Origin of the sequence: Nocardia sp. NPDC006982, assembly GCF_042869435.1 — a bacterium.
GTDB lineage: Bacteria > Actinomycetota > Actinomycetes > Mycobacteriales > Mycobacteriaceae > Nocardia.
On record NZ_JBIAFV010000011.1, the window covers coordinates 1 to 41491 of the forward strand.

Genomic DNA, 41491 nt, shown 5'->3' on the forward strand with positions numbered 1-41491 from the left:
TGCGTCCTGCCATGTCGATCAGTGTCCCTTCTCGGCCCTCATCAGGCCAAACGGGACTCTAATACCAGATGGTCTCATTCATTGGGAGCAGCCCAGGTTTATCCCTCCGCCACCGCTCCAGCCCCTCACCTGTTGAATCCGGTGAGAGGCCCTTCTTCTGTTGGTGGTGCTACATGCTTCGAGCGGCGGTGGTCGAAAACGCACAAGTAAACAGCACATCGTGGATCTTCTGTGTAGACCTGTTGTCAGCGACGGGGTTCCCACAAGGTCGCGACCATCTGAAGTCCTTCTTGCTTTGCCCCGATATGCCTAGTGACCTTGAACCAAACCACGGCATTCTTATCGGTAATCATGCAGTAGCCAGAATCGTCCGCGACTCGGTCGAAGAACTGTGTCCCGTGTACATCTTGCGTAGTCGCCGAATCGAAACAATCTTGCGGAGTTGGTGTTGTCGGCGTGGAATGTCCCCAACGTGTGGAACCCACGGGTGCGATACCGGGGGCAGGGTCGGTAAGGCTGCACGATATTGTCCTCAGCTCGTCAGAGAGTCGGCCCGAGTCATGAGTGGCCCGCGTATCAAAGTCGACGCCTGGGTTATAGCAGCCGTTGAGCTCGGGGAGAGTGAGCGCGCTGTCGGCGTACACCAAGTTCCATGCTGGCGACGTGGGCGCTGGGTTGCCACTGCTGGAGCTCGTGACGGCGGCAGGCACCGCGGCGGTAGAACTGGGCGGGACCGATGCCGACGTGGGGTGCTGCGCGGACTTGTCGCCGCAGGAGACGCTGATAAGGGCGATGGTGATCCCACTGACCGCAGCGATGATAGCGGCAATGATTGTGGAGTCGCGCCAGTTGATTCCGTTGTTGCGTCCAGGCTCGGGATCATTTTGCGGTGGTGTTGGTCGCGGACGCTGTTCTGACACTCGGTTATCCCTGTCTGACGTGAGCTGAGGTCCGGTACGAGCCAGACCCGACGAGCTCATTCCTGGATGAGGTGGCCTGCCCTCGTAACGTCCAGCGCCAGCATAAAGCGTAGGGTGTGTGGCTGCGAGAAATCGCTTCCGCCAACATAATCGGCGACGGGCGCCTGGTTTGGAGGACGGCCAGCTAGCTCTGGATCATGTGGGCCGTCGATGTGAGTAATAAGCCGCTGCCTTGCGAATGGTCGCGGCGCAGTGGTGCCGACAGGGGAATCTCTTCTCTAGGCGCAGCGGCCCACTCGCCGCATATGGGCCGAACGTTTGCAGTAGGTGTGAGGAGTTTTGATACCACAGGATGCAGGGCCTGCCTAGCGCGCGCTGGGTATAGGCCGCCGGTGTCGTCCATCCGCTCGGAGTTGTTCGGCAATGCCAGGGCCGCGGTGGGCTCGCGGGCCGCCGCTATGGAGTGGCGGCGCGGTGAGGCTATCTGGTCGGTGTCGAATTCGTTCAACGATTGCAGCGCTCTGCCGAGCAGAGTCGCCCGTGCCGCCACATCCGCGGCTCGCCGCACCGTTGGGGGACTCGAACTCGATGTACGAAGACGCCGGTAATCGCCGCTGCCGCAACCGATTCATCGCTGGGCGCACGAGTTCCCATACGGGCCCGGCGAACGCTTTCCGGCCAGGTCCGGTGGATCGATTTCTCCTAGTCCCTGTCCGGGAAAGCCTGGCGCACACCGATGGTGATCGCTTCGGCTTCGGCCAACCTGCGGCGTTGGACACGCTTCAGCGCCTCCACGACGCTCACGGTCCGATTGTCGCTGTGTGCATCGATGAACGTGACCACTTCTGGACGTCGGACGGCAATTTGGATCCTCATACCACCCATACCTCGATGGTAATGCGCATGGCTGCAGAAGATGCTCACTGATCGCGCAACCGATTTCGGGTCCGGGTTACTGCCCCGAATCCCGCCGCCGCAGGACAACCGTCTGCTGGTCCAGGTCGACCCCGACCCATGGCGGCGCACCTTGCGCTTCCTCGTCGCGCAGCATCGACACCGAGTCCCGGTGGTCCAGTTCCATCCGTTTCGTCGCGTAGAACATGGCGGTGAACTCGTCGGTGAAGGTGCCGGATACGGGGTTGCGGCGCTTGCGGCGTTTGCGGGTCAAGGCTTCGTAGAGGGCGACGGCCATCAGCAGTAGGACCCAGCCAGGGATGGACCAGCCCAGGAAATCCGTCATATGGCAGCAACGAATACGTCGGCTGTGGAGTTTCTGGGTAAGTCGGCGGCGGGCGGGTATACGGCGATTAGGTAAGCGCGGGGAGGGTGCGCAGCGATGATGCGGTGCAGTACGAGCCGCGCGCGATTGATTCGCGAGAGTTAGATGAGAGAGCCCTATTTTCGATTCGGCGGTCTGCTGGTGCTGATCTGGCTGGTGATCGGCGTCGTTGCCGCGGGGCAGCGGCACTATTTCGACAGCGGTCCGGTCAATTGCGCCGGCTTCGGCACGATTGCGGTGACGGTGATCGCCGGCCCGCTCAACTATATGGGCGTGAACCCGAAGATCTCCGACTGCAATGTGCCCCAACCGAGCCAGTAATGCGTGAGAACTGAGTTCCGAGGGTTCGGCCACCCTCAGGGCTCAGGGCGTGCTCTGCCGGGCGGCGACATGCCGTGCGGTCGGGCGCGCCCGACCGCGCCCGGCAAGATGCGACAATTCGCTGAAACCCGTGCGCGCGGTTTGCGGGAGAGATATGGGCGAGATGAAACTTGGCAGCGTGCTGATCGTGCTCTGGTTGGTCGTCGGCGTTGTCGCCGCGGGGCAGCGGCACTATTTCGACAGCGGTCCGATCAACTGTGCGGGCTTCGGCACGATCGCACTGACCGTCCTCGCGGGCCCGCTCAACTACATGGGCGTGAACCCGAAGATCGCCGATTGCAATGTCCCGCAACCGAGTCCCTAGATCGGTACCGGCTCCAGATCCCGCTGCGGCTCATGAGCTTTCGTCGACCCACTGCCGGAAGCGCCCGCCGAGGCGATGATGACGAAGCCGATACCCGCGCACTGAACGAGCGCGAGATCTTCGCCGAGCAAAAGCAGTCCGGCCGCGGCCGCGACCGCTGGTTCCAGACTCATCAGCACACCGAAGGTGGCGGCCGAAATCCGGCGCAGCGCTTCGAGTTCGATGGCGTGCGGCACCAGCGACGAGAGCACGGCGACAACGGCGAGCGCCACGAGCACCAGGGGATCGAACAGCGCCGGGCTCGCGTTCGCGAAGGCGACGGGTAGCGCCAGTAAACCGCCGAACGCCATCGCGAGCGCCAAACCGTCGTGTCCTGACGTATGCCTCCCGACCACCTCACTGCATGCGATGTAGGCACCCCACCCCGCACCTGCGGCAATCGCGAACAGCACGCCGGTCCACGACACCGAACCACCGGTTTTCATCATCAGCAGCACACCCAGCCCGGCCACCAGCGTCCACACCAGGTCACGCGGGCGACGCGAGGCGATGACCGCAACGGTGAGCGGTCCGAGGAAATCCAGGGTGACCGCCATACCGAGCGGAATGCGTTCGATGGCGGCATAGAAGCACAGATTCATCCCGGCGACGGCGACACCGAGGCCGATGACGCCGGGTAGTGCCGCGCGGTCGACGCGCAGCGAGGGCCGCCACAGCAGCAGTGCGATGGCGCCGGCGAAGGCCAGACGCACGCTTGCCGCCGTGCCGGCGCCGATGATCTCGAACAGATACTTGGCCAACCCGGCACCCAGCTGGATACTGACCATAGCGGCGAGGATGAGGATGGGCGCGGGCACCGCGCGAGCCGCGCGTGGCTGAACCTTCACAGCCCGAAAGCTAGGTGTCCTAAGTAAATGACGATGGACTGGTCGGTTTCTCGAAAACGGTGCTTACCTTGCCGATCGATGCCCGATCTGTGGTGATCGGCACAAGTGCTCATCCGGCCGGAGAGTGATCGTCTCGCGTGCGGGTATCCGAGTTGGTACGCGAGTGCGAAAGGAAGCGATGACTATGCGCGAGCGTGTGACCCATCCGAGACCAGCGCCTTCCGCTGGTGCGCGACTGTTTGCGATGCTTCTGCTGATCTGGCTGGTCGTCGGCGTTGTCGCCGCAGGTCAGCGCCACAACTTCGACAGCGCCCCGATCAACTGTGCCGGTTTCGGCACCATTGCCGTGACGGCGCTGGCCGGTCCGCTCAACTACATGGGTGTGAACCCGAAGGTCGAGGAGTGTAACCTCCCGCAGCCCAGTCAGTAATGCCAGTTCTCCCACCGGAATTCGAGTTGTCATCGGCGAATTCCACTGGGAGCGTTCCCAATTCGAAACAGCCGCCCCAAACCGGCTGTCGCACCTCGTCGGGCGCCGGCCGCCCGCTCATCTCGATGGTGAACGCACTCGGCCCCGCACCCGAGAATCCGGGTGCGGGGCCGCCGCGGGAGTTCCGATCAGCTCACGCCGACCGGCACCTTCGCTGTCTCCGTGGACCGCTGCTGCAGCTCACGCAGCTTCGCGCCCTCGACGTCGATATTCGGCAGGATCCGATCCAGCCACTTCGGAATCCACCAGGACCATTTGCCCATCAGCACCAGCAGCGATGGGATCACGACCATCCGGACGATGAACGCGTCGATCAATACGCCCGCCGCCAGTGCGAAACCCATGGACTTCGCTGTGATGTCGGTTTCCAGCAGGAAGGAGCCGAACACCGAGATCATGATGACCGCGGCCGCGGTGACGACTCGGGCACCGTGGTGATAACCGGCGATCATCGCTTCCTTCGGCGACTTGCCGTCGACGAATTCCTCGCGCATCCGAGTCACCAGGAACACCTGGTAGTCCATGGCCAGACCGAACACCAGACCGATCAGCATGATCGGCAGGAAACTGACCAGCGGATGCGGATCCTCGATCAGCCCGAGCTTGCCCTGCTGGAAGATCAGCACGGTCGCACCGAAGGTGGCCGCCATGGAGAGCAGGAAGCCGAGCGCCGCGGTCAGCGGCACCAGGATCGAGCGGAATACCAGGATCAGCAGCAGGAATGCGGCACCGGCCACGATCGCCAGATACGGCACGATCTTGCTGAGCAGCACATGGTCGACATCGGCAAAGATCGCCGTGGTGCCGGTGATGCCGTATTCGATGCCGTACTCGGACTGCATCTGCGCTTCGGCATCGCGGGCGTCACTGACCAGATCCTTGGTGGCCTGGTTGTTCGGACCCGACTTCGGCACGCCGTCGAGCAGTGCGCCCGCCTTGTCCTCACCGCTCCACTTGGGCTCGGTCACGTAATCCATGCCCGGGTACGACGCGAGCTTGGACCGCAGCGCGTTCACCGCGGCCTCGCGTCGGTCGGCGGCCACATTGGTGAGGTCGACCGCGACATTCAGCACGCCGTTGCTGCCCTCACCGAAGCCCTCGGTGCGCAGCTCGTAGGCCTTGCGGATGGTTGAGGTCTTCGGCTGGCTGTCATCGCCGGGCAGGCCGAGGTTCAGACCGGCGGCGGGTGCGGCGAGCAGACCGAGCACGACCACGCTGAGTAGCAGCGTCACCGCGGGCGCCCGGCCGATCAAACGGCCGAAGCGCATGCCGTTGGTGACCGACTTGTCGTCCTCGGGATCGTGCTGGGCCACGATCGGCAGCTTCGGCTTGAACAGGAACCGGCCGAACGCGCCGAGCAGCGCCGGCATCAGCGTGATGGCGGTGAGCACCGCGAACGCCGCGGCGATCGCACCACCCAGGCCCATGAACGTCATGAACTGGACGCCGACGATACTCAGTCCGCCGAGTGCGATGATGACTGTCAGACCGGCGAACACCACCGCCGAACCCGCCGTGCCGAGTGCGGTACCGGCCGCCTCCTCCGGCGAATCCTGCACTGCCAGTTCGTGTTTGTAGCGCGACACGATGAACAGCGCGTAGTCGATCGACAGGGCGATGCCGATCATGGACGCGAGGAAGGTGGTGAAGCTGGGCACCTCGATGATCGAGGTACCGAGGAAGATCAGCGAGGTGGCCGCGCCGAGGCCGACGATCGCGGTGATGATCGGCACGAAGGCGGCGACGATGGCGCCGAAGGCGATGATCATGACGACCAGCGCGATGCCCATGCCGATCTGCTCGGACTTACCGCTGGGGCCCTCGTTCTTCTGCGCGATCGAGCCGCTCATCTCCACCTGCAGCCCAGCATTGCGGGCATCGCTTGCGACGTTGTAGGCCACTTCGCGCTGCTCGTCGGTGACGTCGGTGAACTTCTTGATAGTGAATGGGACGCTGAAGAACGCGACCGAGTCGGGCGCCGTCTTGCTGAGCACGTTCAGCGGTGCGCCACTGCACTTGGACGGATCCGGGTCGGTGATGCAGCCCGACTTCTCGGCGGCCTCGACCGGATCCATCACCGGCTTGCTGTGGTCGACGATGTCGAGCGTGCCGAGCTTGGCGATGAAGGCCTCCAGCGCCGCCCGGTTCGCCGGATCGGTCAGCTTCTGGCCATCGGGTGCGGCAATGACATAGGTGCCGGTGACGGCGTCGAATTTGAAGGCGTCGGAGGCGCCGGGAAAGTGCTTGTCGAGAATGTCGTTTGCACGGGCGGACGGCAGCGCCGGCATGCTGAAGTCATTGGTCATCGGCTCTTTGAGCTGCGCACCGAGGCCGCCGAGCAGCAGGAAGAGGACAATCCAGACCGGAAGCACTATCCATTTCCTGCGGAAAGCGAACTTCCCCCATCTATACAGATAAACGGACACGAAAGGGTTCTCCTAGTTGACCTTTTCGAGCGACCTGCAAGCAGTCACTACGGATGGCTGGTTACGTGCTGATTCGTGGCGCGTAGACAAGCACTCGCGGGGATTGCCCTGCCGGCCCCCGCCTCCAATTGACGCTTTCTGCCTACCGTGCGGTAGGTAGACTACCCAGGAGCTAAGCGGAGGTACAACCTCAATTCTGGTGGCAACGTTAGCTCAGCGCATAAGTGGTGAGAGGATCATCCCATGATTGTTCGTGACGCGGGCGACACTGTTGTCGCAGGTGGCGGCACAAAAATGGCAATTCGCGACGCTGCGGTAAAGCTATTCGGGGCCAAGGGTTTCGAACAGACGAGCCTGCGCGAGGTCGCGGATGCGGTAGGAATCACAAAGGCTTCGCTCTACTATCACTACGCCTCGAAGTTAGATCTGTTACTCGCGATCGTCGATCCGATCGTGGATCACTTGCGCTCGGTGATCGAGGATATCGATGCGGTCCCGCATGACGAGGAGGGCGTGCGTGCTGTGTTGCGCGCCTATTTGCGCGGCATGATCCGCCATCGCGACGCGGGTGCGCTGTGCGTGCGCGACACCGTCGCGATCATCAATGTCATGGCCGACCGGTATCCGGACATGCTGGATTCCACTCGGGTGCTGCGCGAATGGCTCGCCGGACCCGGCGCCGACGATGTCGCCAAGCTGCGCGCCAGTGCGGCACTGGAAGTGCTCGGGGTCGCGCTGTTGTCCACCGAACTCGTGCCCGGGGTGGAGGATTCGGTGGTGGAACGCACACTTCTGGACGCGGCCACCTGTGTACTGACCGGCTGCCATACCGCGTAGATTCGTTCGAACACCGAAGAGGCCAGGGAGTAGCCGCCGTGCACATCACCGCGAGGGTCGATTACGCGGTGCGGACCCTATTGGAGATCGCCCGCGCACCGCAGATCCACCGTGCGTCGGATCGGGTCGCCGTGCAGGTCGCCCCGGTGGTGAAGGCCGAGGCGATTTCGACCGCGCAGCATATTCCGCCCAAGGTGCTCGAGACCGTACTCGCCGAATTGCGCAGAGCTGATCTGGTGACCAGTAGACGCGGCCCGGACGGCGGCTATTGGCTGGCCCGCCCGGCCGCGCAGATCTCCATCGCCGATGTGATCCGCGCGATCGAGGGCCCGCTGGCCTCGGTGCGCGGCGAGCGTCCGGAGGATGTGCGGTATCCGGGTGCGGCCGAACCGTTGCAGCGGGTGTGGATCGCGCTGCGGGTGAATATTCGTGCGGTGCTGGAGAATGTCTCCATCGACGACATCGCGCAGGACCGGCTGCCCGGATTCATCGGGACACTCACCGAGGATCCCGGTGCCTGGGCCCGACGATAATCCGAATCGGAGCACACCGGGCGAAAGCCTCTCGCGCGAACATCGCTGCTGGTCAGGAATGTTCGCGACGTACCGCGCGGATTGCCGGTAGCCTCCTTTTCATCATGCTGATCAGACTGCTTCGCACTCATCTGGCCCCTTACCGGGCCCAATTGGCGGGCGTCGTCGGCCTACAACTCATCTCGGTCATCGCGATGCTGTACCTGCCGACCCTGAACGCCGACCTGATCGATAACGGTGTCACCAAGGGCGATATCGGCTACATCTGGACCACCGGTCTGTGGATGCTCGCCGTCACCGGCGTACAGATCATCGCCTCGGCCTGCTCGGTCTATCTCGGCGCGCAGGCCGCGATGGGCGCGGGTCGGGATCTGCGCGGCGCGGTGCTGCACCGGGTCGGCACCTTCTCCGCGCGCGAGGTCGGCATGTTCGGCGCGCCCTCGCTTATCACCCGCAATACCAACGATATTCAGCAGGTTCAGCTGCTGATCGTGATGTCGGCCACCATCCTGGTGATGGCGCCGATCATGTGTATCGGTGGCATCTTCATGGCGCTGCGCGAGGACCTCGGGCTGTCCTGGCTGCTGCTCATCGCGGTGCCCGCACTTGCCATTTCGATGGGTGTCATCGTGGCGAAGATGGTGCCCGGCTTCCGCGATATGCAGCACCGGATCGATGGGGTCAACCGGGTGCTGCGCGAGCAGATCACCGGCATCCGGGTGGTGCGAGCGTTCGTGCGCGAACGGCAGGAGACCTGGCGCTTCGGCGTGGCCAACACCGAACTCACCGAATCCTCGCTGCGGGTCGGGCGGCTGATGGCGCTGATGTTCCCGCTGGTCATGCTGATCAGCAATATCACTGCCGTCGGGGTGATCTGGTTCGGCGGACACCTCATCAACGACGGCAAAATGCAGATCGGCTCGCTCACCGCGATGCTGTCCTACATCATGCAGATCCTGATGGCCGTCATGATGGCCTCGTTCCTGGCCATGATGGCGCCGCGCGCGGCCGTCTCGGCCGACCGGATCGGTGAGGTAATCGAGACCGAAACTTCGGTACTACCGCCGCGGCTGCCGCAGCCGTTCAAGGGCGATCCGGCGCAGGTAGATCTGCAATTCGCCGAATTCGCCTTTCCCGGTGCGGAGAAACCGGTGCTGTCCGCGATCCGGTTCCAGGTCGAGCCGGGTACGACCACGGCGATCGTCGGTTCCACCGGCGCGGGCAAGACGACACTGCTCAATCTGATTCCCCGGCTCGTCGATGTGACCGATGGCGCGGTCTACGTCGGCGGTACCGATGTGCGTCACATCGACCTCCAAGTGCTGCGCGAACAGATCGGGCTGGTGCCGCAGAAGGCGTATCTGTTCTCCGGCACGATCGCGAGCAATCTGCGCTACGGCAATCCGGACGCCACCGACGAGGAACTGTGGCGATGTCTGGAGATCGCCCAGGCCGCCGACTTCGTTCGCGATATGCCGCAGGGTTTGCAGACGCCGGTCGCGCAGGGCGGCACCACTGTTTCGGGTGGACAGCGTCAGCGGTTGGCCATCGCGCGGGCGCTGGTGAAGAAGCCGCGGGTCTACCTGTTCGACGATTCGTTCTCCGCACTGGATGTCGCCACCGATGCCCGACTGCGCGAGGCATTGCGACCGGAGACCAGGGATGCCTCGGTAATCATTGTGGCGCAACGGGTTACCACCATCCGCGATGCCGATCAGATCGTGGTGCTCGAAGACGGCGTGATGGCCGGGATCGGCACCCATGAGCAGCTGATGCGCGATTGCGCGGAATACCAGGAGATCGTCGCTTCGCAGCTCGGCGCCGATGAGGCCGTCGTGCTCGCCAAGCGCAACGTACCGCCGCCCGATGCGAGCGGTGACGGGTATCGGACCCGGCGGGAGGAGATCCGATGAGACCCGGAGCGGTGAATCCCGGTGCGCCGGATGCGAAAGCGAAATCGTTCGGTCCGTCGCTGCAGCGGTTGTTGCGCAGGCTGGCGCCCGAGCGACTGTACGTCGGCGTGATCGTCGGGCTCGCGATCATCTCGGTGGTGCTGAATACGCTCGGCCCTTACATCCTCGGCAAGGCCACCAACGTGGTATTCGATGGTGTCGTCGGCCGCCAATTGCCGAGTGGCATCACCAAAGAAGAGGCGATCCAGCGCCTGCGGGCCGCAGGCAACAACACCTTCGCCGACATGCTGGGCGCGATGGATGTCACCCCGGGTGTCGGTGTGGATTTCGGTGCGGTCGGCCGGGTGCTGATGCTGGTGCTGCTGCTCTACATCGGCGCCGCGGTCTTCAGCTGGCTGCAGTCCTTCCTGCTCAATATCGTCATCAACCGCACGGTGAAGCGGTTGCGCAGCGATGTCGAGGACAAGATCCATCGACTTCCGTTGCGCTACTTCGATTCCACACCGCGCGGTGACCTGCTCAGCCGCGTCACCAATGACGTCGACAATGTGTCGCAGACCCTGCAGCAGACCATGAGCCAGCTGATCCTTTCGCTGTTCTCGGTGGTCGGCATCCTGATCATGATGTTCTGGATTTCGCCGCTGCTCGCATTGATCGCCCTGCTCACCGTGCCCGCCGCGATCGTGGTCACCACGCAGATCGCCAAACGCTCCAAACCGCACTTCGTGAACCAGTGGAAGTACACCGGCATGGTGAACGCGCAGGTCGAGGAGGCCTTCACCGGGCACGAGGTGGTCACCGCATTCGGCCGCAACCGCGAGGTCGGTCAGGAATTCGACAAGCGCAACAACGATCTCTACGAGTCGAGTTTCAAGGCGCAGTTCATCTCCGGGCTGATCATGCCCGCGATCATGTTCCTCGGGAATGTGAACTTCGTGCTGGTCGCGCTGGTCGGCGGCCTGCGCGTGGCGACCGGCAATCTGTCGCTCGGTGAGGTGCAGGCCTTCATCCAGTACTCCCGGCAGTTCAGCCAGCCGCTGACCCAGATCGGCGCGATGGCGAACCTACTGCAATCCGGTGTCGCATCGGCCGAGCGGATCTTCGAGATCCTCGATGCCGAGGAGCAGTCGGCGGATCCGGTCATGGAGAACACCCGTCCGGTCGATCGCGGCCGGGTCGAGTTCGAGGCGGTGTCGTTCCGCTACGAACCGGAGACGCCGGTCATCGAGCGGCTGTCGCTGGTCGCCGAACCGGGACATGTGGTCGCCATTGTCGGTCCGACCGGTGCGGGAAAGACCACCCTGGTGAATCTGCTGCTGCGGTTCTACGAACTCGACGCGGGCACTATCACCATCGACGGCGTCGATATCACCGATATCACCCGCGATCACCTGCGTTCCAGGATCGGCATGGTGCTGCAGGACACCTGGCTGTTCAAGGGCACCATCCGGGAGAACATCGCCTACGGCAGTCCGAATGCGAGCGAGGCGGATATTCTCGAGGCCGCCCGCGCCGCCTATGTCGACCGTTTCGTACACGCGCTGCCGCACGGATACGACACGGTGATCGATGAGGAGGGTTCGGGCGTCAGCGCTGGTGAGAAGCAGCTGATCACCATTGCCCGCGCATTCCTGGCCAAGCCGTCCATCCTGGTGCTCGACGAGGCGACGAGTTCGGTCGACACCCGCACCGAGGCGCTGGTCCAGCACGCGACCGCGGCCCTGCGCCGGGACCGCACCAGCTTCGTCATCGCCCACCGCCTGTCCACCATCCGCGACGCCGACCTGATCGTCGTCATGGAGGCGGGCCGCATTGTCGAACACGGCAACCACGAGCGCCTCCTCGAAGAACGCGGCGCCTACTACCGCCTCTACAACGCCCAGTTCGCCGCGGCCGCCGCCGAGGCCTGACCCGTGACGCCGCATAGCTGTTGGCTGTGCGACAGCATGGTGCGGGGCACTGCGGCGTGCCTGAGAGGATGTACAGCGTGGCTGATCCTGGAGCTTTCTCGTTCACCGTCGGTACCCGCATCCCGGGGCGACACGGTCGAACGGGCATGATCAGCACACCGCACGGTGATATCGCGACGCCCGCATTCATTCCGGTCGGCACCAAGGCGACGGTGAAGGCGGTGCTGCCCGAGACCATGAAGGAACTCGGCGCGCAGGCGCTGCTGGCGAATGCCTACCACCTGTACCTGCAGCCGGGCCCGGACATCGTGGACGAGGCGGGTGGGCTGAGCGAATTCATGAACTGGCCCGGCCCGACCTTCACCGACAGCGGCGGCTTCCAGGTGATGTCGCTGGGGGTCGGCTTCAAGAAGGTGCTGGCCATGGAGGCGGTCGACGTCCGCAGCGATGACGTGATCGCGAAAGGCAAAGAGCGCTTGGCCACCGTCGACGATGACGGCGTTACCTTCCGCTCGCACCTCGACGGCTCGAAACACCGGTTCACCCCGGAGGTTTCGATGGGCATCCAGCATCAACTCGGTGCGGACATCATGTTCGCCTTCGACGAGCTGACCACCCTGCTGAATACCCGTGCATACCAGGAGAAGTCGCTGCAGCGCACGCACGAATGGGCGCAGCGCTGCATCGACGAGCACGAAAGGCTGACCGCCGCGCGCACCCATCGCCCATATCAGGCGCTGTTCGCGGTGATCCAGGGCGCGCAGTACGAAGACCTGCGGCGCAAGGCCTGTCGGGAACTGGAATCGCTGCGCGGCAGTACCGGAACGGGTTTCGACGGTTACGGCATCGGCGGCGCACTGGAGAAACACAATCTCGGCGCCATCGTCGGCTGGTGCTGCGACGAACTGCCCGAGGACAAGCCGCGGCATATGCTCGGCATCAGCGAACCGGAGGACGTCTTCGTCGCGGTGGAGAACGGAGCGGACACCTTCGACTGTGTGAACCCGTCCCGGGTCGCACGCAATGCGGCGATCTATGTCGCCGACGGCAGATTCAATATCAATACCGCCAGATTCCGCCGCGACTTCACCCCGATCGACGACACGTGCGACTGCTACACCTGCGCGAATTACACCCGGGCCTATATCCATCACCTGTTCAAGGCCAAGGAGATGCTGGCCTCGACCCTGTGCACGATTCACAACGAGCGCTACACGATTCGGCTCGTCGACCGGATTCGCGAGAGCATCGAGGACGGCTGCTTCGACGAGTTCAAGGCCGAAACGTTAGGCCGCTGGAAAGGTCGCTCTGTCTGATTGCCGCGCCTTCGGCGCGGCGTGTTCGCGGCCCCCGGGTGTCTCGCGTCCGAGCTGTCGAGACTCGCGACTTCGTCGCATGCGCTTCAACGGCTCGGACGCGAGACGGGCCGCGAACTCCTCGCTCGTAAGACTCGCTCCGTGGTGGCTGGGAAGGGTTTGGATCCTTACTGCTTCAGCACTTCCGCTGACCGCCCCAGGTTCGCTCGAGCACCTCGCGATGTGTCGGGAGCGCCGACTCGGGCGCGAGACGTCGCTCGTAAGACTCGCTCCGTTGTGGTTGCGCCCGAGCGGGCCTGTGGCGGAACAACTTTCAGCTCAGGAGCGCGGGAGTTTCGCGTGGCGCGTAGCTCGGTTCGTGCTTCTTCAGGAAGGCGATCACCCGGTAGGTGATCGGCAGCACGATGACCTCGGCGAGCGTCTTCCAGACGAAGCCGACGATCACGTAGTTCACGAACTGTCCCCAGCTGTCGATGCCGATGGCGGTGGCCGCGATCGAGCAGAAGATCAGCGTGTCACCGAATTCACCGACGACCGTGGAGCCGATCAGCCGCGCCCACAGGTGCTTCTCCTTGGTCTTCTCCTTGATAAATACCAGCGAGGCCGAATTCAGCATCTCGCCGACGAAGTACCCGGCCAGGCCCGCGGCGACCAGCTGCGGGGTGGTGCCGATGACGGATCGAAAGGCTTCCTGATTGTCGTAGAAGGTCGCGGCGGGCAGCTCGATGGCGATCTTGAAGCAGATGACCGCGAGCAGCAGGATGGCGAAGCCGTAGTAGATGGCCCGGCGGGCGGCCTTGAAGCCGTACACCTCGCTCAGGACGTCGCCGATGATGTAGGCCAGGGGGAACAGGAACCACGCACCGTCGGTGGAGATCGGCAGGATCTCGATGGGGCCCAGCTTCACCGAATGATCGGTGAAGAATTGGACGCCTTTGGTTGCGCAGATATTCGAGATGATCAGCGTCGCGGTGAACAGGGCGACGATGGGGGTGTAGTAGCCCCGCGCGGCGACGGCGAATGCCGCGTGGGCCGCTGCGGGGCCCCCAGATTCTGGGTGTTCTTCGACTGTTTTGGACTCACTCACGCGCTTCATCCAACCAGGTTGTGGAATAGGCTGTACCAATGACGAATCCCGGCGATTCCGACGAATGGTGGAAACAGTACGGCGGCGAAGGCGTGTCGCCGGAGGCTGGCTCCCAGGGGTCGGTACCGCAGTACCCCTCGGCACCGCAGTACCCGTCCGCGCCGCAGTACCCGCAGCAGCCGGCTCCGACGCCGCCACCTCAGCCGCAGTCGCAGTACCCGAGCTACCCGCAGCAGCCGGTCGCCGGCCCGCAGCAGCCGTACCCGCAGACCCCAGCCTATCCGGGCGCGTATCAGCCGTATGGCTATCCGCAGCAGGCCCAGGGCACTAATGGCCTCGCAATCGGTTCGCTGGTCGCCTCGGTGGTCGGGCTGTGCACCTGCATCGGTTCGATCGTCGGGATCGTGCTCGGTGTCATCGCACTCAACCAGATCAAGGAGCGCGGACAGGAGGGCCGCGGCTTGGCGCTGGCTGGTATCTGGGTGGGCGCGGGCGGCATCGTGCTCGCCATCGTCTACGTGATTCTCAACGTCGCGCTCTCGACGACATAGGACTCGAAAACATCAGGGGCGCTCCCGATTTCGGGAGCGCCCCTGAGCTGTATCCGGTGTCGGCGATCAGGCCTTGACGACCTGGGTGCCGCCGGCGAACTTGTCGTGCCAGCCCTGCTTGTTCGGGTCCTGCGAGGTGGTGATGATCATGTAGATGACCAGGCCGAGCTCGGCCAAGCCACCGATGCACGGAATGATGCCGAGGGCGACATAGAGGTTGCGCTTCAGCGAAACCTCCGGGGTGACCTTCGCCGCGCCGCCGGGGGCGACGACCTTGAGGCCCAGGATCTTCTTGCCGAGGGTGGTGCCCTGCGAGGTCTCCATGCCGACGAAGTACGCGAGCCCTGCGATCGCGCCAACCAGACCGGTCACGATCTGCCCGCCGAGTCCGGAGCCCACGATGAGCGTGATGATGACGGAGATCGGGATGCCGACGATCAGGTGATCGATGATGCGGGCGCCGATCCGGGCTCCGATATCACCGGGCTGTCCGCCGTATCCGTATCCCGGCTGCTCGCCATAGGGCTGCTGGGGGTAGGGCTGCTGCTGGCCGTAGGGATCCTGCGGCTGCTGACCGTATTGCGGCTGCTGTCCGTACTGCGGCGGCTGCTGACCGTACTGGGGCTGCTGACCGTACTGGGGCTGCTGACCGTACTGCGGCGGCTGCTGGCCGTACTGGGGCTGTCCACCCTGCGGGTACTGCTGGCCGCCTGGGTATTGTTGCCCGCCTTGCGGATATTGGTTGGGGTCGTACCCACCGCTTGTCATATGTGTGTCCTCGTCAGTGATCAGTAGATCGGTCGATTGCGTACGTTACGGACATCGCGCGGGTTGCAACAACCCATTCTCATCGAGTATCCACGGTTCCCGGGTCAGATCGGCCGGGTCGAACCCGTCGAGTAGTTCGGCAGGCGAAATCGGGGGATAGCCCAGGGAACTGGCCAGTGCGGCCGCGACGCGATCGGGTGTGTTGCCGAGGGCGAGCTGATCGGCGAGTGTCACCGCGCCGTCGCGCTTGGCCAGTCGCTTGCCCGCGGCATTCAGCACCAGCGGCACATGTGCGTAGTGCGGTACCGGAAGGTCGAGCAGCGTCGCGAGATAGGCCTGACGTGGCGTCGACGGCAGCAGATCGTCACCGCGGACCACCTGATCGATGCCCTGCTCCGCATCGTCGACGACGACGGCCAGGTTGTACGCCGGAATTCCGTCGCCGCGGCGCAGTACGACATCGTCGACGGGACCGCGGTAGCGCCCGTGCAATTCATCGGTGATCTCGAATTCGGTTGCGTGCGCACGCAACCGCAACGCGGCCGGGCGTCCGTCGATGCGATGCGCGGCCCGCTCGGCTTCGGTCAGATCACGGCAGGTGCCCGGATAGTGGCCGAGCGGTCCGTGCGGTGCGGTCGCGGCCTGCTGGATTTCCCTTCGGGTGCAATAGCACTCGTAGGTGAGCCCGGCCGCCGTGAGTTGATCGATGGCCGCTCGATAGTGCGGCAGCCGGTCGCTCTGCCGGACTACGGGGCCGTCCCAATCCAGTCCGATCGCGGCGAGATCCGCCAGTTGGCGCTGTTCGGCGCCGGGCCGGACGCGATCCAGATCGTCGATCCGGAGCACGAAGCGGCGTCCGGTCGATCGCGCGAACAACCAGGCCAGCACCGCGGTGCGCAGATTTCCGATGTGCAGATCGCCGGACGGGCTTGGGGCGTACCTGCCTGCTGGATTTCTGATTACTGGCACGTTTGCCATGCTAGGGGTTACGGCGTGGGTCACCGGATCAGCAGCTGCGGCTTGAGTCGGTCTTCGGTAATGGAGGTTCCGCTGTCGAGGGCAGCAAGCAGGTCCTCGGCGTGCGCGATGAGACCCGCGCGGTCGATTCCGTACGGCACAGCAGTGTTTCGCTCGGCCTCATAGGCGCGCAGCCGGGTCACCGCACGGGTGAGCAGCGTGCGCGCGCCCTTCGGATTCGCGCGCTGGATGTGGGTGAGGCCGACCGCATATTGCGCCAGACCCTGCCACAGCATCCTTTCGGCGAACGGCCCGTTCTTCCATGCGGCCTCCAATACCTCGTGTGCGTTGAATGCCAGGCCGTCATCCAGCAGTTGCTGGGCGTAGGAAAGGGTTTGCTGGGGCGGCAGATTCAGGTCGTCCGGAATTCGCGGCACGCCGACGCTGCCGACGGGCAGCGGCCGCCCGAACCGGTCGCGTGGGCGGGGATTGCGTGCGCGACCTGCCTCGTCGCGCGGGCGTTCGACCATGCTGCCCATCATCCACGGACGGAGTCGAAGGCGTCCACCCGAGTTGGTTCGATCACGACTAATTGACGGATCACGGAGCAATCACATCCCAAAAAGTTTGCTGCCCAGCAAACATAGAAATGAATGTCATCTTCTGGCAATGTTCCCGCAACTCCCCATCTTCGCAAGATTGGCAAATGCGAGCATTGAATGGGCAAGAGATCGGCAAATTCTCGAGGAACCTGCTACTGTTTACCGCGCGGGGGCGACCCCGCGAGGTGAATTCACCTCGAAGTGCAGTGCGATCACGACGCACCGTGAAAGTCGCGCGCTTTGGCAAGGCGCACCGCGGGATTCGGCGTTCCGCGCCGGATGCCGGTGCTAGTTAGAACGATGTCAGAAGAATAATCTCGTTCTCGACGCAGCAAAGGAGCTAGTGCCGTGGAAGTTGACTTGACGGGCGCTGTGTGGCGTAAGAGCACATACAGCGGCCCCGACGGGAACTGCGTGGAAGTTGCATTTCTCGTCGACGGCAACGTGGCGGTCCGCGACACCAAAGACAACGGCTATGGTCCGTTGTTGGCGTTTACGCCCGGCGAGTGGAACGCGTTCCTAAACGGAATGTCAAAGGGGGAGTTCGGCCGCGCCTGAACAACAGGTACGTCCGAACCAACAGCACGGGCCCCGGGTCGGCACGGACTCGGGGCCTTCGCAGGTGCTCAGCGCCCTTTCTCAGTGGTGCTGGCCGTCGGTCTCCTCCTGAGCTGCGCGTAGTACGGCGAGCTGCCTGCGCTCTTCCTCGTGCTCGGCCGCCATGTGCGCGCGGGATTCCTGCCACGGATCGGGTCGGAAGAATCCGCCGGTGCCCGGCTTGCCCGCCGAACCCAGCTTGTTCATCTTCTTCGGCACCGTCGCGCCCTGATAGGTCAACGGAATCGGGTGACCGTGCTCGTCGACCGGACCGAGCGGCTGGTGGATCTCGATGTACTCGCCGTGCGGCAGCCGTCTGATAATGCCGGTCTCGATGCCGTGCTCCAGCACCGCGCGGTCGCTGCGCTGCAGGCCCAGGCAAATGCGGTAAGCGGCGAAGTAGGCCACCGCGGGAAGGGTCAGAATGCCGATCCGGCCGACCCAGGTGGTCGCGTTCAGTGAGACATCGAATTTATAAGCGATGATGTCGTTCACGCAGGACAGCGTCAGTACCACGTAGAAGGTGATCGCCATCGCGCCGATCGCGGTGCGGACCGGCACGTCACGCGGGCGCTGCAGCAGGTTGTGGTGTGCGGTGTCCTTGGTCAGGCGCCGTTCGATCCACGGATAGGCGATCAGCACGGTGAAGACCAAGCCCATGATCATCGCACCCCAGAACGGTGCGGGCACGGTATAGCGGCCCGGATACAGCTCCCAGGGCGGGATCAGGCGCATCATGCCGTCTGTCCACATCATGTAGAAGTCCGGCTGGGTGCCCGCCGATACCTTGGCCGGGCTGTAGGGCCCGAAGGCCCAGATCGGGTTGATCTGCAGCAGGCCGCCCATAAGTGCGACGACACCGAGGGTGAACGCGAAGAACGCGCCCTGATCCAGCGAGAACACCGGCACGATGCGTGTGCCGATCACATTGCGTTCGGTGCGGCCGGGACCAGGGAACTGGGTGTGCTTCTGATACCAGACCAGCGCGATATGCGCGGCGATCAGCGCGAGCATGATGCCGGGGAACAGCAGTACGTGCGCGATGAACAGGCGCGGAAGGATGATCTCGCCCGGATAGTCGCCGCCGAACATCAACCAGTGCATCCAGGTGCCGATGAGCGGGATGCCGAGCGTGATGGAAGAGAACGCCGCCCGCAGGCCGGTGCCCGAGAGCAGGTCGTCGGGCAGCGAGTAGCCGAAGTACCCCTCGAACATGGCCAGGATCAGCAGCAGCGAGCCGAGTACCCAGTTCGCTTCGCGCGGCTTGCGGAACGCGCCGGTGAAGAAGATGCGGAACAGGTGCACGATGATCGAGGCCGCGAAAAGCAGTGCTGCCCAATGGTGCACCTGGCGCACGAACAAACCGCCGCGGACCTCGAAGGAGAGGTTCAGCGCCGTCTCATAGGCGCGGGTCATCGATACCCCGCGCAGCGGCTGGTAAGCGCCGTTGTAGGTGACCTCGGCCATCGATGGGTCGAAGTACAGCGTCAGATAGGTACCGGACAGCACCAGGATGATGAAGCTGTAGAGCGCGATCTCGCCGAGTAAGAACGACCAGTGGGTCGGAAAAACCTTGTTGATCGACCGTTTGATGAATCTCGCGGCCTGATATCGCTCGTCGAAGGAGTTGGCTTGTTCGCCTGCCTTACGACCTATGTCAATAGCCATGGCCGACACCCCGCTCTGGTGAGTGGTGGTATGTGTTCTACTACAGACGGTAGCAGGGGATCGGCCGGGAATCGATAGGTTTCCCTGAACCGCAATGTGGAACAAGATCATTCAGTTTCCCGGTGCCGACCAATAGTGCCGGTAACCGGTGTCATATCGTCGAGTCGTGAGTACGGTGGCCGCCCAGGACGCGACGATGTACTGGCTGTCGGGCCGTACCCGAAATGACCTCTTCATGCTGTATTGCTTCGAAGATTCCGGGCGTTCCGGTGCGCAACTGCGCGAGTTCGTCGCGCACCGCAGCGCGGAGATTGCCGACCTGTCGGTGCGGCTGCGGGAGCTGCCCGCAGATCTGGACTATCCGGCATGGGTTCGGTGTGAATTCCGTGCCGAGCAATTTGTGGAACATATGCTTCCGGAACCAGATTGGCCGAGTGTGTGTGAGGTGCTCGGCAAACTGCTCGGTACCGGGGTGGACGCCGCGGTGCGGCCATGGCGGTTGCATGTGTTTCGTGAGGTCGTAGGTGCGCCGGGGGGTGCTGGACCGGCAATGGTAGCTGTGTTGCAGATGTCGCACGCGTTGGCGGATGGGCGACGGGGTGCGGAGCTCGCCAGGGGGTTGTTTTCCGAGGTTGGTGGGGCCGAGGTGGTTGCGCGGGACGTTTCGTCTGCGCAAGCGCCGGTGAATCCCATGCATGTGAATTCGGTGCTGGCGCTGCTTCGGATGCCGATTCAGTTCGCGCGCACGGTGATTCGTGGCTATCAGGCATTCCGTGCGCAGCAGCAGCTGGCCGAATTGACCAGTGCGGGAAGGCTTCCGGGGCCGGGACCCGCGTTCACACCGAGTCTGGTGAACCGTAGCGATTCGACAGATGGGCATGCCCATCAGGTGCGGATGATCGTCTGCGATGCCGAACGACTGCGCATCCCGGGCCGCACCGTGACCGTGGTCGCGCTGACCGCAGTGTCGATCGCACTCGATCGCTATCTGACGGCGCGGGGGGAACGACCGGACCGCCTCGGCGCGCAAGTGCCGATGGCCTTGTCCGACAATCGGATAGCCGCTCGCAATAACTACCGAAGCCTCGGTGTCGACCTGTTCATCGACGAACCGGACCTGCTGGCTCGCGCGAACAAGATCGCCGCAGCCCTCGCCGATCGCCGAACCCGCGCACAGCACCCACTGCTCACCGCACAGGACCGCGTCACCGCCGTCACCCCAGCGCCACTACTGCGCCGCGACATCGAGCGCTACCTACTCGACACCGTCCCCGACTCCATCGCCGGACACACGGTGGTCTCCAGCGTCCACCGCGGCCCCGCCGACCTGACCTTCGGCGGCGCACCCGTCCGCTTCACCGGCGGCTTCCCCGCAATCGGCTCGGTCATGCACCTGACCCACGGCGTACACGGCCTCGGCGACACCGTCACCGTCTCGATCCACGCCGATACCGCCGCACTACCGGACATAGACACTTACGTCGACTTGCTACGCGATGCCCTGAACGAGTTATTCGACTGTGCCATAGCTGAATTGGGCGAGCCCGAAACCTCAACCGAGTGATTCACCGCAGCCCGACGCCGTACTTCTAGTTATGGCCGAGCGACATCGAAAATGTTCGAATGCATTGAACGCCTACACATTCGGGCGGAGACCGCGGCGGCGGCAATCGAGCGGGGCGGAACCACAACCACATCACCAACCGACTTGGCTGAATGCCCGAAACGATCGCGGGGAAGCCGCCGGTGAAGCGGACGGGTGCGCCGCCGAGCGGTCGCGAGCCGGCCATCGCAGACATCCGAGAGCAAGCCCAGCCCGTGGTTCCGGTTCGAATACCAGTTCGAGGATCGGACGGGGCGCTACTGCTGGATTGGCGCGAGCACGTCCGGGAAGCCGAACATCGCGACCAGCGCCGAGTCGTGGAGTGCGATCACTCGGGAGACTCCGGTAGTAGTTGGGGCCAGCACCACGATGCCGTTTGCCCGGAACACACAGTCGGCGTCTCGGTAGTAGATGACGGCGGCTGGCTGGCCGTTGGCTGTAGTAGCGATCATCCGCCAGTCGCCGGGTGTGCCGAGCACGTACGCGTCGAGCATATGGATGCACCGCACCCGGCCTGCGTACCATTCGCGGAATGGCGTCGCCTCCAGCGTGGCGTCGGTGCGCAGCACTTGTTCCAGCAGACCGGCATCGGAACGCTCGAAGGCTGCGATGTAGCCGTCGAGTAGTGCGCGTGCCCGCTGGTCGGTCGGTTCGAGCAGTTCCTCGGGCTCCGGATCCAGTTCGTCGAGCCGGGCGCGGGCGCGCTGCAGACCGCTCTTGACCGCCGCCGTAGTGGTGCCGAGGATCTCCGCGGTTTCGGCCGCGGAGAACGCCAGCACCTCGCGCAGGATGAGGATCGCGCGCTGGCGGGCGGGCAGGTGCTGCAGGCTGGCGATGAGTGCCAGCCGTAGCGACTCTCGTGCGATCACCGCCGCGGCCGGATCGTCGGCGGCCGGGGCGATCCACCCGTCCGGCAACGGTTCCAGCCACGAGACCTCGCCCGGCGCAACGTGACTCGGCGGGCGATCGGGCCCGTCGTAAGCCCCGGTCAGGCCCGAGGGCAGCACCCGGATCCGGCGCGGCTGCAAGGCCGTCAGGCAGACATTGGTGGCGATCTTGTAGAGCCAGGACCGAATCGACGCGCGCCCTTCGAAGCCGGCGTAAGAACGCCATGCCCGAAGATATGTTTCCTGTACCAGGTCCTCCGCGTCCTGGGACGAGCCGACCATGCGGTAGCAGTGCGCCAGTAGCTCCCGGCGGAACCGCTCGGTTTCGGCGGCGAACCGGTCCTGGTTCGCCGCCTCCGGCACGTGCGCCGTCATGTCGCGAGTGTAGGCCGTAGCCGGCTGGCCGGATGTGCGGTGGAATCCCACAGGCAGCTCCTTGTCCGGACCGCTCCCGCCGGTCGGGACGGTCGCTGATTACGACCGGGATGCTGTTGTGAAGGAATCGAAACGCAGCTCAGGGGTGGTCACGGCACCAGTGCCAGTTTGCCGGTGGTGGTGCGGGTTTCGAGTTCCGCGAGGGCTTTCGGGCCGTCGGACAAGTCGTAGGCGGTGGGGCGAGCGGGAGTGAGGACGCCAGCGGTGATGAGCGCGGACAGCTCACCCATGAGCTCGCCGAATATCTGCGGTGCGGCCTGGCTCAGCACGCCGATGTTGAGGCCGATGATGTGGACCTGGTGCTTGTACACCAACTCCCAGTTGGTGATCGCGGCTTTACCGCCTGCCACGCCGTAGACGACGATCCGGCCGGTGACCCGCTTGGCCGCGGCCAGGCCGGCGGCGAAGGTTGCGCCGCCGGCGGACTCGAGCACAAGATCGGCGCCGATGCCGCCGGTCAGCCGCAGTACCTCGGCGGCGAGGTCCTCGGTGCGGGAGTCCAGGACGTGGTCGGCGCCGAGTGCCCGCACAGTCTCGTGCTTGCCCGGCGAGGCAGTGGCGATGACCGTCGCACCATAGTGCTTGGCCATGGTCACCGCGGCCTGGCCGGTCGCGCCCGCCGCGGCGTGGATCAGCACGGTCTCCCCTGCGGTGATGCGGCCCAGAGGCCTGAGCGCGGCCAGCGCGGTGGGCCAGTTCACGACCAAGCCCAGCGCCTGCTCGGCCGTCCAGCTGTCCGGCACCGGAACCGCCGCAGCCGAGGGCAGGACCATGTACTCGGCGAAAGCCCCGTAGCCGACGCCGATAACCGTGGCCCCTGGTTGCGGGCAGGTCGTAGCCTCACCCACTGCCACGACCTCGCCGGCGGCCTCGAAACCCGCCAGATACGGTGGTTGCGGGCCGTCGAGGAACGTGCCGTAGGCCCGCGAGATATCGGCGAAGTTGACACCGGCGGCCGCGACCCGGATCAGGACCTCGCCCGGGCCGGGCACCGGGACCGGCGCGTCGATGATCGACCGCATATCCTGCGGACCCTTCAGCGAGGTCTGCTGCAGGGCGCGCATAGTGGTGGGAATACTCACAGCAATCAGCTCTCTTTCTCGGCTTGCCTCGTCGACCATGTAGACCTCGGTCGCCACGGAAAGGAATCGGCGGCCGCGAATCGTCCGAAAAACGACGGACCGGTGAGCCTGCGCGCACGCCCTGCGGCACAGCGACCTTGGCAGCAGGCGACGACAGCGAGCTGTGCTGCCGTCCACCGCGCTGACCGCACCAGCGGCCGACGGGCGAGACCCGCTGCGGCGCAGGACATCCTGTAGTGCCGAGTCGAGTGTGTCCAACTGCGTCGGCGATATCAGCGGCGACAATCTATGACCCGGTCGTAGTCACCGAGACATGAAACCCCGCTGTGGCCCCGACCATGGGTCAGCCCGACTGATGTGTGGATCGGCGTCACAGAACCCATGGTGCGCCGCCGGGGCGGGCTGCGGAAAGTGACAGCCGCGAACGCAACCATGTCTAAACGGAGGATTGAGTGTTGACCGCGTCGATGCCCGGGTCGAGCAGTGGTTGACAGTGGTCCGAAAAGAAACAGCAGGTCAGGACATGAAAACATGTCCTGACCTGCTATTTCGTGGCGGAGGATAGGGGATTTGAACCCCTGAGGGCGTTAACCCAACCCGCGTTCCAGGCGAGCGCCATAGGCCACTAGGCGAATCCTCCGTGCAGCAGCATACCGGGTGCCCCCGGCCGGTCGCCAAATTGGGGCTGCTCGGGGCGGGAACTCCCAGTTCGGTCCCGTTTCGACCCATTGCGGTCCACCCCGGTGGTGATCATTGTCGGATCCGCCCGCTACACTTGCATACGGATCCCGCGCGGCGCGCATCCTGTGAACTCCCCCAGGGCCGGAAGGCAGCAAGGGTCAACGGGCTCTGCCGGGTGCGCGGGGTCCCCTATATTCACTCCAATTCGGAGCAACCGCCGGGTAACGTGAACACGGTCCGCCGGACGTCGAACGCGCTCGGCTGGATCGAACGGTCCGACCGCGGTAATCGGCTCGGACGTCATCGCCCCTTCGCTGCTTCGAAAGGCTGCTCAGGATGCCCCGGCAAACGCAGATCGGTTTGATGAGCCCCCCGGAGCTCGTGTCCGAACACGAGACCCAGACCGCGAATTACGCGACGCTCAAGACCGAGAAGCTCACGCTGGATCTGACCAGGGGTAAACCTTCGCCGGAACAACTCGACCTCTCCGCGGAACTGCTCACGCTGCCCGGCCCCGGCGATTTCAAGGACGGCGCCGGCACCGATTGCCGCAACTACGGTGGGCTGCACGGTCTCCCGGAATTGCGTGCGATCTTCGGTGAGCTGCTCGGCATTCCGGTCGAGAACCTGATCGCGGGCAATAACGCCAGCCTCGAGCTGATGCACGATGTGATCAGCTACGCATTGCTGTACGGCACACCGGATTCCGAGCGGCGCTGGGTGGCCGAGCCCACGCTGAAGTTCCTGTGCCCGAGCCCCGGCTATGACCGGCACTTCGCGATCACCGAGGCGCTCGGCTTCGAGATGATTCCGATTCCGATCGGTCACGATGGACCGGATGTGCACGCCATCGCCGCACTGGTGGCCGATGATCCGCAGATCAAGGGTCTGTGGGCGGTGCCGAACTACTCCAACCCGACCGGTGTCATCTTCTCCGAAGAGGTTGTCCAGGAGTTGGTTTCGATGCCAACCGCGGCGGCGGACTTCCGCCTGTTCTGGGACAACGCCTACGCGGTGCATCCGCTGACCGATACCGCCGCACCCGTCCTCGATGTGCTCGGTATGGCCGCCGCGGCCGGAAACCCGAACCGTCCCATTGTTTTCGCTTCCACCTCGAAGATCACCTTCGCCGGTGCGGGGGTGAGCTTCCTCGGTGCGTCCACGCCGAACCTGAACTGGTACCTCGACCACGCGGCGAAGAAGAGCATCGGCCCGGACAAGATCAACCAACTGCGTCACCTGCGGTTCTTCAAGGATGCCGACGGCGTGCGCGCGCATATGCAGAAGCATCGCGCCATCCTCGAACCGAAATTCGCACTGGTACTGAAGATTCTGGAGGATCGGCTCGGCGCGTCCAAGGTGGCGTCCTGGACCGAGCCGAAGGGCGGCTACTTCATCAGCCTCGATGTCCTGGAGGGCACCGCGGCCAGGGTGATCGCGCTGGCCAAGGATGCTGGCATCGCGCTCACCGCGGCCGGTTCGGCCTTCCCGTACCGGAATGACCCGGAGGACAAGAACATCCGCATCGCCCCCAGCTTCCCCCAGCTGCCGGAACTGGAGAAGGCGATGGACGGTCTGGCCACCTGCGTACTGCTCGCGGCCACTGAGAAGCTGCTTCAGAAATAGTCGGCGAATTCGGTGGGCGCGTATCGAATCCGATACGCGTCCACCGTATTTCAAGCCTCCAGCAGCGCCGCCAATCGTGCCAGATCGGCCCGATTGGCGCGCCGCATCGCCGCCTCCATGATCGGTGCGGCCAGTTTGCCGAATCCGCTGGGAGTTCCGGTGTTGCGCAGGATCATTCGGGTGCGGTCCGGTCCGGCGTCGGCCCAGGCGTAGGTCGTCTCCATCGGGAACGGTCCCTCGACGGTGCGCATTACGAGTCGTTCGCCGGGTGTGTACTCGACTACTTCATATGTGTACACGAGTTGCCTGCCGAGGAATCGCGCGACGAATTCCATGCGCGATCCGATCCGCAGTGGCGGCTCGGTCTGCCATTCGATGCGGTCGATATTGGCGTACCACCGTGGGGCGTTCGTCGGATCGCCCGCGAAGGCGGCGACCTGAGCGCGTGGACACTCGATCACCGCCTCCGTCGATACGTCGACGGCCACGATCAGCGGGGTTTATGCGCCAGCACGGCGAACATGGTCACCGATAGGTGGACGTCACCGGTTTGGGCGCCCCGTTCCAGATCCGCGATGAGCTGGTCGCGCTGTGCCTCGGTGATGGAACCGCGCGCGACCGCCATGGCGGAGATGCGGTTGACCAGCGCGCCCGCGCCGACTGTCCGGTCCTGTACCAGGGCGTGCGAGCCGACCTCGTCGATAACCAGGCCTGCCTTGGTCAGCAGGCCGGGCAGCCTGCGGCCGGAGAACGGGTTGGTGGTTGCGGCGATCAGGGTGTCGACGACCTCGCGAACCACGTGACGGTCGCCGGGATGCACGATTGCCGTTCCCCAGTCGCTGTCCATCACAACGACGCGGCCACCGGGCCTGAGCACCCGGGCGATCTCGTTGGCGGCACGACTCGGTGCGGTCAGGTGTTGGAACACCCGCTCGCAGAGTGCGGCGTCGAAGGTTTTAGCGCCGAACGGCAGCCCGTAGGCGTCGCCGGAATGGAATTTGGCCGTCGAACCGGCCTGTTCGGCGCGGCGTTCGGCGGAGGCGAGCAGCTGTGGATCGGGTTCGACACCGATCGCGGTGCCGGTCGGGCCGACCGCATCCGCGAAGGCGATGACCTCCGAGCCGGTGCCCGATCCGACATCGACCGCACTCTCGCCGGGCTGCAGCGCCAATGCTTCATGTGCCCACGTGCGCAGTCGGCGGATGCCCGGCAGCGCCGCCTGCAGATCCCGCACGTCGACCAACTGATCCTGGCCCGCGCTATCGAAGCGATCCGGGCGTAACCCCTGCATATTCATGGGCCCGATTCCGTCTCTAGGTATTGCCGTCGTCTGAGGCATGGCGCTGAGCCTACTTCGGCACCGACCGCATCGCACGGCAGGACTGTGAGGTGGGTCACGATTCGGGCGGGCCACCGATCCGGGTGGGCCGGACCACGCAACGGTGCCGAGTGAGATGATCGGAGAAGTCCGGTACCAGCGAAAGGAAGTCCTGTGGCCAAAGCGAAGTCCGCGACTGTCAAGCTGTGTCTCGCCCAGGAGCCGGAGGCGGACAAACTCCTTTCCGAGGATTCCTTCGCGTTGCTGACGGGCATGCTGCTCGATCAGCAGTTCCCGCTCGAACATGCCTTCCGCGGGCCGAAGAAGATCGCCGACCGCATGGACGGCTTCGATATCCAGCGGATCGCCGACGCCGATACCGAGGCGTTCGAAGAACTGTGCGCGACCCCGCCCGCTATTCATCGCTACGGCCGGTCCATGGCTCGCCGCACCCAGGAACTCGCGCGCTATGTGGTCGAGCATTACGACGGCAGGACCCAACGCATCTGGACCCAGGGCGATCCGGACGGCAAAGAGGTGCTGCGCCGTTTGAAGGAACTGCCGGGCTACGGCGATCAGAAGGCCAGGATCTTCCTCGCCCTGCTCGGCAAGCAACTCGGTGTGCAGCCGAAGGGGTGGGAAGCGGCGGCGGGCGCCTACTCCGAAACGGGCTCACGGCGCTCGGCCGCCGATATTGTCGACGGCGAATCCCTTTTGGAAGTAAGGGCTTTCAAGAAGCAGATGAAGGCGGCGGCCAAGAAGTCCTGAGGTCGCTCCGGGTTTGCCTATTCGAATCTGTCTGCATTTTTCCCTCGTGCCCGATTGAGTTCTCGCCGATGCTTTTCCCTCGGTAGCAACACCTAGATGAGGGAACGCAGTACATGAAGATGAGGAAACTCGCCGTCGTCGCGGCGCTGGTGACCATGGCGACCGGTGTGGCCGCGGGCACCTCGGTCGCCGCCCCGGCCGCGACCGAAAGCGACGATAGCGCAATCAATTTCACCGCCGAAGCAGTAGGCGATTCATCGATTATCAAGACCGACGCGGGTTCGCTGGCGGTCGAGGGCGATGTCTTCGAGATCAAGGCCGCCGATGGCACCGTACTCGCGGGCACCCCGCTGCGGTTCCGGATCGATGACTTCGAATTCCCGATCGCCGCACAGATTTCCGATCGCACCGCGACATTGACCCCGCAAATCGATCGCGAACACGCGGTCTACAAGCCGGTCGCGCTGCCCTACGAGGACCAGGCCCCTTGGAAGACCCCATACGACCGTGAGGTCGCGGCCTGGACCCGTCTGACCAGCACCGTCTCGGCGGCGGCCACCATCGGCACGCTGGTCGGCGGTCTCATCGGCGGTGCGGCGGGCTGCGTGCTCGGCGGTATCGCCGGTGCCACGGTCGCCTCGGCAACCATCGTCGGTCTGTTCGGTCCGTTCATTCCGGCCGCCGCCATCGGCTGCCTCGGCGGCATCATCGCCGTTGGTGCCCTCGGCACCCTGGCCGGTCAGATTCTCGTGACCGCGCCGGTCGCGATCGGTGCGGCGATCCAGTACTTCACCACGATCAACCAGCCGTTCGTACCGGCCAAGTAGGTCGCACGGCATCCGTGGCCCACCGTCGCCACGGAAACAGGCCCCGCCCGGTACCTCTCGACTGGGCGGGGCCTTGTTGTGGCGGGGAAGGCTGGGCCGACCCGGCTAGCATGCACTGGCTGTTCAGAGAATCTGGAATCAGAAGGGGCTAGTGATGAGCTTCGAAACCAAGCGTGTTCTGCGGATCGCCCTACTCTTCGCAACGGCCGGCGCCAGCCTGCTGATCGGCGCGGGTACCGCCGCTGCCGACGACTGGCCCTCGGATGGCGGCGGCGCGCTCGAGGTCTATGAGACCAAGAACTTCGCGGTCCAATCCGATCCCGACTACTGGAATCCACTTTCCGACCGGAACCGGTTGACCTCACCGTTCGGTACGAGCACCCGGATCGTCTGCACCAGTTTCCATGGCGTTCAGCAGGATTGCTGGCAGGCAGACCTCGACGGCAACCCGCACAAGCTCAATATCGCCCCGCTCGACCTGCCGTATGCCGGCTCCAGTGGCACCGGCCACTTCGGGCCCAAGCATTACGTCTACCCGGGCTGATCCCGCCACGGACGCAGGCCCCGCTCAATGCTGAGCGGGGCCTTCTTGTGTCGACCGGCAAGATCATGACCTGGTCTTTTATGCGCGCGCATTACTTGCGTTGACATTTAATGCGTGTGCATCTAAATTACCGGACGTGACTATGACAGCTACCGCATCCGATACCCGGACCGCCGCACCTACCGAGCACACCCCGGGCCGTTGGGGCCCGACGTTGTGGGCCGTACTGTTCGTCGCCGGCCTGGCGATGTTCCTCGACGCACTCGACGTCTCCATGGTCGGCGTCGCCCTCCCGTCCATCGGATCCGAACTGGGCCTCGACACCGAGAGCCTGCAGTGGATCGTCAACGGCTACATCCTCGGCTACGGCGGCCTGCTGCTGCTCGGTGGCCGTGCCGCCGATCTGCTGGGTCGTCGACAGGTATTCCTCACGGCCCTGGTGGTTTTCGGACTCGCCTCACTCGCGGGCGGTCTGGTCGACGACGGTGCGCTGCTGATCGCCAGCCGCATCATCAAGGGCGTCGCCGCCGCATTCACCGCACCCGCCGCACTTTCGATCATCACCACCACCTTCAAGGAAGGTCACGACCGCAACCGCGCACTGTCGATCTTCACGGTCTTCGGCGCCACCGGTTACGCCTCCGGCCTGATCGTCTCGGGTCTGCTCACCGGCGTCGACTGGCGATTGACCTTCTACGTCCCGGTGCTGGTGGTCGCGGCCGTGGTGGTCACCGCCTACTTCGTGGTGCCGCGCAATATCGAGAAGGAACAGGGTCGCATCGACTTCGCCGGTGCCGCACTACTGACCGGTGGCATGCTGGCCGCCGTCTACACCATCGTCACCGCACCCGAAAAGGGCCTCACCGCAACGGTTGTCGCGACCGCCGTAATCGCCGTCGCCCTGCTGAGCGCGTTCTTCGTGGTGGAGAACAAGGTGGCCCACCCGCTGGTTCGGCTGAGCATCTTCAAGGTGAAGTCGATCGTGCGCGCGAATCTGGCCGCACTGGCCATCTTCGGCTCCTACATCAGCTTCCAGACGATCGTGTCGCTGTACCTGCAGAACACCCTGGGCTGGACGCCGCTGAAGATGGCGCTGGCCCTGGCTCCGACGGGCATTATCGTGGCGATCCTCTCACCGGTCGCGGGCAAGCTGATCGACCGCTACGGCACCACGCCGATGATCATCGCCTCGATGACCTCGTTCGTGATCGGGTACGTCTGGTTCATCTCCTTCGGTGGTAGCGCCGACCCGACCTACGTCGTGGACTACCTGCCCGCGTTCCTCCTGCTCGGCCTCGGCTTCGCGCTCGGCTTCTCCTCGGTCATGGTGCAGGCCACCGAGGGTATCGCCGACCACGAGCAGGGGCTGGCCTCGGGGCTGGTGCAGACCTCCGGTCAGATCGGTGGCGCGGTCGTGCTGGCCGTGGTCACCGGGCTGATCAGCGGTGGCGCCGCCACCAGCATCGCGCAGTACCGGCCGGGTCTGTACCTGGTCACCGTGGTCGCGTTGGTCGGGCTGATCGCCTCGGCCACCGCGCTGCTGGCCCGTCGTCAGTTGGTCGCGGAAGCGGCGTAACCGAACAGCCCGGGATCGGGCGAGCCAGTCACCCCATGGGGGTCGCCGAAGCGGCGGCCCCCATTCGGCTTTTTCGGACAAATCGTGCTTTGGGCCACATTTTGCCCGGAACCCGGTGCGCGCCAAGGATTTCGGAACGAACCATGCATCCGAGGAGTTCCCGCTCCGCCGATAGGGCTTGGTGCGCGGCGATTTCGGTGTTAACTTTGATCCCATGTCTTCGAGCCGTCCGACCGCACTGCGGGTCACCTACGTGACCGCCGCGCTGGGTCTGCGACTGCCGTTGACTCGCGAACTGTGTTGTTCCTGCTGCAGCTGAGCCGCTCTTTCGGCTCGTGCGCTGCCCCGCCGCCGCACGTGTAGGCACGTCCCGTGGTACGGGACTTCAGCAAGGAATCTTCATATGTCCCTCACCCTTGATCGATCCGGCTCCAGGGTCGTAACCGGTCGTGTCCGTGTCCAGCGCCCCGTCGTCGCGCCGGAACTCCGCATCGCCGACAATCCGGCCGCAGCCGTGCTGCGCGCCGCGACCGGCGGTCCGGTTTCCCGTGACAATGCCGCGCGCACAACGGGTTTGAGCATCGCGACGGTCAACCGCCAAGTCTCGGCGCTCTTGGCCGCCGGACTGCTGCGCGAGCGCCCCGACCTGACCGCATCGGGTGCGGTCGGCCGTCCTCGGGTGCCGTTCGAAATCGACCACGAGGCCTATCTGACCCTCGGCATCCACATCGGCGCCGCGGTCACCAAGATCGTCGCGGCCGATCTGCGTGGGCGCATCCTCGGCGGGCTGGCGATCGCGACGCCGCAGACCGGTCAGGACTTCGCGACCACGACCGTCGCGCGCAGCGCCAAGGCCTTCCTGCAGCGCTGGCATCGGCGCAAACCGCTCTGGGCCGGTGTGGCGATCGGCGGACGGGTCGATCCCGCGACCGGGGTCGTCGATCACCCCAAGCTGGCTTGGCAAGGGGCGCAGGTCGGTTCGGTGCTCGGCGAGGTGCTCGAGCTGCCGGTCTCGGTTGCGCCGCACGTCGAGGCGATGGCCGCGTCGGAACTGCTGTTGCCGACCGGCGAGCCGCGCGGGACCACTGGTCCCGGCAGCAGCCTGTACTTCTACGTTCGCGAAACCGCCGGTATCGCAGTGACTTTGGACGGCCGGGTGCATACCCCCAGCAGCGGCCCCGGTTCGATCGCGCACTTCCCGACCGGCTCCGATGTCGAATGCGCCTGCGGACGGCGCGGCTGCCTCGAGGTGACCGTCGGTGATCGGTCGCTGCATGCCAGAGCCGTTGGGCGCGGGATCATTCCGGCGCACAAGGGCACCGGCGGCAGCACCATCGCCGACCTGTACCGCGCCGCCGAGGCGGGCGCGGCGGATGCGCAGGAGTTGCTCGCCGAGCGCGCCACCATCCTCGGACACACCGTCGCGATGGTCCGCGACATGCTCAACCCGGACCGGGTGATCCTCGGCGGCCAGGCCTTCACCGGCTACCGCCCAGCGGTCGCCCACGTCGCCCGCGCTTTCACCCAGTCCTCCCAACTCCCACCGACCGACATCCGCATCAGCGGATTCGGCGGCAAGGTGCAGGAATTCGCGGCAGTGGTCACCTCACTCAGCGCCATCTACGCCGATCCCCTCGCCGCGATCCGCCGCACGGCGCTGAACGACTGACAGTCGCCTGCAGGTCTTCTCGCCTACTTCAGGAAGTAGGCGAGAAGACCGGTCAGGAACGGCGCCAACGTCGTGAACGCCGCTCGCAATTGTGCTGTCGCCGTATCGGCGAGGCCCATCAGCTCAGTGAGTCGATTGCGTCCCGACGTTCACTGGTCATCGGGCAGTTGCGGATCGCCCGAGGCGTCGGTCCGAACGATGGGAGACGACGCGTCGAGAATCCGCGCACCGTCCGCCTGCCAGCACAGATGCGGTCGCCGCCGCGAGCGTGTCCAGTGGCTGAACTGCGATGAACCGAACCCGTGCGCGCACAATCCAAATGACCGCGACCGCCCGGCCACATCGCGACGGCGACAAGCACGAGGGCGATGCCGATCCGCACCGCGCTCGGTTGGAGCCGGCCCCAGAACATCCGCGGCATCGCGGCGGTTCCCGCGATGGTGAGCAGGTACAGCGCGGTCAATGCGGATAAGCTCGCGCTTGGATATCTGGTGCGAAGTTCACGCAGCATCGGAGCGGTGAAAAGGTTCCCGCAACCGCCATCCCGACAGTGATCCCGATCATCATGCGCCACAGGGAGTACGCGGGCCCATCGCTGAACGGCGCATGCCGGCCGCGGTCCAGTCCGCCGACGATGAGCCAGCAGGCACCGGCGGCGGCCACCGTCAGGACCACAATGCCGATCGGATACCAAAACCGTTGCGCGAATGTCTTGTTCAGATCGATGGTCGGCAGCTCCGACTCCAACGCACTCTGCCGTCCGGACACACAAACGAGCGGCCGGGAGCAATGCAATCACAACGAGGCCCGAGCGGCTGGTCTTCCGCGATCGGTGGACGGGTGCCGACGAAATTGCTCGGTTCGCGGGATGCTCCGAGGACTTACGTGAAGAGAGCCTCGAGGGCGGTGATGAAGTACGGGAAGTGGCCTGCGAAGCGTTGCAGGTTGCGGTCGCGTTCGAAGGTGCCGAACCAGTAGAGGCCGGGCTGGGAGTCGGCGGCGAGGTTCAGGTCGCGGAAGGTGCGGATCCAGTTGTCGGCGCGGCCGCCGATCACCATGAACGGCAGCGCACGGGAGAAGACCAATTCCTGGTCGGCGGGCGGGATCTGGTCGCGGGTGGTCGCGTCGAGGCCGCGCTGCAGTGCGCGGATCCGGCCGACGAGTTCGCGGCCCTGGGCCGTGCGCACCGGTAGGAATCGCGGCAGCAGTACCGTCGCGACGCCGGCGAGCAGGATCGCGACGCCGACCAGTGCGCTGCCCGAGGTGAGCGCCAGAGCGATGGTCGCGGCGATACCGGCGAGGATCAGTGTCCCACCCAACAGGATCGGCAATCCGATGCGGGCCCGATCGATGAACGCGCCGCGTTCGACCGCATCGGCGAGCATTGCGCTGCGCACCGTTTGGGACTGCATGCGTCCCGGTGCACGCAACTCGCCGACGGTCACCGAATCGGTGCCGTCCGGCAGCAGTGCGCGGTAAACCGCCTTCTCGTACGCGCGCAGCTGGTCATCGGGTGCGTTAACCCGGTCGATGCGCCAATCGCTATCGCTGACGGGCGTGATCCAGATGTACCGGCGCACGGCGAGGTCGATCACCGTCGCGGCGATATCGCTCGGATCGGCATGTTCGTCGAGCAAGACGCCCGCCTCGCCGGGCAGGATGCCGTCCGGCGAGGTGAACTGGACCCGCGTACCGTCGCGCAGCAGCGGATCGATCGTCGCTGAACCGGCTGTGGCGGCGGCGTTTTCCCGCCTGGTCTTGACCACGTAGCCCGCCATCGCGGCCAGTGCGAGCAGCAGCACACCGAATGCGACGAGCACCGGAGTCGTGAAGGAGAAGGCGCCGGCCTCGCTGTTGTCGCGAACATCGGCGTTGGCGGGCACCGTGCCGGGCGGCAGCTGCAGGGTCAGGTCGATATTGTCGCCCTTGCGCAGGTCGGTCTGGCGCCAATAGAGCACTCCGTCCGCCTCGATCTGCAGATCGGAGCACTGGCGCAGATTGCCGGGCGGGCCCAATTTGCAGTCCACCACGCCCATTTCGTAGCTCGGGCTGATCAGTGATGCATCGATCGATGCGACATCGGCATTGATGGTGCCGAGCCAGCGGAAGACCTGGGTACCGGGTGCGTCGCTGACCGTATTGTGGATCGCGTAGGTGAACGTCGATTCGCCCGGCTTGGCATCGATGGTGAACAGATCGTTCGCGACCGTCGCGGTGCCGGGGCCTTTGGTATCGACATCGGTGACTTTGAAGACGCGTTCGACATCGTCGCCGACCTTGAGGCGCAGCGGCAGAGTCATTTTGAAGCCGCTGTCGGCGGGGACGGTCACCTTCTCGGTGACCTCGAGCACACCCTCGCGGCTCAGTTTCAGATCCGCGACAATATCGACACCATCGGTTGCGGGCTCCGTGTGGGCTATCGGTGCGGCGGCGAGCATTCCCGCAGCGGCGAGAAGCAGCGCGCTCGCGGCGCCCCCCCGAAAAGTCAGCATGGCTGCCTACTCTAGACAAGTTGCTAAGCTGCGTCAGCAGCCCGGCGCGAGCGACGGGCCCGCAGGCGGTAGCGCAGCGTGACCACGAAGGGCCCCGGGAGCGCCGCAAATTCAATACCGCAGGCGATCATGAGACGAGGGGGTACGGGGGACGTGACCCAACCACCGTACGGCTACGGGCCGGTTCCGCTTGGTGGACAACCGGTTCCGCCGCGTCCCGGTTCGCCGTATGGGCAGCCCGGATACCGTCCTGCGCCGGGGCAGCCCGTTTATGGTCAGCCCGGATATGGCCAGCAGCCGGGTTATCCGCCCGGTTACGGCCAACCCGGGTATGGTCCGCCGCCGGGTTATGGCCAACAGCCCGGTTATCCGGCGCCCGGATACGGACAGCGCGCGCCCATGCCGCCACCGACGCCCTACGGCCCACCCGGACGTCCACCGCAGAAGCGCAAGGGCGGCGGCGGCTGGATCGCGCTGCTGTTGATCATCGTCTTCGTGGTCGCGGGTGGCCTGGTGCGTGGCGCGTTTTCGCACGGCAGGCTCAGCAGCACCGCTTCGGGCCCCGGCCCGAGCATGACCTACACCCCGGATTCGAACGGCGGAGTATCGGAGACCGGAACCAACCCGCTGCTGACCGATCCGAACACCACCTTGATTCCGGCGAAGTGCTCGTACGCACCGTGGAGCACGCAGGTGGACGCCGCGCGCAAGTTCTTCGAGACCGCCGCGAGCTGCCTGGAGTCGGCATGGAAACCCGTACTGGCACAGAAGAATCTGCCGTTCCAGTCGCCGACGCTGAATGTCAGCGCGAGCACGGACGGCATCACCACGCCGTGCACCGGCTCCACGAGTAATTTCGCCGCGTTCTACTGCCCGGCGAACAAGACGATCTACATGCCGCTCAGCCAGCTGCAGACCGATCTGTTCAAGGACAACTGGATCGTCTACCTGTCGGTCTTCGCCCACGAGTACGGCCACCACGTGCAGGCGATGGCCGGAATCCTGCGCAAGGCCAACAGCGATCGCGTCGACGCGGGCGTGCGCAGTGAGAAGGGTTTGGAGCTCTCGCGCCGAATCGAGTTGCAGGCCAACTGCTTCGACGGCATGTATCTCGGCTCCTCGGCCAATGGCGGTTCGCTGACCACGGGGCAGATGACCCTCGCCCGCCGCGACGCTCACGGCCGCGGTGACCAGCGCGGGGATATGCGCGATCACGGGACCGCGGACAACGGCGGCACCTGGTTCGAGATCGGTGTGGACAAAGACCGTGCGGCACAGTGCAATACGTTCACCGCGTCGGCCAGTTCGGTGTCGTGACCAGGTGACGCAGCCGCCCCGCGGCTATGGTTCGCCGCCCGGATATCAACCCGCACCCGGATACCAGCAACCGCCGGGATATGGCACGCCACAGGGTTATCCACCCGGTCCTCCTCCGCCCTACGCGGCACCGTACGGTCCGCCGATGCCGTATCAGCGGCCGGGATATCCGCCGCGTCCGTACCCGCCGCGACGCCGGAGTTCGGGTGCTGGGCTCAGTGCGCTGCTCGGTGTGCTGACGGTCGTCGTCGTGGTCGTCGGACTGCTTGTCTCATCGGCGATTTCGGCCGATAACGAGAACAAGCGGCACCGCCCGTCGGCCTACCCGCCGCCGACGCCGAGCTACACCTACACTCCGCCGACTTCATCGACGTCCTCGCCGATCCCGACATCGAGCGTAGCGGTGACCACCAGTCGCGCCGCCGCGCCGCCGACGACGAAACCCGCTGGGCTGCAACCGGTTGCCAAAACCGGTGACAACCCGCTGTTCAGTGACAGCGACTCGGGTATGGTCAATGCCGAGTGCAGTTATCCGGCCTGGTCCGCGACTGTCGATGCCGCCACCCGGTTCTTTCAGGCTGCCGCCGCCTGTCTCGATAAGAAATGGCGTCCCGCTCTACAACGCGCCAACCTGCCGTACTCCAGCCCGGCTGTGAGCGTGCCGGCACGCGGGGCGGACGCGGCGTCACCATGCGGCTCCGGCAGTGCCAATTGGGCAGCATTTTATTGTTCGGCGAACCACACGATCTACATGCCTCTGGACAAGATCCAGATCGAGCGGTACGGCAACGATACGGTCATCTACTTGACGGTTTTCGCGCACGAATACGGCCATCACGTGCAGGCGATCTCCGGCATTACCCAGGCAATGAGCAGTCAGCGTTCCGACGCGGGGGCGCGGAGCCCGATCGGGCTGGAACTGTCGCGTCGCATGGAGTTGGAGGCGCAGTGCTTTGCCGGAATGTACGTCGGCACCTCGGTCGTCGATGGTGCCTTCGACAAAGCGGAGCAAAGCAGAACGACAGCGGATCAGTACGGGCGTGGAGATAAATCCGGCGACGCCCGCGATCACGGCACCACCCAGCACTACGGGGCGTGGTTCGAGCAAGGTCAGAACTACGACCGGACATTTCAGTGCAACACTTGGAATATGTCGTCGGACGAGGTGTCCTAGCGAGCGCTTTCGCGCCCCCGGTGGATCAGTGATCGCCACCCGGGGTCTGCCCGAAGTGCCCCTCGCCCAAGCGCCGCGGCGCATGTCCGTGCACGCCTTCGGCATACGCGGTCTCCGCATGCAGTGCGAAGTCGATGCCCGCGGACTCGTCTTCCTTGCTGACCCGGAATCCGAGGAACCGGTCGATCGCCTTGCCGAGCACGAAGGAGACGGCGAACGCATACGCCGCGACCACCAGCACGCCGACCAGTTGCTTGCCGAACTGCGCGAGTCCGCCGCCGTAGAACAGGCCCTCGACACCACCGGTCATCACCTGATTGGCCAGCAATCCGATCAGCAGCGTGCCCACGATGCCGCCGACGAAGTGCACGCCGACCACATCGAGTGAATCGTCGTAGCCCGCCTTGAATTTCCAGCCGACCGCGAACGAACACACCACACCCGCGGCCAGACCGACGATGAGCGATCCGAGCGTATTCACCGAACCGCACGAAGGTGTGATCGCGACCAGACCGGCAACCACACCCGAGGCCGCACCGAAGGTGGTCGGCCGACCGTCGCGGATCTGCTCGACCGCGAGCCAGCCGAGCATGCCCAGACAGCCCGCGACCAGAGTGTTCAGGAATACCGCGGCCGCAATACCATTCGCCGATAGTGCCGACCCGGCATTGAAACCGAACCAGCCGAACCAGAGCAGACCCGCCCCGAGCAGTACGAACGGCAGGTTGTGCGGACGCATCGCATCGGTCTTGAAGCCGATGCGCGGGCCGAGCACAAGGGCCAGCGCCAGCGCCGAGGCGCCGGAGGCAATCTCGACGACCATGCCGCCCGAGTAGTCGAGCGCGCCGAAGGAGGCCAGCCAGCCGTCCGGTCCCCACACCCAGTGCGCGATCGGCACATAGACCACCAGCGCCCACAGCGGCACGAACACCATCCAGCCCGCGAATTTGGCGCGGTCCGCGATCGCACCGCTGACCAGTGCCGCGGTCAGGATGGCGAAGGTCAGCTGGAAGGTGGCGAACAGCAGTTCCGGAACGGTGCCGTGAACGGAATTCGGATCGATGCCCGCCATCCCGAAGTGGCCGAGATCACCGATCAGGCCGCCGCCCGCGTCCTCGCCGAAGGCCAGGCTGTAACCGGCCAGCAGCCACACCACGGTCACCAGCGGGATCGCGATGAAGTTCATCATCAGCATGTTGAGTACGCCGGTCGAGCGCACCATCCCGCCGTAGAAAATCGCCAGCGCGGGCGTCATCAGCAGCACCAGGGCCGTGCTGACGAGCAGCCAGGCGGTGGCCGCGGGATCGATGGTTGGGGACACGGGGTAACTCCTTCCACGCTTGCATGCGTTGCGAAGAAGTTACCGAATGCTCACATCGTCGCTGGGTGTCGGCCCAGACAGTTCAGCGCCGCGCCTTCTTGGCCAAGGCGCGCAGACCGCGTCGCCCGGGCACCGGAAGGTCCTCGCTCTCGGCCATCCATTCGGCGGTGGTGAGCCACCGGCGCTGGATGCGCGCGTCGGCGGTGTCGTGGAAGAGCCGGCGGCCGCGATCGTCGCGCAGGTCGTGGGCGAGGGTGGACCAGCGCGGCGCGCGGTCATTTTCGGCCACATAGTCGCGCAGGTAGGTCGCGACGATCGTGCCGATCGTATTGACCGGTCGCAGCGAGACCCGATTGCCGTACTTGGCGGAGTAGAAACGTCTCGCGGCGCAAAGCGATCCGGCATTGGCATTGGAGGCGATCCAGCCGGCGCGCTGTGCGCGCTCGATCAACCACAGGTGTTTCACCGCGGTCGGGGCGATATCGCCGATCCGGTCCCGGATCAGTGTCATCACCGGTTCGGACTGCAGTACGTCACGTCGGGTGGGGCCGGCGCCGTGCGCGAGCCAGTGGTCCTCGGCCAGCCGGGCGAGTACGCGGCCGAAGTCATCGATGCTGCGCTGGGCCCGGCGGCCGAGGCGTTCGATGCGTTCGGCCTCCCGGCGCATCTCGTTCTGCGCCGTGAGAGTGCGGATCGCCGCCATGGTCGGCACCTGGCCGCGTTCCAGTAGTTCGAGGATGGCGGCCGCGGTCGACGGATCGGCGGCTGCGGCCACCGGTAGCGAATCGCGCTTGATCGCGAAGTCCTGGGGGCTGATTGCCCGGCTGAGCAGGTCGACGGCGGCATGGTCGTCGGCGAAATCGGTGCTCGAAAGCCAGGCGGCGGCGATGTCGTCACACGACGGCACGGTGGAAATTTCCTCCGGTGGAAGTGGTGTGAGTTCGGCGAAAAGCGCCGGAATTGTGGATCTCAGGTTGTGCCCCGGTCGGGATGAGGGACCGGCCGGGGCCACCAACCTGATGAAGGTTTGGCTACCGAAGTTGCCGAGAACCACGGTAGCCAGGCGATTGCGTCCATGTCATGCACGTTGATTGATTCGTTATCTCCACAAATAGCTTCAGAACCGGGGCGCGAGTTCAACTAATCGCCGCTAAGTGCACTGGACGGGCACCAAAATTCAATGTTCGTCCGTTCTCGATCTTCGATTGCTCCGACTTTGCCGCCTTCGGCGCTGATCAGTGGGGGCTAACGAAGATTCGAGCATCCTGTGATCTACATCACATCACTGTCGCGAAACGCCCGGCATCGCGCCGCGCCCGGCCTGTCGGTCGAGGGGAATGTGCTTTGTCGGTGGGCGCCGGTAACCTCTGGCCGTGGCTCTGTACCGGAAGTACCGACCGGCAACGTTCGCTGAAGTGGTGGGTCAGGAGCACGTCACCGACCCGCTGAGTACCGCACTCGACACCGGTCGCATCAGTCATGCCTATCTGTTCTCCGGTCCCCGGGGCTGTGGCAAGACCTCCTCGGCGCGCATCCTCGCGCGCTCGTTGAACTGTGTGCAGGGCCCGACCTCGACACCGTGCGGCGTCTGCCCGTCTTGTGTGGCGCTGGGACCGGGCGGTCCGGGGAATCTGGATGTGATCGAACTGGACGCCGCGAGTCACGGCGGTGTCGACGACACTCGCGAACTGCGCGATCGAGCGTTCTACGCGCCCGCGGAGTCGCGGTATCGGGTGTTCATCGTCGACGAGGCGCATATGGTCACCACGGCCGGGTTCAATGCGCTGCTCAAGATCGTCGAGGAGCCGCCGGCTCATCTGATCTTCATCTTCGCCACCACCGAGCCGGACAAGGTGCTGTCCACCATCCGGTCCCGCACGCACCACTATCCGTTCCGGTTGCTGCCGCCCGCCACCATGCGCGGACTGCTCGGCAAGATCTGCGAGCAGGAGCAGGTGCCGGTCGAGGAAGCGGTGTATCCGTTGGTGATTCGCGCGGGCGGTGGGTCGCCGCGCGACAGCCTGAGCGTGCTCGATCAGCTGCTTGCGGGCGCCGGTCCCGAGGGCGTCACCTATTCGCGGGCGGTTTCGCTGCTCGGTGTCACCGATGTCGCGCTGATCGACGATGCGATCGACGCGCTCGCCGCCGGTGACGGTGCTGCCCTCTTCGGCACCATCGACCGTGTCATGGAGGCGGGTCACGATCCGCGCCGCTTCGCCGTCGACCTGCTCGAACGTTTGCGCGACCTGATCCTGCTGCAGGCTGTCCCCGATGCCGCCGACCGCGGCCTGGTCTCCGGCCCCGGCGATGTCCTGGACCGCATGCGCGAACAGGCCGAACGCACCGGCCCGGCCACCCTGGCCCGGCACGCCGAACTCCTGCACGATGGGCTCGGCGAAATGCGCGGCGCCACCGCCCCGCGCCTCCTGCTCGAAATCGTCTGCGCCCGCATGCTCCTCCCATCGGTATCCGACGCCGAATCCGCAACCCTGCAACGCCTGGAGCGGCTCGAACGCGGCATAGCCGCCGGAGCAGTGGCGCCGCCCACCGCCGCAGCCCCATCCGCTCCGACACAGCCCGAAGCCCCGGCCCAATCGGCACCGCCGCGTTCGTCCAACGAACCTCCCCGTCGCCGAGGCGCGGAACTCCTCGCCGCCGCCCGCCGCGAAAAGGACGCCACCCGCGCAGGCGCGAGCCCAGCGAGCGCTCCCGCGCAGGCTGGTGCTGCCGCGCAGGCTGGTGCTG

General features: G+C 65.0%; 35 protein-coding genes, 1 tRNA gene, 1 other RNA gene and 1 pseudogene. 21 read left to right on the plus strand and 17 right to left on the minus strand.

Annotated features, from left to right (window positions below; genetic code table 11):
- Nucleotides 1–1872 precede the first annotated feature (1872 nt).
- Nucleotides 1873–2160: a DUF6191 domain-containing protein gene (locus ACFYOW_RS33435; RefSeq protein ID WP_387294068.1), complete on the minus strand. Its 288-nt coding sequence runs from the start codon at nt 2158–2160 to the stop codon at nt 1873–1875.
- Between the two features lie 144 nt (nt 2161–2304).
- Between ACFYOW_RS33435 and ACFYOW_RS33440 the strand changes: the two genes are divergently transcribed.
- Complete coding sequence (locus tag ACFYOW_RS33440; RefSeq protein WP_387294069.1) at nt 2305–2520, plus strand: hypothetical protein; 216 nt, start codon at nt 2305–2307, stop codon at nt 2518–2520.
- Nucleotides 2521–2683: 163 nt separating this feature from the next.
- Nucleotides 2684–2884 carry a hypothetical protein gene (locus tag ACFYOW_RS33445; RefSeq protein ID WP_387294266.1) on the plus strand — a complete coding sequence of 67 codons (201 nt, stop codon included), beginning with the start codon at nt 2684–2686 and terminating at the stop codon, nt 2882–2884.
- Here ACFYOW_RS33445 and ACFYOW_RS33450 read toward each other — a convergent pair.
- Nucleotides 2881–3771 (minus strand): DMT family transporter, encoded by an 891-nt coding sequence (locus tag ACFYOW_RS33450; protein ID WP_387294070.1) that lies wholly within the window; start codon nt 3769–3771, stop codon nt 2881–2883. The two genes, ACFYOW_RS33445 and ACFYOW_RS33450, sit on opposite strands and share 4 nt — an antisense overlap.
- A gap of 244 nt (nt 3772–4015) precedes the next feature.
- Here ACFYOW_RS33450 and ACFYOW_RS33455 point away from each other — a divergent pair, with 244 nt between their 5' ends.
- Entirely contained in the window at nt 4016–4201 is a 186-nt protein-coding gene (locus ACFYOW_RS33455) for a hypothetical protein (protein WP_387294071.1), read from the plus strand.
- Nucleotides 4202–4389: 188 nt separating this feature from the next.
- On the opposite strand, the gene ACFYOW_RS33460 is transcribed toward ACFYOW_RS33455, so the two are convergent.
- On the minus strand, nt 4390–6687 hold the full coding sequence (locus ACFYOW_RS33460; RefSeq protein ID WP_387294072.1) for an MMPL family transporter: 2298 nt from the start codon (nt 6685–6687) through the stop codon (nt 4390–4392).
- A gap of 243 nt (nt 6688–6930) precedes the next feature.
- Here ACFYOW_RS33460 and ACFYOW_RS33465 point away from each other — a divergent pair, with 243 nt between their 5' ends.
- From ACFYOW_RS33465 to tgt, 5 genes and pseudogenes are all read left to right on the plus strand, one after another.
- Nucleotides 6931–7524 carry a TetR/AcrR family transcriptional regulator gene (locus tag ACFYOW_RS33465; protein ID WP_387294073.1) on the plus strand — a complete coding sequence of 198 codons (594 nt, stop codon included), beginning with the start codon at nt 6931–6933 and terminating at the stop codon, nt 7522–7524.
- Nucleotides 7525–7562: 38 nt separating this feature from the next.
- Complete coding sequence (locus ACFYOW_RS33470) at nt 7563–8057, plus strand: RrF2 family transcriptional regulator (protein WP_387294074.1); 495 nt, start codon at nt 7563–7565, stop codon at nt 8055–8057.
- Between the two features lie 104 nt (nt 8058–8161).
- Nucleotides 8162–9889, plus strand: a pseudogene (locus ACFYOW_RS33475) (ABC transporter ATP-binding protein); the annotation flags it as partial.
- Between the two features lie 77 nt (nt 9890–9966).
- Nucleotides 9967–11880, plus strand: coding sequence for an ABC transporter ATP-binding protein (locus ACFYOW_RS33480; RefSeq protein ID WP_387294075.1), 1914 nt, complete (start codon nt 9967–9969; stop codon nt 11878–11880).
- A 77-nt stretch (nt 11881–11957) separates the two neighbouring features.
- Entirely contained in the window at nt 11958–13196 is a 1239-nt protein-coding gene (gene tgt / locus ACFYOW_RS33485) for a tRNA guanosine(34) transglycosylase Tgt (RefSeq protein WP_387294076.1), read from the plus strand.
- A 313-nt stretch (nt 13197–13509) separates the two neighbouring features.
- Here the strand turns inward: tgt and ACFYOW_RS33490 are convergent, their stop codons facing one another.
- Entirely contained in the window at nt 13510–14292 is a 783-nt protein-coding gene (locus ACFYOW_RS33490; RefSeq protein ID WP_387294077.1) for a queuosine precursor transporter, read from the minus strand.
- A 29-nt stretch (nt 14293–14321) separates the two neighbouring features.
- Here ACFYOW_RS33490 and ACFYOW_RS33495 point away from each other — a divergent pair, with 29 nt between their 5' ends.
- Entirely contained in the window at nt 14322–14834 is a 513-nt protein-coding gene (locus ACFYOW_RS33495) for a DUF4190 domain-containing protein (protein WP_387294078.1), read from the plus strand.
- 66 nt (nt 14835–14900) lie between these two features.
- Here the strand turns inward: ACFYOW_RS33495 and ACFYOW_RS33500 are convergent, their stop codons facing one another.
- Genes ACFYOW_RS33500 through ACFYOW_RS33510 form a run of 3 tightly spaced genes read right to left on the minus strand, consistent with a single transcriptional unit; the run spans nt 14901 to nt 17089 of the window.
- Nucleotides 14901–15602 carry an RDD family protein gene (locus tag ACFYOW_RS33500; protein WP_387294079.1) on the minus strand — a complete coding sequence of 234 codons (702 nt, stop codon included), beginning with the start codon at nt 15600–15602 and terminating at the stop codon, nt 14901–14903.
- A 45-nt stretch (nt 15603–15647) separates the two neighbouring features.
- The gene (gene gluQRS / locus ACFYOW_RS33505; protein WP_387294080.1) at nt 15648–16580 is read right to left on the minus strand and encodes a tRNA glutamyl-Q(34) synthetase GluQRS; all 933 of its coding nucleotides are present in this window, start codon (nt 16578–16580) and stop codon (nt 15648–15650) included.
- A gap of 20 nt (nt 16581–16600) precedes the next feature.
- Nucleotides 16601–17089 (minus strand): DUF309 domain-containing protein, encoded by a 489-nt coding sequence (locus tag ACFYOW_RS33510; RefSeq protein ID WP_387294081.1) that lies wholly within the window; start codon nt 17087–17089, stop codon nt 16601–16603.
- A 420-nt stretch (nt 17090–17509) separates the two neighbouring features.
- Here ACFYOW_RS33510 and ACFYOW_RS33515 point away from each other — a divergent pair, with 420 nt between their 5' ends.
- Nucleotides 17510–17719, plus strand: coding sequence for a DUF397 domain-containing protein (locus ACFYOW_RS33515; RefSeq protein ID WP_387294082.1), 210 nt, complete (start codon nt 17510–17512; stop codon nt 17717–17719).
- An 81-nt stretch (nt 17720–17800) separates the two neighbouring features.
- Here the strand turns inward: ACFYOW_RS33515 and ACFYOW_RS33520 are convergent, their stop codons facing one another.
- Nucleotides 17801–19426 (minus strand): cytochrome bc complex cytochrome b subunit, encoded by a 1626-nt coding sequence (locus tag ACFYOW_RS33520; protein ID WP_387294083.1) that lies wholly within the window; start codon nt 19424–19426, stop codon nt 17801–17803.
- Nucleotides 19427–19592: 166 nt separating this feature from the next.
- Between ACFYOW_RS33520 and ACFYOW_RS33525 the strand changes: the two genes are divergently transcribed.
- A complete protein-coding gene (locus ACFYOW_RS33525; protein WP_387294084.1) occupies nt 19593–20990 on the plus strand; it encodes a WS/DGAT domain-containing protein in 1398 nt (465 codons plus the stop codon).
- A 296-nt stretch (nt 20991–21286) separates the two neighbouring features.
- Here the strand turns inward: ACFYOW_RS33525 and ACFYOW_RS33530 are convergent, their stop codons facing one another.
- The 3 genes from ACFYOW_RS33530 to ACFYOW_RS33540 all read right to left on the minus strand — a co-directional run bounded on the left by ACFYOW_RS33530 (nt 21287) and on the right by ACFYOW_RS33540 (nt 24073).
- Nucleotides 21287–22291 (minus strand): RNA polymerase subunit sigma-70, encoded by a 1005-nt coding sequence (locus ACFYOW_RS33530; protein WP_387294085.1) that lies wholly within the window; start codon nt 22289–22291, stop codon nt 21287–21289.
- A gap of 149 nt (nt 22292–22440) precedes the next feature.
- Entirely contained in the window at nt 22441–23433 is a 993-nt protein-coding gene (locus ACFYOW_RS33535; RefSeq protein ID WP_387294086.1) for a zinc-binding dehydrogenase, read from the minus strand.
- A gap of 552 nt (nt 23434–23985) precedes the next feature.
- Nucleotides 23986–24073, minus strand: a tRNA-Ser gene (locus tag ACFYOW_RS33540).
- A gap of 140 nt (nt 24074–24213) precedes the next feature.
- Between ACFYOW_RS33540 and ffs the strand changes: the two genes are divergently transcribed.
- Both ffs and ACFYOW_RS33550 read left to right on the plus strand, forming a co-directional pair.
- An RNA gene (gene ffs / locus ACFYOW_RS33545) (signal recognition particle sRNA small type) lies at nt 24214–24308 on the plus strand.
- A gap of 142 nt (nt 24309–24450) precedes the next feature.
- Entirely contained in the window at nt 24451–25740 is a 1290-nt protein-coding gene (locus ACFYOW_RS33550; protein ID WP_387294087.1) for an aminotransferase class I/II-fold pyridoxal phosphate-dependent enzyme, read from the plus strand.
- A 50-nt stretch (nt 25741–25790) separates the two neighbouring features.
- Here ACFYOW_RS33550 and ACFYOW_RS33555 read toward each other — a convergent pair whose 3' ends face one another.
- A complete protein-coding gene (locus ACFYOW_RS33555) occupies nt 25791–26228 on the minus strand; it encodes an SRPBCC family protein (RefSeq protein ID WP_387294088.1) in 438 nt (145 codons plus the stop codon).
- A gap of 2 nt (nt 26229–26230) precedes the next feature.
- On the minus strand, nt 26231–27037 hold the full coding sequence (locus tag ACFYOW_RS33560; RefSeq protein ID WP_387294089.1) for a class I SAM-dependent methyltransferase: 807 nt from the start codon (nt 27035–27037) through the stop codon (nt 26231–26233).
- A gap of 195 nt (nt 27038–27232) precedes the next feature.
- Between ACFYOW_RS33560 and ACFYOW_RS33565 the strand changes: the two genes are divergently transcribed.
- The 5 genes from ACFYOW_RS33565 to ACFYOW_RS33585 all read left to right on the plus strand — a co-directional run bounded on the left by ACFYOW_RS33565 (nt 27233) and on the right by ACFYOW_RS33585 (nt 32442).
- Nucleotides 27233–27826: an HhH-GPD-type base excision DNA repair protein gene (locus ACFYOW_RS33565; protein ID WP_387294090.1), complete on the plus strand. Its 594-nt coding sequence runs from the start codon at nt 27233–27235 to the stop codon at nt 27824–27826.
- 113 nt (nt 27827–27939) lie between these two features.
- On the plus strand, nt 27940–28653 hold the full coding sequence (locus ACFYOW_RS33570) for a hypothetical protein (protein ID WP_387294091.1): 714 nt from the start codon (nt 27940–27942) through the stop codon (nt 28651–28653).
- Nucleotides 28654–28807: 154 nt separating this feature from the next.
- Nucleotides 28808–29197 (plus strand): hypothetical protein, encoded by a 390-nt coding sequence (locus ACFYOW_RS33575; protein ID WP_387294092.1) that lies wholly within the window; start codon nt 28808–28810, stop codon nt 29195–29197.
- A gap of 142 nt (nt 29198–29339) precedes the next feature.
- Nucleotides 29340–30773, plus strand: a complete 1434-nt coding sequence (locus ACFYOW_RS33580) for an MFS transporter (RefSeq protein ID WP_387294267.1) — start codon at nt 29340–29342, stop codon at nt 30771–30773.
- A 403-nt stretch (nt 30774–31176) separates the two neighbouring features.
- A complete protein-coding gene (locus ACFYOW_RS33585) occupies nt 31177–32442 on the plus strand; it encodes an ROK family protein (RefSeq protein ID WP_387294093.1) in 1266 nt (421 codons plus the stop codon).
- A gap of 459 nt (nt 32443–32901) precedes the next feature.
- Here the strand turns inward: ACFYOW_RS33585 and ACFYOW_RS33590 are convergent, their stop codons facing one another.
- Together ACFYOW_RS33590 and ACFYOW_RS33595 are read right to left on the minus strand one after the other, a co-directional pair.
- Nucleotides 32902–33210 (minus strand): hypothetical protein, encoded by a 309-nt coding sequence (locus ACFYOW_RS33590; protein ID WP_387294094.1) that lies wholly within the window; start codon nt 33208–33210, stop codon nt 32902–32904.
- A 113-nt stretch (nt 33211–33323) separates the two neighbouring features.
- Nucleotides 33324–34934: a DUF2207 family protein gene (locus ACFYOW_RS33595; protein WP_387294095.1), complete on the minus strand. Its 1611-nt coding sequence runs from the start codon at nt 34932–34934 to the stop codon at nt 33324–33326.
- 153 nt (nt 34935–35087) lie between these two features.
- Here ACFYOW_RS33595 and ACFYOW_RS33600 point away from each other — a divergent pair, with 153 nt between their 5' ends.
- Both ACFYOW_RS33600 and ACFYOW_RS33605 read left to right on the plus strand, forming a co-directional pair.
- A complete protein-coding gene (locus ACFYOW_RS33600) occupies nt 35088–36251 on the plus strand; it encodes a neutral zinc metallopeptidase (RefSeq protein WP_387294096.1) in 1164 nt (387 codons plus the stop codon).
- 145 nt (nt 36252–36396) lie between these two features.
- Nucleotides 36397–37425 carry a neutral zinc metallopeptidase gene (locus tag ACFYOW_RS33605; RefSeq protein WP_387294097.1) on the plus strand — a complete coding sequence of 343 codons (1029 nt, stop codon included), beginning with the start codon at nt 36397–36399 and terminating at the stop codon, nt 37423–37425.
- Nucleotides 37426–37450: 25 nt separating this feature from the next.
- Here the strand turns inward: ACFYOW_RS33605 and ACFYOW_RS33610 are convergent, their stop codons facing one another.
- Entirely contained in the window at nt 37451–38746 is a 1296-nt protein-coding gene (locus ACFYOW_RS33610) for an ammonium transporter (protein ID WP_387294098.1), read from the minus strand.
- A gap of 82 nt (nt 38747–38828) precedes the next feature.
- The gene (locus ACFYOW_RS33615) at nt 38829–39800 is read right to left on the minus strand and encodes a hypothetical protein (protein ID WP_387294099.1); all 972 of its coding nucleotides are present in this window, start codon (nt 39798–39800) and stop codon (nt 38829–38831) included.
- A 319-nt stretch (nt 39801–40119) separates the two neighbouring features.
- Between ACFYOW_RS33615 and ACFYOW_RS33620 the strand changes: the two genes are divergently transcribed.
- The coding region (locus ACFYOW_RS33620; RefSeq protein ID WP_387294268.1) for a DNA polymerase III subunit gamma and tau at nt 40120–41491 on the plus strand (1372 nt) is incomplete at its 3' end.

Bases quoted from the DNA above. Each gene is read 5' to 3' on its own strand.
- ACFYOW_RS33435 (WP_387294068.1), bottom strand. From the start codon at position 2,160: ATGACGGATTTCCTGGGCTGGTCCATCCCTGGCTGGGTCCTACTGCTG.
- ACFYOW_RS33440 (WP_387294069.1), top strand. From the start codon at position 2,305: ATGAGAGAGCCCTATTTTCGATTCGGCGGTCTGCTGGTGCTGATCTGG.
- ACFYOW_RS33445 (WP_387294266.1), top strand. From the start codon at position 2,684: ATGAAACTTGGCAGCGTGCTGATCGTGCTCTGGTTGGTCGTCGGCGTT.
- ACFYOW_RS33455 (WP_387294071.1), top strand. From the start codon at position 4,016: ATGCTTCTGCTGATCTGGCTGGTCGTCGGCGTTGTCGCCGCAGGTCAG.
- ACFYOW_RS33465 (WP_387294073.1), top strand. From the start codon at position 6,931: ATGATTGTTCGTGACGCGGGCGACACTGTTGTCGCAGGTGGCGGCACA.
- ACFYOW_RS33480 (WP_387294075.1), top strand. From the start codon at position 9,967: ATGAGACCCGGAGCGGTGAATCCCGGTGCGCCGGATGCGAAAGCGAAA.
- ACFYOW_RS33490 (WP_387294077.1), bottom strand. From the start codon at position 14,292: ATGAAGCGCGTGAGTGAGTCCAAAACAGTCGAAGAACACCCAGAATCT.
- ACFYOW_RS33495 (WP_387294078.1), top strand. From the start codon at position 14,322: ATGACGAATCCCGGCGATTCCGACGAATGGTGGAAACAGTACGGCGGC.
- ACFYOW_RS33500 (WP_387294079.1), bottom strand. From the start codon at position 15,602: ATGACAAGCGGTGGGTACGACCCCAACCAATATCCGCAAGGCGGGCAA.
- gluQRS (WP_387294080.1), bottom strand. From the start codon at position 16,580: ATGGCAAACGTGCCAGTAATCAGAAATCCAGCAGGCAGGTACGCCCCA.
- ACFYOW_RS33510 (WP_387294081.1), bottom strand. From the start codon at position 17,089: ATGGTCGAACGCCCGCGCGACGAGGCAGGTCGCGCACGCAATCCCCGC.
- ACFYOW_RS33520 (WP_387294083.1), bottom strand. From the start codon at position 19,426: ATGGCTATTGACATAGGTCGTAAGGCAGGCGAACAAGCCAACTCCTTC.
- ACFYOW_RS33530 (WP_387294085.1), bottom strand. From the start codon at position 22,291: ATGACGGCGCACGTGCCGGAGGCGGCGAACCAGGACCGGTTCGCCGCC.
- ACFYOW_RS33550 (WP_387294087.1), top strand. From the start codon at position 24,451: ATGCCCCGGCAAACGCAGATCGGTTTGATGAGCCCCCCGGAGCTCGTG.
- ACFYOW_RS33560 (WP_387294089.1), bottom strand. From the start codon at position 27,037: ATGAATATGCAGGGGTTACGCCCGGATCGCTTCGATAGCGCGGGCCAG.
- ACFYOW_RS33570 (WP_387294091.1), top strand. From the start codon at position 27,940: ATGAAGATGAGGAAACTCGCCGTCGTCGCGGCGCTGGTGACCATGGCG.
- ACFYOW_RS33575 (WP_387294092.1), top strand. From the start codon at position 28,808: ATGAGCTTCGAAACCAAGCGTGTTCTGCGGATCGCCCTACTCTTCGCA.
- ACFYOW_RS33580 (WP_387294267.1), top strand. From the start codon at position 29,340: ATGACAGCTACCGCATCCGATACCCGGACCGCCGCACCTACCGAGCAC.
- ACFYOW_RS33585 (WP_387294093.1), top strand. From the start codon at position 31,177: ATGTCCCTCACCCTTGATCGATCCGGCTCCAGGGTCGTAACCGGTCGT.
- ACFYOW_RS33595 (WP_387294095.1), bottom strand. From the start codon at position 34,934: ATGCTGACTTTTCGGGGGGGCGCCGCGAGCGCGCTGCTTCTCGCCGCT.
- ACFYOW_RS33605 (WP_387294097.1), top strand. From the start codon at position 36,397: ATGCCGTATCAGCGGCCGGGATATCCGCCGCGTCCGTACCCGCCGCGA.